Source organism: Variovorax soli NBRC 106424, assembly GCF_001591385.1.
Classification (GTDB): Bacteria; Pseudomonadota; Gammaproteobacteria; order Burkholderiales; family Burkholderiaceae_C; genus Variovorax; species Variovorax soli.
In genome coordinates, this window is sequence record NZ_BCUU01000043.1 from 1 (window position 1) to 42102 (window position 42102).

The window sequence follows — 42102 nt, forward strand, 5'->3', positions numbered from 1 at the left end:
TGCCATCCCTGATCGGAGTGCAGCAGCGGTGCCTCGTTGCGGCCTTTGAGCTTGGATAGGGCCTTTTTGAGCATGTTGCCCACAAGGTGGAACACGGGACGCTCCTGCATCTCGTAGACAACGATTTCCCCGTTGTAGAGATCCAGGATGGGTGACAGGTAGAGCTTTTCACCCCGGACGTTGAACTCGGTGACATCGGTCACCCACTTTTCATTCGGTCGGGCTGCATCGAACTGGCGATCGAGCAGATTGGGCACCAAGGCGTGCTCGCCCCGGTAAGAGCGGTACTTCTTGGGTCGAACCAGAGACTTCAGAGCGAGGCCGTTCATCAGCCGCTGCACCGTCTTGTGGGTCACGGCCTGTCCTGCCTGGCGAAGCTGGGCAGTGATGCGCCGATAACCGTAACGGCCCTTGTGGCGTGTTGATTTCCATGGAATCCTTAATCTCCTCGCGCTCATCCTCCCAGTTCACCGCCCTCAAGAGGCGCCCGAGTAGTGCATTTGCACCATAGGTTATGTGATCGGCTGGATCGCGCCGCGCGGGAAGATAGTGGACTTGGATCTGACTACGCTCGGCCCGGGGCACCACCGCGGTGCTTAGCGGCGTGCCCTCAGCATCCACGTCGAGCACGTAGACCAGCGACTCTTCGATATCGCCATCCGCACCCAAGGTGGCCGTGAGGCGAAACCGAACCCGCGGAATGCTGTCCGCCGCGTCAAGACGCATGTGCCCAAAATGCGGGGCAACGGTCGAGGCAGCGTCCTCTCCGAGCAGTTCGGGAAAGCGAAAGTCGAGCTCGATCCAAAGCTCGCGCTCATCCGGCGCGTTCTCCTCATCGGTAGGAGCGTGAAAGTCCGACCGCTGTACTCGACGCATGGCAGGGTCGATCGAAAAAGCGCGACACAACGCTAAGAGTGCGGCCGTCTTCCCAGACCCGTTGGGGCCAATCAGGTACGTAACGTCGTCAAGCGTAATTTCCGTAGTCGTCGCCCCGAATGACTGAAAGTTGCAAAGTCGAATGGTCTGAAGCTTCATGCGGTTCTTCGGTTGTTAAGGACTAGCAACGGGGTCGCGACACTACAGCGCCCAGCGCCAGCACTGCGCTTTGGCGGTGGCAAACATACAGCCTCGATGGTTGGGGTTGTCGACGGCTAACCAAACTGCCCCACCCCCGCACTAGCCCGGAGAAGGCTACCATCGGGCTACGCGCCCGCCGGCTGCTAAGCGCGCCCAAAGGACAACAAGTTCACGCGGGCGAGCAATCAAGTGCAGGCAGGGCACAGCCTTGCAGGCGTTGGCGCGCGCGTGGCGCCAACTACCCATAACGTCACCCACCATAACGCCCCATTACGGTGGGTTGGGCTAGTTGCGGCCCCGAGGCACTACACCATGTTTGCACCTGGTTAACGCCAGCATGCGCGCAGCGCCGCATGTCTGTTCAGCCGCTTTAGGTTCAGTGAGCCGACAGAAGCCTGGCTGCCGCGGCACTTCGGCTTTCGGTAAGCGTGGCCTCAAGGCCCTCTGGTGGAGCCAGGCTGGCATGAGCAGGATCGCCTGATCGTGCTCACACTGGGATGTGTGCATTTAACTGGTACGTGCACACATGGACAAGCGAGTCACTTCGGGCAAGGACACCCGGCGCAAGCACAGCGAGGCGCTCAAGCAGGAACTGGTCGAACGCAGCCTTGAACCTGGCGCCTCGGTCGCCGCCATCGCGCAGCAGCATGGCATCAATGCCAACCTCCTGTTCAATTGGCGCCGGCTTCATCTGCGCGTGGGGGCGCCCGCGGCGCTGGCGGCGGCTTCGCCGACCCTCTTGCCGGTGACGGTGCAGACGGTGCCCGCAGCCAAGGCTGCGAAGGTCATGGCGCCGCGACCGTCAACTGGCGTGATCGAGATCGACGTTGGCTCCACGCGCGTGCGGCTGCGTGGTCCAGTCGATGAGGACAGCGTGCGTTGCGTGCTGCGCCTGCTGGGCGCCATTGCATGATCGGTCTGCCCGCGAACACGCGCGTGTGGATCGTGGCCGGCCACACCGACATGAGGAAGGGCTTCGACGGCCTGGCAGCCATGGTGCAGACCGCGCTTGCGGCCAATCCGTTCTGCGGCCACGTCTTCGTCTTCCGCGGCAGGCGCGGCGACATCCTGAAGGTGCTGTGGTTCGACGGCCAGGGCCTGATGCTCCTGGCCAAGCGATTGGAGCGCGGCCGCTTCGTCTGGCCGCAGGCCACGTCTGGCAGCGTGTCGCTCACGCCCGCGCAACTGTCCATGCTGCTGGAAGGCATCGACTGGCGCATGCCCGTGCGCACGCACGAGCCGATGCTCGCCGCCTGATGCCTTTCTCTGGCCGGCGCACTACTGGATGAGAAGATCTCCGGTACAGCACTGATGTTCGAGTTGCCCGGCGCCGGGCACAGTGGAGGACGTGACGACGCCGATCAACGACTCCACCAAGCCCCACACCGTTGAGGGTTTGCTGCGAGTGGTCGAGGAGCGGGACGCCGAGGTGGCGCTTCTCAAGCTCATGGTCGACAAGCTCAAGATGCAGTTGCTGCGCAGCACGCGAGCGCGCTTCGGATCGTCCAGCGAGCAGCTCGATGACCCGCAAATCGCCCTTCTGGAAGGCGAACCACTGTATGAACGGCCGGCATCGATCGCGGTGCCCGCTGCCGATGCCGCCAACGTGCAGATCGATCGCAAACTCCCAGCCCACCTGCCGCGCGAGAACCAGGTCTATCGGCCCGAGACCACCGCCGATCACCACGACGCCAATGGCCAGACTTGCGGCTGCAGCGCTTGCGGCGGCCGTCTGCGCCTGATCGGACAAGACATCTCCGAGCAACTGGAGTACGTGCCCTCGCGCTTCAAGGTGATCCGTCATGTGCGGCCCAAGCTGGCCTGCGTGGCATGCGAAGCGATCTTCCAAGCCGCAGCGCCGAGCCGGCCGATCGCGCGTGGGGTGGCCGGTCCTGCACTGCTGGCCAACGTGTTGGTGTCCAAGTACTGCGACCACACGCCATTGCATCGCCTCAGTCGCATCTACGGGCGCGACGGCGTCATCATCGACCCTTCGACCATGGCCGGCTGGGTCGGCCAGGGCGAGAAGCTGTTCGACCCTCTGTTGGCCGCGCTCGGACGCTATGTACTGGCCGGCGAGAAGGTGCATGCCGACGACACCCCGGTAGCCGTGCTTGATCCCGGCCGCGGCCGAACGAAGACCGGCCGGCTGTGGGTCTATGTGCGCGACGACCGGCCGGCTGGCAGCACACAGGCGCCTGCGGCCTGGTACCGCTACTCGCCCAACCGCAAGGGCGAGCATCCGCAGGCACACCTCGCGAACTACAGCGGTATCCTTCAGGCCGATGCGTACTCGGGGTACGGCAAGGTCTATGCGAGTGGGCGTGTCGTCGAAGCATCTTGCTGGGCCCACGCGCGTCGACCCTTCTGGGATCTGCACGAGAGCCAGGGCTTCGTTGCCGGCTCGATCGCCCACCAGGCGCTGCAGCGCATTGCCGCGCTGTATGCGATCGAAGCCCAGATCCGGGGTCAGCCCCCTGAGGTGAGACGTCAGGTGCGACAAGCGCGTGCTGGACCGTTGCTCGAAGAGCTTCGCGCATGGCTCACAAGTACGCTGGGCAAGGTGTCGAAGAAGTCGGAGCTGGCCAAGGCGATCGGCTACTCGCTCTCACGGTGGCGATCGCTCACGCGATACCGTGACGACGGCCGCATCGAAATCGACAATAACGCCGCCGAACGCGCCCTGCGTGGCGTCGCCCTTGGAAGAAACAACTATCTCTTCATGGGTTCGGACGCCGGCGGCGAGCGGGCCGCGGCAATCTACAGTCTGGTGGAGACGGCCAAGCTCAACGGGCTCGATCCGCAGGCGTATCTGCGCGACGTGCTTGCGCGCATTGCCGACCATCCCATCACCCGCATCGACGAGTTGCTGCCGTGGAACATCGGTGGGCACCTTGTGGAGCAACGACTCGCAGCCTGATATTCCACGAACTGGCTGCGCAACGGAGGAAGACGAGTGTGATCCTGCAAGGCCCCGACCCGCGGATGATCGAAGCCCTCGAGGGCGCGAGTAGTTTGCAGCTCTACCAGCTCAAAGCCTTGATCGAGGGCATGCTGGCCGATCCGCGCCGCGGCATTGCGGCGCGTGCGAATCTCCACCTTGGCCAGCCCGTGCAGTTCGTAGACTTCCGCGATGGCCAGACGCGTCGAGGCAAGGTCATTGCCATGAAGGACACGCAGGCGACAGTGCTGGAAGAAGGCACCAAGAGAACCTGGAAGATCCCCTGCCTGGCGATGCAGGGCTACTCCGGCGCAGACCGCCGCGACGAGAGTGCGCCCTATCAACCGCCGCCGGAACCCGCCAGTGCGACAAGCCATCCCCGCGAATTTCAACGCGGGGACACCGTGACGTTCAATGATCGACATGGTCGCAACATCACCGGCGTGATCGTACGCATCAACCAACACACGGCCACCCTGGGCACCGGCGACGGTGGGACTTGGCGGGTACCGTTCGATGCGCTGCGGCGTGTGCTCGACGTCTGAGCACCGACGATCCCGTCACCCCGTCTACGTCAAGAGGGCCTTGAGGCCCCGCTTACGAAAAGTCGCACTAACTGTGGCGACCTACATGAGCAAACATGCCCTGTGGCCCATCGTGCTTAGCGAGCAATCTATTTGCGTTGCATCAATACTCCGCGACGGAGAAAAAACTCCAATAGCGACAATGGGTTAGCGCAATTCCTAGCTTGCGCCCAAGCCGCCGATGCGTTACGCTTTCCGAAACTTTGTTCAAGCTTCATGCCACTTCCGGAGATCAACGCCGCGGAACTCGCGGCGGTGCGAGGCGCTTTTTTCGATCGAGGCGAAGATGTCGCCTCGTGGGCTCGAGCCAGGGGCTTCAACCCGGCCAGCGTCTATCGCCTGCTCGCGGGCCAGTCCAAGGCCAGCCGGGGAGCAGCTCACCGCATCGCGGTCGAATTGGGGCTGAAGAAGGCTCCGACATCAGCATCGTCATCCGACCGGTCATGCGCTCACGCGCGTGAACAGGTGAGATGAGATCGCATGCGAATGAACCCGGGCAGTTGATCCCTACCTGCCGTGCCAGATGGGCAGAAACACCTGCCGCGCTGAAGATCTGGCCGCCGCACGCGCCGCGTGCGCTCGTCTACGCAATTGCAGTTGACCAACCTCAACCTGAAGGAGAACCCTCCATGTAGCAAAACGCCGATTCCCTTTCGAAGAACCGGCGCTGCCGGCGTTCCGTAGAGAACACCTAAGGATTTTGCAGTTTCCCTAGGGTCATTTTCTCTCTGGAGCACCGGCGCGTCAAGAGCCGACTCGCACCAAAAAAACGGCGCTCTTCAGAGGAAATGTCCATGCGATCCAAGAATCGTGGTATCCGCACTGGGTCTGGCAGCGCGCAGGCTGCGCCTTCCCCCGCCTCGTTGCCAATCTGGTTGCGAGCCCATTCCCGGGCTTGCTTGCCTACCCGCAGCCCCGTCGTTGCTTCCCGGCTTGCAATCGCGGCGACGACTCGCCCGTTCCGCGAGCCGTCCATCGGCGCTCTCCCGTCCGGCGCACGTGCGAACGCGGCCAAGCAAGGGGGGCTCGCATGATTGGCAGTGCCTTTCGCTTCCGAGCCGAGCAGTTCGTTCCCTCAAGGCGCAGACCGCCCCCGCAGACGGGTCGGATGACACACGTGAAGCTGACGCAGCTCATCAAGGCAGGTTACGGGCAGGGCCATCTGGCCGACTACAAGCCCTGGTTGCGGGTGACCAAGCACGACTACTCGCCAAGCTCCTACATCGGATATCTGAACAGCCCGGAGTTCGGGCACACCCATCATTACCGCTCCGCGGGCGAGCGCCACATGCTGGTATTCCTGAAGTGGCTCGGCGCCGCCGACTTGCGCGATCAGTACCCCGCCTGGCCTTGGAGCCACCACCATCCGGCGTGCGGCTTGCCAGCTGTCGGCTTTGCGCGACGGTCCCGAGGTCTTCTTTGCGTCGCAGAAGAACTGGGCATCCGCCATGGGGTGTTCCCGGGCACTGACATTCCCTACGTTGCGACGATTGACATTCTGGCGACCTGGAAGAAGGCCGACGGTAGCTATGGCCTCACCGCCCACGACTGCAAGCCGGAAGCAAAGATCCGCCAAAACGGCAATTTGGACCGACTCAAGCAGCGCCTGCTTCTCATCCAGGCCTACTGCGAGGAAAGCGGCATTGAGTACCGGCTGACGCATCCGGAACGGCTACCGCAGATCTTGCGCAGGAACCTCGACGCGCTCAATCCGCTGTTGCGCCCTGATCAGGAAAAGCGGCTGCGGCTCTCTCACGAGTACGAGCTCGTTGTGCAAGCCTGCACCCGTTGGGGTTACGCCAACTCCCCACACGCCATTCTGGACGACCTGGCGTACCTGCATGGTGTGAACCGCCAGACGCTGGACCGCGCACTGCACCTGGCGCTCTGGCGCCAGGATCTCGACCACGACTTGGGCCGTCCGCTGGAAATTTACCGGCCGCTCATCCTCGGCGGGCGCAGGCTGCGCGCCGCGATGCATGACCAATGGGTGGGAGGCGAGCAATGATCGATGTTCCCGCCCCTCTGGTCGTGGGAGCCGTTCTGGACAATCTGGGAACGGCCAGGCATCTCAGCGGCCCCACAAGAATTCTGGCCATTTGTGCCGCACAGGAGGACGACGCGGTCTGGCTCATCGATCTTCCAAGGAGGTCGCGTACCCAGACCGAGCGGACGGACTACTACGTCGGCAGCCCCCGCAAGGAGCGCCTATCAGATCTGGCGCATGTGTGGCGTACCGGCGAGCTCCAGCGAATCGTCGAAGCGCCCACACTGGACGACAATCAGCGCCGAGCGCTGGTGCAAGGCGCCGCGCTAAAACGCTTGAACGCCCAGTTGAAGCACCGCGACGAGCGATTCGAAGTGCTGAGGCCGCTGCTGGAGGAAGAAAGCGGATCGACCGCCACCATCTACTGCTGGCTACACCGGTTCCTGGCGCTGGGCAGCAAGGTCAATGCGCTCGAGAACGGCTACAAACGCTGCGGCGGCCCGGGCAAGCCCAAACCTCAACGCGTGAAGCTTGGGCGCTCCACCCGCCTATTCATCGCCAAAAGGGCGCCGCGGGGCTATGCCCTTCAGTCCACCGTGGATGAAAACGGCACGCTGGTGCACACGGACAAGCTCCGCCTGGCCCATTTCTATCGCCGCATCAAGCACGGGACCAGCGCCAGGGACGCCTATCTTCTTGCGTGCGCCACGTACTGGGCGCATCCCTCCAAAGAAGCGACCCAGATCGAACTGCTGCCCAAGCATGAGAGACCTACCTTTGCGCAGTTCATGCGATGGGGAAAGAAGCTGTGCGAGGACAAGAGCGTCACGGAACTGATCCTCGGCCCACGAAAAGCCAGCCAAAAGCTCGACGCGCGCGGCGGCTCCGTGCGCGCCGTGAACGCCATGGTCGGCCAGCGCGCCGCCTTTGACTCCACCTCTACGGACACGTATCTCGTGTCGGTGTTCGGCCGGATGAGGAAGCTGCCGCCAATGACGCGCAGCGTCATCAAGGAAGGCGTCGTCGGGCTGATCGTTGGGATCAACTGTAGCTGGGAGCCGCCGTCACAGAACACCGCGCTCAAGACCATCTTGCACGCTGCCAGCTCCAAGGTCGAATACTGCGCCCGCTTTGGAATCGAGATCACCGAAGAGGACTGGCCGGCCATGCTGTTTCGGCTCTACCTGGCCGACAACGGCGAGATGAAAGGGCAGAAAACCTATGAAGCAGGTCGCCAGCTCGGTTTCGATATCCACTTCGCGCCGGCCCACCGCGGGGATGCCAAGGGCGATATCGAAACGCAGAACCATACGGACCACCAGCTCCTGGATGAAACGCTGCCTGGCAACAATCAGGGCGGTCGTCATGTGGAGCGCGGCGAGGAACACGCGGCGCAAGGCGCGTTGTGGCACTACTGGGAGTACATGCGCGAACTGATTTGGCACGTGCTGGACTACAACAAGGAGGAGGTGCCCGATCTGCAGCCCTTGGAGATGAAGATCCAGTCGCCGGACGTGCGTCCCACGCGGCTGAACATCTTCAAGTGGTTGCGACAACGCCAAAGCGCAGAAGTCGCCTGCAACCCCGAAGAGATCCGTGCGTTCATGCTTCCGGACCACCCGGCCGTGATCACGAAGAACGGCCTGCACCTGATCGCCAAGATCCACGGGCGCGAGCGGCTCGTCCCGCGGATGCGATTTCTCAGCGAGGCGTTCATCGAAACCGGACTGATGTCGGAGGTTCGGCGCCTGGGAACGAATATTTCCACCACGGTGAAGTTCGACGAGGCCGATCTGACGACCGTCTGGCTGCCGACGGCCAACGGAATGCTGCGTCTGACCTGCACCGAAACCGACTCTCACTGGCACCGCCTCACGCTACCGGACTGGATCGCCACACTGGCCGAATCGGACCTCGAGGGCGATGAGTTGCAGTCTCAGGAAGAGTCGCACCGAGCCAACAGGATCTTGGCCCGCCGCAACGTCACCGACAACGCGAGGGCCGAGCTGTTGGCGGAGCTGGCCGCGCTCGACAAGAAACCATCCAAAACGTCTTACCGGGACGGCCTCATCGCCAACCGGGATGCAGAGATGGAACATTTGCGCGCGCAGGAGCAACTGAGCGTGCGAGCAGCGAAGGCGGATGCCTCAGCAGACGCAAATTCGTCGTCCTCGACTTCAACGTCAACCTCAACCTCAACCTCAACCTCGGCCCCCGACTCAATTGGGTGTCCGCCGGAGCACGCAGATCTGGACGGGGACTACGAGGACGGCGCGGCCGCGTTGGCCATGTCCCGGCGCAATCGATCATCTATAGCGCAGGCGCCCAAAGGAGTCACTCATGAAGCTTGATGAGATCATTGCGCGGCCCGAACTTCTCCTGGGCCCAAATCCGCTCCTCGAAGCGCTGCCGCCATTCGTGCAGCACCACGAATGGGCACAGCACATGGAGTCGTCTCCGCTGGCCGACGTCGACTGGCGCAGGATCCCACCCGGCGCGCGCGACGCCCTGACCAACATGGCGATCTCGCACTACGTTCCGGTCCGCACGGTCTTCAGCATTGCCAGCGGCCTGCAAAAGCTCGTGCGCCGCGCCTATATCGCCACCAATCCGCTCAACGCCGCTGAGCGGCGGCGCCGAAACGCCGTCGTGCTCAGCGACTCACTCCAGGCCATGAATGCCGTTGCGAACGTCGAGGCCGGCGGGGCCATCATCAAGGCCATGACGGGGATGGGCAAGTCGCGTCTTGTCTCTCGCACGCTCGGGATCATCGCGCCGCAGCCGGTCATTCATCACAGCGCCTGCGCCGCGGCCGGCTGGGCCAAGCTCAGCCAGATCGTGTACCTGAACGTCCAGTATTCGCCCAACGGATCGCGTGGCGGACTTCTGCACGCGATTCTCTTCGAGGTCGACAAGGCGCTTGGCGGGCAAAGCGAATACTTCGACCAGCACAGGAAGCGGACGAACATCGACGTCCTGATGGTCAAGGTGGCTCAGATCCTGGTGAACCATCGCGTGGCACTGGTCGTGATCGACGAAAAGCAGGGCCAGAACTTCGCAGACAGCCCGTGGAGCCTGCAATTCGTCATCTTCTACTTGATCCTGATGAACCTGGGGATCTCCATCGTCATGGTGGGCAATCCTTTGGCGTTTGTGCACCTGGAGGCGTTTTCTCAAGTGCGTCGGCGCTTCTCGGTCGGCGGCATCGATGAGTTGCTGCCAGCGCAGAACCCTTCCGTTGATTGGTGGGCTGAGGACTTCGTCCCACACGTGCGAAGGTTCTCCCTGGTCGAGAAGGAGATGCAGATGACGCCCATGAGGGCGCAGCGCGAGTTCGAACTCACCGGCGGCAATCCGAGCTTCTACTTCTCCCTCTGGACGCTGGCCCAGCAAGAGGCACTGCGCAATGCGGCAGTCCACGGACGCTCCAGCGCCAATCTCACAGTTCATGACCTTGAAAGGGCCGCCAAGTCTCCCCAGTACCTCAAGGTACAGGAGGATGCTCAGGTTTTTGGGCAGGGAGAGGCGGCGCTTCGGGCTGGCCGCCGCCTGCTGGACGTTCCGCCATCGACCCGGAGAAACAAAGCCGACAGCAAGACACCTCTGCCAGATGCCGGCACCTCCCCACTCTCATCGGACTTGCCCGATCCCTCTCCAGCGCAGGCCGTTCAGAAACTTCTGCGCACCTTCGAAGCCAACTTCAAGCGCATCAAGAACGACACGCTCGCTCGGGCCAAGGCACTTCAAGAACTGAAGCCCGAGCAGCGCGAGATGCTGGGCCTGCAACATGAGTTGATTGATAACGCGCAGCAGGCGCTGAGCGCGGGCTCGAGTTCGCGCCGCGGTCGACGGTGAGCACGCGGCCATGTCAGCTCTCATCTCAACTGTTGTCATCGGTCATCTCCCGCAACTGGAAGCCGACGAAACGCTCTACAGCTTATACGCCACCGCACACGCCATGAGTGGCAATACCAGCGCCGAGCACACCGCCATGGCGCTGCTTGGGACCCGCCATGCGGTGCGGCAACACGACATTCCCTTGCGCATCGAGCCGAGCCAGTTTGGTTTGCCGGACGATGCCTCAAGCCTGCTCCACCTCATTCGGCACCACACCATCGCCGGCTTCTATCTTCCCTTTCTGCCGGCCGAGGAGCAGGCGAGGACGGCTGAGCGCTGGAGAGGAGATTGCCACGCGCGCCGGCGCTGCGACGGCTCGTCCAGAACCATTGGGCCGCGGCATCCCCTCAAGGCATGCTTCGAGTGCATGGAGAGCGACGTGCAACGGCTCGGCCGCGCCTACTGGCACGTTTCCCATCAATGGCCGCTGTCATGGGTGTGCTCGGTCCATCTAACGCCCTTGCGTCAGTTCGATGGAGCGCACAAGCGCTGGCTGCTACCGGGAGGCAGGACGTCCGCGCAGGTGCAGGGCGCCCGCGGCGCTGCGCCCGCCTGCCCTGTATCCGTACTTCTGGCTCGCTTCGGCGCACGAATCGCGCAAACACGGGTCGTGAACGTGGATGGACTTCGCGAAGCATCGATCTCTCGCCTCAAGGCTCTGGGCGTCATGCATGACGCGAGAGCGGCACGCCCCGCGCGGTTGTGTCAGTGGTTCCGCGGTACGGAGACGTCAGCCTGGTTGCGGCGTGGGCCCAGTTGGGCAGTTGCGCTGGCCGACGGGGACTGGATCGCATCACAGCTTTGGCGGCACAAGCATTCTCATGCCGTGCGGTGGCTGATTCTGTGGTGCGCCATCGGCATGGCGGACTCTGACATCACCCCCAGCACATTCGAAGATGCCTTGCGTGGACGACGTACGGATGTCCAGGGCCAGAGATTGTTGTTTGCGCAAGAGCCGTTGGGCAATCGCACGCCCGCACACGTCGTCGCCGCCTTCAACGAAGCCCGGAGCTACGCGGACGTCATGCTTGCGCTGAGGGCCTCTCGCAGCGACATCGTGCGTTGGCTCGAAGCGGACCCGGGGTTGAGGCGAGATTGGCGCGACCGGCTGCGCACTCAGCGGCTAGCGACGATCAAATCCGAACTTACCCAGAAGGTCGCGATGAATCCCCAGCTGACACGCAGCGATCTCGAGCGCGAGCACTCAGCCGATGTGCGATGGCTTCGGGAGCACGCTCCCGCGGAGCTACGCCACCTCATGTCGCAGTTGCGATCAAGGGCGGACAAACAGTTGCTGCTTCCCGGCTTCGGCTGATGCGGTCTTGGAGGGCCCGTCCACAGATCCTTGCCTCACTAAATCAAGACTAATTTCGCATTCGGAGTTCGAAATGCCTCCCGATTCGCAATCAAGCAAATCAAGCGCCCTACCTTCAGGATATTGTCTGCACGAGCATGAACACTACTACGAGAGCGTCGCTTACCGCATGCCCATCGCGTTGCCGTGTCACTTGTCCAGCGCCTTGCTCGAAGAACGTAAGCAACGCCGGATCGAAGAGGAGCGGACAGCCGAGGTGGCCAGGCTCGCCAGACAGGAAGCGCGCAAGGTGGCCGAGAACGCCGCGTACAGTTCCAGCGCTTCCACCTCTTCATTGCCGCCGTCCACGCCTCCTCCCATTCGGCCCCCTCGACGACCGACCGGCACCGTCGCAGTCTATGACTGGGACCGCGCCTGCGAGCGACTCCATATGCTGCGCACTCATCCCGACAGTCCAGACAAGCAGTTGGTCAAGCGTGACATCGGACTCTTCGAGCGAGCGCTCAAACCCGGTCCTTGGCGACAGGTGGGCTTGCCGAGGAATTGGCGCTCGCGCCTTCAATCCCTGGCGCATGACGTACCGCATTTCACAGATGTGCTCACGTTCATCGCTCAGCGCCTGGCGCTGGCGGAACTCGCCCGCACCCCTTTGCAGCCCACGCCAATCCTGCTTCTTGGCGAGCCGGGGGTAGGCAAGACCTACTTTAGCCATCGGCTGGCCGATATTCTGGGAACTCCTGTGCATCGGGAGAGCTTCGACAACGCTGAGCATTCGGGTAGTTTGCGCGGCAATGACCGGCATTGGGCCAATACCAGCATCGGGGCGCTGTTCCAGTTGGTGGTCACAGGAGCACATGCCAATCCAGTGGTGTTGCTCGACGAGATCGACAAGGCGGCCGCCTCTGGCACCGGGCGAAATCCAATCGATGCGCTATTGACCGTGCTCGAGCCGGTTTCGAATTCACGCATCAAGGACCAGAGCGCGGCATTCGAGTTTGACGCTTCATACGTCTGGTACATAGCCACCGCCAACGACGCGCGAAGGATTCCGATGCCGGTTCGCTCGCGCTTCACGGAATTTGTCATTCCGGAACCCGACATCGATGGCCGCTTGGCACTCGCACATGCCATCTACGCCGAAACGCTTGTACGCTTGGTCCCTCGTCGCGTTCAGCGCGCGCGCTTCAGACCCTTGACAGACCTGCAGGTTTGCCGACTCGCATGGCACACACCTCGGCAGATTCGAATGGCAGTGGAACGAGGCCTGGGTGCGGCAGCGCTCGCTGGGCGGTGGCACATCGAGGACTCGGATTTCGACGCCCCGTCTGCGCCACCCACACTCGCACGAAAACCTGCGACGCAGAGCAGACGCCCTGGCGACGATCCCGACAACACATTCGCCATGGTGGTGCTCCCGATATGAGTGCCCCGCGTAACCTAAACACTGGGCTGCCCCGCCCAGGCAGCGTCCTTCATGTCCGGCGCAACGAAGCAGAAGGGAGTAATGGTGGCGCAACCGACGCCTCGGCCCAACGAACTAAATGACCAACTGTGGTAGCGGAGTTTCGACAGTTACTCTGATTGAAGAAAGCTGCCGAGTCGCATTCCTGATGACGGCGGCCAAGGCGACGGGATTGCGAGCAGTTCTCTGGAAGCGTGGGCTACAACCTCCAAGGTGCAACCCAAGGATGCCGGTCAAGGCTTGATAGACGGTCCTCGCGGCCTCTTCTTCACAAGGCTGGGATCAGCCCGTGGAGGAAGGTTTGCTTTCAGCCACGCTGGCTCTCTGGCGCGAAGCCAAACGATGGCTGAAGAACATACCCGGCAGATCTCCGATCGAAGAAGGTGCGGATTCAATGTCTTCACTTGGGACACAAACTTCTTGGCTGCGCGCGTCCTCTCATCGTCATCTGCATACCGACGTTTCAGGATCGCCGCAGGAAGAACGAGTGGCTTCTCGCTTTTATACCAAGACGTGGAGATGCGTTGATGGGCCCGCACAGGAACGTTCTTGTCGAACCAAACTCGATCGTTGAACCTCAGCCAAGCCATTGCCTTCGGGAGGCTCAATACCGCCTCGTTTCGACCGATAGTCGGTCGAGCTTTGAGGAGCTTCAGGACATCTGCTCTGTAGGCCTTCTTTCGCTCAATATCGGAGCGAAAACGCCGGGGCTTGAATGCCTTCTCGGTTGGAAGAACGCTGTCGAGCCATATCGAATCGTTTCCAGTAAGCCACCTGTATTCCGTTGGCATCAGACCAGCGGCATCGATTCTCCTAAGACCCGGGTTGACCGCAAGCGCGTCCAACAACGTTTGGCGTCGCTCGCCCCGAAGTCGTTCTCTCTTTGAAATCGTGGTCTGATTCTGGGCTTGGCGTGCAGTGCGACCGGCTCGCTGTTGTGCCGCCAAGTACTCGCCAAGATCTATAGGGAGCAGTTTTATAAACTGCTGGAGCCTCCTACGGGAGATCGCTTCTCTTTTGATCACTGCAGCCTGCGAATCTCCCGAAATCAGCCGATCGATCACGCCCCGGGCAATCGCATGGGCATTGGCCATTTCCGCAAGACGCTCCGCTTCACCATTGACATTCCGCCGTATAGCTAGGCGTTGAGGGATTTCCGGGGGGCCATCATTCGAGATTTCTGGGACTAGGGACTCGATGGCGCTGTATGTGAGCAGTCGCGGAAGCACTACGCGCGGGCTCCCTTCCAACTGAAGCTCCAGTCGCACGAAGTCGCGGGGAAGCTTGCGCCCGAGGACAGCCGAAAGGTCGCTGATCGATCGAACTCTCCAAGTTCTCCGCAGATGGCCCTCGATCGCCCTGACCGATTCATCGAGGCCTTCCAGCTTCGAGACAGTCGCGGCAACGCAACGTCCCCACTGGGTTGGCTCAAGATGGCCTGCAAACCCGTTGAAGATCCGCGCACAAAGATTTCCAAGGGACAAAGCACCCGGCCGGCTCTCGACCTTCTGCGATTGGACGGTGACGCTGTTGCAGTATCTACATCCGTCACTAGGCAATCGATAGTCGCTGCCCCGCTCATAGGGCTGCTTGCAAGCCGCGCAATGAGAGATGAGGGTTGATGAATGTTCTGCGCAATGATTGAGGAAGGGTAGCTGATGTAGCACCCTCCAGGCTGCCAAGCGGCCGTCCTCATGATCCTGGCTGATGCACTCCGTGCACTTTCGCAATTCCCCCAGCGAACTCAATGGGCCGGACGTGATGTCGATGTAGGAAGCGAGTGCTCGTCCTCGAAAATCGAACAAATCCTTTGCCCAGCTCTCTCTGGTTGTATCCGGCAAAAATCGGCCGTAGAAGCCAAACAACGTGTGCCGCATGAGCACGTCAATGCCCGAGATTTCTTGCCCGAAAACTCGCTCGGCAATCTTATTGGCACCCAGGCCAAGAAGATTGGGGGCATTCGGTAGACGTGCTTGGTCCCCGTAGAAAGCGCGGTCGGACTGCTCGACCGTAAACCCCATTGCACGCCGTTGATAGGCAATCAATGTCGCAAGTGCCGCGCCCCGAAACAGGTACGGCACGACCGCTGGGGGCTGTGTTTCGATCTCTATTGAACGTTGGCTTTTGCGCGGCACGACAAGTCACCGCTTTTTTTGAACTTTTACACGGACTTTGCGAGCTGCTCGCGCACATTGTCCCAGTGAGATCACGGGGTCGGGGTTTCGAACTCTATTGGTTCGAACCATGTTCAGGTCTATGCGTAGGGAACTCATGAGGCAGGATTTTCTCCGACGCGCTCCGGGCCGCCCGCATTCAGTACGATGCACCGGCCATGAATTGAAGATGGGAGTCGCATCCATGCAAAGCTCGCAACGACGCCGCGGTTGGCACTGGACGAAGGCGATGGCCGCTTTCGCCTGCGCCGCCGCAGCGCTCTGCTCGCCCTTCGCGGCCAACGCCGCATCCACAGCGCAAGGCAGCGCGCCCGCGGCCCAGCCCGGCAGCGAAAGCCCCTGGCCCTACACGGTGCGCCTGAACGCCAAGGACGTGCTGCAGGTCTATCCGCCGCAGGTCGACAGCTGGGACGGGCTGCAGCTGCGTGTGCGCGCCGCGGTCGTGATGCGCAAAGGCGCCAGCGGCAGCGGAGACACCGGCAAGGACTCGCGCGCCACCTACGGCGTGGTCGAGCTGGCCGCCCGCACGCTGGTCGACAAGGGAACGCGCCGCGTCACGCTCGACCAGTACACCGTCACCAAGGCCCAGTTCCCCTCGGCCGGCCAGGAGGCCCAGGCCTGGGTCGACGCGCTGCAGAAGGACGCCATCGGCAAGCGGCGCACCATCAGCCTCGACCGGCTGGAGGCGCAGGTGCAAGGCGTGCAGGCCGCCGAGCGCAACGCACGGCTGCCGCTGAAGAACGATGCGCCCTCGCTCATCTTCTCGCGCCAGGGTGCGATCCTGGTGAGCATCGACGGCGCACCGCGCTATGTGCGTGCCGAAGGCACCTCGATGGATCGCGTGCTCAACACGCGCGTGCTACTGCTGCGCGACGCCAGCGGGCGCCACTACCTGCACGTGTTCGACGGCTGGATGACTGCCGAGTCGCTCGACAGCCCCGCGGGCTGGAGCGTGCTGCCCGGCGAAAACGCCGACCTGAAGAAGCTGCGCACCGAAGCCCAGGCCAACCGCGCGGCCGACCTGCTGTCGGGCCACACGGCCGCCACCAGCGACAAGGCGGGCGACGCGCGCCAGGCGCCGCCGTCGCTCAAGAGCGGCACGCCGCCGCGCATCTACATCGCCACGGGGCCCACCGAGCTGATCGTGAGCGACGGCGACTGGCTGTGGACGCCCATCGCGGGCACGCAGCTGCTGTACGTGAAGAACACCACGGGCAACATCTTCCGCGACAACAACGACCAGCAGATCTACCTGCTGATCTCCGGCCGCTGGTTCCGCGCGCCGAACGAGGCCGGCCCGTGGAGCTTCGTGGCCGCCAACGCATTGCCGGCCGACTTCGCGAAGATTCCGGACGACAGCGAGAAGGAAAACGTCAAGGCCTCCATCGCCAGCACGCCGCAGGCGCGCGAAGCCGCCATTGCCACCAACGTGCCGCAGACGGCCGCCGTGCGGGCCTCGCAGGCCAAGCTGCCGGCGCTGCGCTTCGACGGCGGCGCACCCCGCTGGACTGCCATTGCCGGCACCTCGCTCAACTGGGCGCCCAACACCGCCACGCCGCTGATCCAGGTGGACGGCAACAGCTACTTCGCGCTGGACAACGGCGTGTGGTTCACCGCGCCCGGCGTCGAAGGCCCCTGGGTGGTGGCCACCGCCGTGCCGGCCGCGATCTATTCGATTCCGCCCAGCTCGCCGCTGCACTACGTGACCTATGTGCGCATCTTCGGCGTCTCGGGCGACTACGTGTACGTGGGCTACACCGGCGGCTACCAGGGCGAGTACGTCGACCCGGCCAGCGGCGTGGTGGTGTACGGCACCGGCTATGCCTACGACCCGTGGATCGACACGGCCTGGGTCGGCTGGCCCGTCACCTACGGCTACGGCGCCGCCGTGACCTACACGCCCTGGGTGGGCTGGACCTACGGCTTCTGCTTCGGCTGGGCCTGGGGCGCCGCGACCTCGGCCTGGGCCTGGGGCTGGGGTCCGTATCCGTACTGGGGCCCGTGGGCGTACGGCTGGGGCGGCTGGTGGGGCGGCGTTGCCTACGGGCCAGCCGGCGGTGCCGCAGCCTGGGGCCCCGGCGGCTGGGCCGGCTTCTCCGGCCCCATCTACCGGCGCTGGGGCGACGTGGCCAGCGTCTCGCGCGTGAGCGGCGGCTTCGACGCCTGGAGCGGCAACCGCTGGGCCGGCCGCACCGGCATCGCCTACAACTCGCGCACCGGCGCGGTGGCTGCGGGGCAGCGCGGCGTGGTGGGCAACGTGTACACCGGCAACTATGCGGCAGGTTCGCGCGGCGTGGCCCGCGGCCCCGGCGGCGTGATCGCGGGCGGGGCGCACGGCACCGCGGGCAACGCCTTCAGCGGCGAGAGCGTCCATGCCAACCGCGGCTTCGTCTACAACCCCGCCACCGGACAAGGCACCACCTTCGCCGGCGCGTCGGGCGACCGCGGCGCGGTGGCCCGCGTGGGCGACGATGTGTATGCAGGCCACGACGGCAGCGTCTACCGCAACACCGGGGACGGCTGGCAGAAGCACGGTCCCGATGGCTGGCAGCCGGTGAACAACGGCGGCGGTGCCGCCGCCGCAGCCGGTGCACGGCCCGAGCTGCAGCAGCAGCTCGACCAGGCGCGCGACGCGCGCCTGCAGGGCATGCAGCGCAACCAGCAGCTGCAGCACTCCAACTTCCAGATGAACCACGACTTCGGTGGTGGTGGCGGCGCCCGCATGGGTGGCGGCGGCTTCGCCGGCGGGGGCTTCCATGGCGGGGGCTTCCGCGGCGGCGGCGGATTCCGCGGCCGACGCTGACGATTTGTCGACCTTCTGACGCACAAGCGCTGCTACGATGCCCTTCGCCAAAACAACGAGCAGGAGTTAGAGGATGAAGGTTTCTTTCAAGCAGTCGCTGGTGGCCCTGTCGGCTGTCGTCGCCCTGGGCGCCATGGCGCTTCAACCGGCGCATGCACAAGACAAGGCGCAGACGATCAAGGTGGCCGATGCCGAGGGCGGCGGAATCGTGGTGTCGGCTGTGGGCGAGATCGTGGCGGTCGACGCAGCCAACCGCATCGTCTCCATCAAGGGCCCCAAGGGCAACATTTCCGACATGCTGGTCGACGAGCGCGTGCGCAATCTCGACAAGGTCAAGGTCGGTGACCGCGTGAAGCTGACCTACCGCGTGGGCGTGGCGCTGGCCCTGCTCAAGGGCGGCGACGGCATCCGCGAGAAGGTCGAGTCCGAAGGCGCGGCGCGTGCGGCCGAAGGCGCCAAGCCGGGCGGCGTGCTGGTCAAGTCCACGACCGTGGTGGCCAATGTCGAAGCCGTCAACCAGAAGCGCAAGATCGTCACGCTCAAGGGCCCCGAGGGCAAGGTGGTGGACGTGCAGGTCAAGGACCCGCAGGTGCTCAAGGACGTGAAGGTGGGCGACCAGGTCGCGGCGAAGATCACCGAATCGGTGGCCGTGCGCGTCACGCCGGCCAAGGCCAAGGCCCAGTAGAGGCCCAGTAAGAAAAGGCCCCGCCACGGCGGCCGCCCCGCGTGCATACGCGGTGCGGCCGTTTATCTTTTTGATCAGCTGTGCGCGGAAGCTTCGGTGAGCGACTGCGCGGCCACCACCGCTTCGGTGCGGTTGCGCACGTTGAGTGCGCGGAAGATCGCCGCCAGGTGGATCTTCACCGTGCCTTCGCTGATGCCCAGGCTGCGGCCGATGAGCTTGTTGGGCTTGCCCTGCGACAGCAGCTGCAACACCTCGACCTGGCGCTCGGTGAGCACGCTGCGCAGGCTGTCGAGCGTGGCCGCCCCGCCGACGGGCCGGGCCGATCCCGCACCGGGCAGCACCGCCTCGGATGAAGTGCCGGCCACCACCCCTGGCGGCACGGCCGACAGCATCATGGGCGGCACGTACACGCCGCCCGCCAGCACCAGGCGCACTGCCGAGAGCATCACGTCGGGTGAATAGGCCTTGGGGATGAAGCCCAGCGCCCCGCGTTCGAGCGCGCCGCGCATCAGCGCCGGATCCTCGTAGCCCGACAGCACGATCACCGGCACGCTCGGGTGGCGCCGGCGCAGCTCGTCGATGTGCGAGTAGCCATCCGCACCCGGCATGTTGAGATCGACAACGGCGAGATCCACGTCGTCGGAGACGGTGCGCATCAACTCGTCCACGCTCATCGCCACGCAGAACTCGATGCCCTCCTCGATCTCCGACAGCTTGGTCTTGACCGCCTCCGTGACGAGCCGATGGTCGTCGGCGATCAGAATTTTCATGATGTTCCTCAGGGTCCGAAAAGCTTGACAGATGCCCCACCCCGGGGCCTGTAGAACGATAGCTTCGATTGTTAACCACAGCAAGGCGCTTCGCTCGTCGAACGACATAGCTCCCACGCGATATGGCGCCGCCTGATGCCGGAAGCCAACAATGGCCGCCAACAACATCATCAACGCGGTGGGGACGATGAGCGTCTGCCAGAGTTGCCGGCGCAAAGCCATTGCCATCGCGGCCCTTGCGGCGAGCCGACATGACTCGCCTGCTTGACTGCTTCTCCCCCCTGGTCACCCTGGGCCTGAGGGCGGACAGCGCTGCGGGGCCCACATCGGCGCTGCGCCAGCAGGTGCTGGGCCTGCTGATCGATGCGCGCATCCGCGCCGGCGAAGCAGGCTACCCCCCCGCCACCGTGGAATCGGCGGTGTTCGCCATGGTGGCCTGGATCGACGAGGTGCTGACACGGCGCAGCGCCGCGGCCGGCGAAGCGTACGAGCCGCTGCAGCTGCAGCTGTTCAACTCGCGCAATGCGCACACCGAGTTCTTCCATCACCTCTCGGCCCTTCAACCGCAGGACGACGAGCTGCGCGAGGTGTACTGGAATGCGTTGGCGCTGGGCTTCACCGGGCAGTACTACTTCGAGACCGGGGATGCGGGCGAGCTGGGCAAGCTCAAGGCCCTGCACGGGCGCCAGCTGGCGAACCCGCCGCTGGACCTGCCGGAGCTGGCGCACGAGCACATCACGCCCCAGCCCTACGTGGTGGCCGATCCGCCCGTGCCGGGCAATCCGCTGGCACGCGAGCGGACCGTGCTGTGGGGCGGCGGCGCATTCGCCCTGCTGCTGCCGGTGCTGATGCTGGCATGGCTGAGCCTTCTGGGTCCGCGCGAGGCGCCGCCGCTGCTGGCCCAGCAGATCGACCAGCAGCTGCAGCGCTACACCTGCTCCGACCTGAGCGCGCAGGTGGCGGCCGATGGCCGGGTGACGGTCCAGGGCTTCGTCTCCAGGGAAGAAGACCTCAATGCCGTGCGGCAGGAAGTCAGCGCCACGCCGGGCGTGCGCTCGCCGCAGTTCCGGCTGGGCCTGCGTGTGTGGCCGCATTGCGAGGTGTACGCCATCCTCAAGCCGTACCAGGCGCGCAACCGCGACAAGAACTACGGCCTGCGCATCCGCGCACCCACCGCCATCGAAGGGCGGCTGCGCGAGGGCGATGCCGTGGTGTTGCGCCTGACCCAGGCCAGCTTCGATGCCAACATCTGGGTCGACTACTACACGGCCGACGGCTCTGTGCTGCACTTCCAGGCCGGGCGCGGACAGCTGCGCCTGCCGGCCGACGCGCAGGTCGACCTGGGGCGCGACATTCCCGCCAGCTGGCTGGTGAGCCCGCCCTTCGGCACGGTGATGGTGGCCGCCATCGCCTCGCCCGCGCCTTTTTCGGAGACCGCCGACCGGCCACCCTTCGAACTGGCGTCGGCCTACCTGCTGCGCCTGCGCGAGATGCTGGCCGCCAACCGCGGCGCCGACCGGCTGGTGGCCGACATCCTCTTTCTCGAGACCGTCGAGCGGTGAAGAACCGTGAGTGACGCGCAGATCCTGATCGTGTGGCAAGTGACTGTCGGCAGCCTGCTGGCCCTGGCACTGCTGTGGTGGCTGGCGCGCGGTGCGCGGCACTGGGCCCGCCAGCGCAGCCTGCGCCAGGCATTCGCCCGAAGCGGTGGCACCGCCCATGCGGAGCTGGAACAGGTCTTTACGCAGGTGCGGCAGGCGCTGCAGCCCGGCGCCGCGCGCCTGCGCCCGCAGGCCCTGTACGACAGGCCCTGGATGCTGCTCCTGGGCGACGGCCGCAGTTGCATGCCCGAACTGATGGCCGCCGCCAGCCCGAACGCGGTGGCCTACGGCGACAGCCCCGGCAGCTTCTGGCGCTGGTGGCTGCTGCCGAAGCTGGTGGTCATCGAGATCGATCCGCGCCTTGTGGAAGCCGGCGACGACGACACACCTGCGGGCCGTCAGCTGTCATGCGCCTGGTACCAGGCCCTGCTGATGCTGGCGGAGCGGCGCAGCGCGCAGCCGCTGGATTCAGTGGCACTGTGCGTGGACGCGCAAGGCCTCATGGCAGGACCGCAGGCCGCGGCCGAGCTGGCGGCGCGCCTGCGCCGGCGTGCTGACGAGGCCTCGCAGCACCTGCGCCTTCGCCTGTCGACACAGGTCGTGATCACCGGCCTGGACCGCTTGCCGGGCTATGCCGACGTCTGCCGGGCGCTGCCGGCCGAGGTGCTGGCGCAGGCCGTGGGCTTCCGGGTGCCAGCCGGCACGCTGGTGGTGATCGACGAGGTGCTGGACGGACTGTCGCAACGCCTGCAGGCGCTGCGCATGGCCTTGCTGCGGCAGCAGCCGGACGCACAAGGCCGGCTGGCGGTGCACGAGTTCTTCAGCCAGTGGCTGGCGGTGCAGCCGGGGCTCGGCGCATTTCTCAAGCGCCTGTTCGCGCCCGGCAACCCGGCCTTCAGGCTGCGCGGACGCGCGCTCTACTTCGTGGCCACGCCCACCAGCCACGCGCACGCACCGGCGTTTGCAAGAGACCTCTTCACGCGCTTCTTTCCGCTCGAACGCATGTACTGACGGCCCCCCGGCTTTTCACTCCCTTCGGTCGTGTAACTCCACCCCCCGAGGGGGAGACCCCACCTGAGGACTGGCAAAGCCAGATCCTCGGTGCGGGACTGGCCGCGTCACTTGGCTTCGATGCGTACTTGGCGGGCGGCAAGGTTCACGGTGAAGGTGTTGGGCTTGCCGACTTCGAGGGGCTTGAGGTCGCGCCAGCGGGCGCGCTCGAGGTCGCGGTAGGCGGCCAGGACGGCGATGTTCTTCGCGTCGGGCTCGAGGGTGAATTCGAGCTTCTTCGTTTCGCCGGGCTTGAGCAGCAGCTCTTCGCGCTTGACCATCTCCGCGCCGAGCGTGGCCTGGTCCTTGTCGTAGAGCGAGAAGAAATCGGCACCTTCGAAGGGCCCCGGCGCCTTCAGCACATAGACGCGCACCGTGAGCGGCGAGGCGCGTCCGCGCGCATCGGGGTTGGCGTCGCTGCTGGCCACCAGATTGATCGAGACAGGCGTGACCACCGGCTTGGGCGGGGGCGCTGCGCAGGAGGCCGCGAGCATCGCCAGCCCCAGCAGGAGCGCGGCGCGGCGAGCCGGCCGGGAAGCGATGCGTACATAGGGCGAATGGCTTGTTCGGGTGTCTTGCATGCTATTGCCTTCGTTGCATTGACCGTGCTGGGGTGCATCTTTGATTATCCCTGGCGAACGCGAAGCGACAACATGCTCACACCCGAACTCGTCGATGCATTGCAGGCGCCCATCAGCGAGGCATCACCCACTGGCGACAACCTCGAGTACGACAGTGCCTTCACCGCGCTGGAAGCGGCCTCGCAAGGCAAGCCGGAGCAGCAGTTCGGCGACACGGTGATCCCGGCGGTCGAGCCCGACTGGCGCCAGGTGTCGGAGCAGGCGCAGGAGCTGCTGGGCCGCACCAAGGATGCACGCCCCGCCATCCTGCTCATGCGCGCGAGCACCCGCATGCAGGGCATCGAAGGCTTCAGCCGCGGCCTGGCGCTGCTCACCGGCCTGCTGCAGCGCTACTGGGACGATCTGCATCCAAAGCTCGACGCGGAGGACGACAACGACCCCACCATGCGCCTGAATGCGCTGGCGCCGCTCTCGGACGACAGCACGGTGCTGCGCGAACTCTATGAAGCGCGCGTGGGCACCGCCCGGGGCATCGGCCCGATCCGCGTGCGCGACATCGCCATTGCGCACGGCACGCTCAACGCGGTGGGTGGCGACGAGGGCTTCTCGCTGTCGCAGATCGACGGCGCGCTCGAATCCATTCATGGCGAATCGCCCGAAGTCATCGACATCCTGCTCGGCCTGGCGCCGCAGGTGACCGCCCTGCAGAACCTGCTGTCGGACCGCACCGGCCGCAGCGACGCGGTCGACCTCGCGCCGCTGCGCGGCATCTGCACGATGCTGGCCAAGGCCTGCAGCCACCTCGGCGGGAACGCCGCCGAAGCCGGCGAAGCCGAGGGCGATGAAGTGGCCGCATCCGAAGGCGGCAGCGCGGCCGCACCGGCCGCCGCACGCGGCGAGATCCGCAGCCGGCAGGACGCACTGCAGACGCTCGACCGCGTGATCCGCTACCTGGAGCAGGCCGAGCCGGGCAACCCGGCCCCGCTGCTCATCACGCGCGCCAAGAAGCTCATCGGCGTGAGCTTTCTGGAAATCATGGCCGACCTGGCGCCCAACGCGCTCGACACCATCGAGATGGTCACCGGCAAGCCGCCGAGCGACTCCGAGTAACACCCTCCGACCCCATTTCACCCGCAAGGAGCACACATGGCCACCAGCAGTCAGAAGTTCATCGCCCGCAACCGGGCACCCCGGGTTCAGATCGAGTACGACGTGGAGCTCTACGGGGCCGAGAAGAAGGTCCAGCTGCCGTTCGTGATGGGCGTGCTGGCCGACCTGTCGGGCAAGCCGGCCGATCCCGACAAGGTGCAGCCGGTGGCCGACCGGAAGTTCCTCGAATTCGACGTGGACAACTTCGACTCGCGCATGAAGGCCATGAAGCCGCATGCCGCCTTCGAAGTGCCCAACACGCTCACCGGCGAAGGCAACCTGAAGGTGGACCTGACCTTCGAGAACATGGACGACTTCTCGCCCGCCGCCGTGGCGCGCAAGGTCGAGGCACTGAACAAGCTGCTGGAGGCGCGCACCCAGCTGTCGAACCTGGTGACCTACATGGACGGCAAGGGCGGCGCGGAAGAACTGCTGGCCAAGGTGCTGGACAACCCCGAACTGCTCAACACGCTGGCAGCCAGCGCCAAGCCTGCCGACGCCGCGTGACGGCAACGGCCTGAACGCACACCGATCGAACACGAGGAGAACGAACCATGGCCGATGCAGCCACCAGCCAGGAAAGCGCACTGAAAGACGTTGCGTACGAAGGCAGCGACTTTTCATCGCTCTTGCAGAAGGAATTCAAGCCGCGCAGCGACGAGGCGCGCAGCGCCGTCGAGGCCGCCGTGCTCACGCTGGCCCAGCAGGCGCTGGCCAACACCAAGGTCATCGGCAAGGACGTGACCAAGTCGATCCAGGCCATGATCGCCGCCATCGACGCCAAGCTCACCGAGCAGATCAACCTCATCATCCACCATGAGGACTACCAGAAGCTCGAGAGCGCCTGGCGCGGCCTGCACTACATGGTGAACAACACCGAGACGGACGAGAACCTGAAGATCCGGGTGATGGACATCAGCAAGAAGGACCTGCACAAGCAGCTGCGCAAGTTCAAGGGCACCGCGTGGGACCAGAGCCCGATGTTCAAGAAGATCTACGAGCAGGAATACGGCCAGTTCGGCGGCGAGCCCTTCGGCGCCATCGTGGGCGACTACCACTTCGACCAAAGCCCGCCCGACGTGGAGCTGCTGTCCGAGATGGCCAAGATCGCGGCCTCCGCACACGCGCCCTTCATCACCGGCGCCAGCCCCAACCTGATGCAGATGGAAAGCTGGCAGGAGCTTGCCAACCCGCGCGACCTGACCAAGATCTTCTCCACGCCCGAGTACGCCGCATGGCGCAGCTTGCGCGAGTCGGACGACTCCAAGTACATCGGCCTGTGCATGCCGCGCTTTCTGGCACGCACGCCCTACGGCGCCAAGACCAACCCGATCGACGACTTCGACTTCGAGGAAGACACCGCCGGCGCCGACCACAGCCGCTACGCCTGGGCCAACGCGGCCTACGCGATGGCCACCAACATCAACCGCTCGTACAAGATGTACGGCTGGGGCTCGCGCATCCGCGGCATCGAGTCGGGCGGCGCGGTGGAGAACCTGCCGCTGCACACCTTCCCGAGCGACGATGGCGGCGTGGACCAGAAGTGCCCCACCGAGATCGCCATCAGCGACCGGCGCGAGGCGGAGCTGTCGAAGGCGGGCTTGCTCTCGCTCATCCACCGCAAGAACTCGGACTTTGCCGCCTTCATCGGCGCGCAGTCGCTCAACAAGCCGGCCGAGTACGACGACCCCGACGCCACTGCCAACGCCAACCTGGCGGCGCGCCTGCCCTACCTGTTCGCCTGCAACCGCTTCGCGCACTACCTCAAGTGCATCGTGCGGGACAAGGTGGGCAGCTTCAAGGAGCGCGCGGACATGGAGCGCTGGCTCAACAAGTGGATCATGAACTACGTGGACGGCGACCCCGCCAACTCGTCGGAAGAGACCAAGGCGCGCCGCCCGCTCGCCGCCGCCGAGGTGGTGGTGGAAGAGGTCGAGGGCAACCCCGGCTACTACACCTCCAAGTTCTTTCTGCGCCCGCACTACCAGCTCGAAGGGCTGACGGTGTCGCTGCGCCTGGTGTCCAAGCTGCCGTCCGCCAAGGGCGGCAAGTAACGGATCACTTTTTTCGGCCGATGCCTTTTGATTCGGCCGCTTCGATTTCGTTTTCCAGTTAGCTCCCAGGATCGCAACTCGAATACACCATCGGTCCGGGCAGCCCCTTCGTTTTCAACCACACATCCGGGAAAGGTGAGCATCATGGCCGTAGACATGTTCATAAAGATCGCCGACATCGAGGGCGAATCGAGCGACGCCAAGCACAAGAAGGAAATCGACGTGCTGGCCTGGAGCTGGGGCCTGAGCCAGTCGGGCACGGCGCACATGGGCGGCGGCGCGGGCGCCGGCAAGGTGAACGTGCAGGACCTGTCGTTCACCAAGTACATCGACTCGGCCTCGCATGCCCTGATCCTGCATTGCAGCAACGGCAAGCACATCAAGGAGGCGACGCTGGTGGTGCGCAAGGCCGGCGAGAGCCCGCTGGAATACATCAAGATCACGCTGAGCGACCTGATCGTCTCGTCCATCAGCACCGGCGGCAGCGGCGGGGAGGACCGGCTGACCGAGAACGTGACGCTGAACTTCGCCAAGTTCAAGTACGAATACACGCCGCAGAAGAAGGACGGCACCGGCGAGGCCGCCAAGACGGCCGGCTGGGACATCGCCGCCAACGAGAAGGTCTGACGGACGGCGCGGGCTGGCTGGCAGGAGTAGCCTGGCACGCCCCCCGCAGTACCTTTTTGCCGGCCCTCGGGCAATTCGAGGGCCGGCCTCATCTCTTCCCCATCAGACTGTGCCTGCGCGTGGACGCCCTGGCGGCGTTCAGTGCGACAACAACCGATGAACCTGGAGAAGAGAAACATGCAGACCCCCACCATTCAACGCCCCCAACGCCCCACCGGCGCCTTCGTCGGCGCCAGTTGGGCCGCGCTCTTCGTGGGCGCCGCGGCCTTCCTGGCAGGCCTGTGGAACGCGCAGACGATGCAGCTCAACGAGAAGGGCTACTACTTCATCGTGCTCATGTACGGGCTGTTCTCGGCGGTTTCGCTGCAGAAGACGGTGCGCGACCGGCTGGAGGGCATCCGGGTCACCGGCATCTACTACGGCCTGTGCTGGCTGTCGCTGATGCTGTCCGTCCTGCTGCTGGCCATCGGCCTGTGGAACGCCACCCTGGGCAGCAGCGAAAAGGGCTTCTACGCAATGGCGTTCCTGCTCGCGCTGTTTGCCGCGGTGGCGGTGCAGAAGAACGTGCGCGACGTGGCGCTGCTCAAGCCGGCGGAGGACGAGGCGGACGCCGCCGAGGCCTCATGAAGCCGCTGCACTAGAGCATCAGCCGTGTGGTTTCGTCGTCCTCGTGCACCCACAGCGCGAGGGCGGTGTAGTTGTCATGGCCGGGCTTGGCCCTGGCCTTGACCTGCGCATCCAGCTTCTCGACCCACTGGCTGGCGTCCCGCGACTGGCGCAGGGTGTCCAGCAGGCAGGTGTCGCCCAGCGGCTCCCACAGGCCGTCGGTGCACAGCAGCAGCACGTCGCCCACCTGCAGCGCGATGCGCTCGGACACCGCGATCTCCGGCGCGGGGTCCACCGACCCCAGCGCGGACAGCAGCATGTTGCGCTGCGGATGCAACCGCGCGCCCTCCTCGTCGAGCATGCCGCCCGCGACCATCTGCTGCACCAGGCTGTGGTCCGTGGTCCGGCGCGCGACGGCGCCGCCCCGAAGAAGGTAGGCCCGGCTGTCGCCGCAGTGCGCGAACGTGAGCTGCTGCGCCTGCAGGTCGACGGCGGCCAGCACCACGGTGGAGCGCATCGCGGCCAGCTTGCCGCCTTCGGCCTGGCGGGCCACCACGTCGAGATTGGCGCGCTCCAGCAGCTGGCGCAGCGCACCCGCGTCGATGCCGGGCTGGGCGGCAAAGCCATCGAGCACGCTGCGGCGAACCACAGCGGAGGCCACGTCGCCGCCGCCATGGCCGCCCGCACCGTCGGCCACCACGCACAGCACATGGCGCTCGTCGTTCCAGTGGCCGAAGGCGTCCTCGTTGTAGTCGCGGCCGCCCTGCTTGGACAGGGTCACGATCTCGATTTCGAAGTCCAAGGTGACCTCCGCGCGTTGTTGTTCTTCTTGTCGCTGTTTTTCTGCGCAGCCGGCTAGCGGCCGCCGCCCGACTTGAGCCTGGCCATCTGTTCTTCGTAGGCCTTGACGAAGGCCTTGCCGAACAGGCTGTGGAAGTCGTCTTCGGCTTCCGCGGCAATGTTGCCGTAGAGCGCCACGAACTGGTCCCACAGCTTGGCCTTGCGGTTGGCGGCAAAGAGCGAATCGAGCGCGCTCTTGGCGGCGATCTTTTTTTCCAGCTCGTCGGGCGTGAAGCGCTGCAGCACATGGGTGAGCGCGGCGCGCATGCCGACCATCACGCCGAACTCGTGCGCGCGCAGGTCGTTGTAGGCATCGCGCATGGCTTCTTCAGGGCCCATGAAGCCGCGCATGCCGGGGCCCAGCAAGTGGGCCAATGCCACCTCGACCGTGGGCGAGAACTTCAGCGGGTTGTTGGCGCTGGCCGCAATCATGGTGACTTCGGCGTGCACGCCCTTCTTCACTTCCTGGCGCGCGAGCAGGAGTTGCAGCGTGCCTTCGGTGGCGCTGCGCAGCAACACGCCGATGCGCTCCATCAGCTCGGGGGTGAGCGTGGTGGGAGCCTGGTGGGTGCTGTCGAGACCGCGCAGGAAGGCGGCGAGGAGTTCAGAGTCGCTGGCGCGTTGGCTGCTCGTTGTTGCGGCGGAGGGCCGAGGTGCGGGCGCCGACATCACGGGTGATGGGGCAGGAGCTGCGGGCGGCTCTTGCGGCTGCGGTGATGGAGATGGCGACAGGTTGCGCACGGCCGGCGCCGGCGGCGGTGGCGGCAACAGGTCGCCGAACGGGTCGTCGTCCGAAGCCGACGGCGCCGCAGCACCCGGCACCACGCCCTTGGGCGGCGCGAAGCCGATGCGGTCGATGGCCAGGTGATCGCTCCTGGGCGCAGGGGCGCCTTTCGGCGGGCCGGCCTGCAGCGCCGCGAACGGATCTGCGTCGGATGCCGTGTTCGGCTGCAGCAGCGGATCGGCCAGCGGCGACAAGGCCAGCGGATCCGCGCCCGGGGTCTTGCTCGGCGCACCGAACAGATGGTCGATGCCGGCCGCAGCATCGGGCGCCCGCAGGCCAAGGTCGGAGAAGTCCTCGATGGCACCGGGCTTCGGCGCGGCGGTGCCGGTGCCGAGCAGGTCGGCAAAGGGATCGTCGTCCGAGGCGGGCGCCGGCGCGGCGCGCGGCGCGCCCATGGCCATCGGGTCAGGGAAGAGCAGCGGGTCGGTGGAGGGCGGCGGACCGGCCGGCGCCCGCGGAGGTGCCGACGCTGATGCTGATGCCGGCGGCGAGCCGATGCCCGACAGCAGGTCGGCGAATGGATCGTCGGCGGTGGGCTGGCTGGTCGTGCTTGCAAACGGCGCGGCCGATGCGGGCGCCGGAACCGTCTGCGAATCGGGCGCACCACGTACGGTGAGCTCGAAGCAGCCGACCATCAGCCGGTCGCCATCGCTCAGCTGCGCCTCGTTCCCGCTGCCCAGCGGCCGGCCGTTGTGCTGCAGCGGGTTGCTGCCGCGGTCGGTGATGAAGTAGCGCCCGCCCCGGCATTCCACCGTGGCGTGGGTGCGCGACACGGTACGGTCGTCCAGCACCAGCGTGTTGGTGTTGGAGCGGCCGATGGTGCCGCCCGCGGGGCCGAACTGCGCGGAGCGCGGCTGGCCGCCGGTTGCGGCCTGGCCGCCTACGACCACCAGGTTGATCACGGTTGATGCCTCCTGCGATTCATCGTTGCGCCTGCGTCCACCAGAGCCAGCCGGACACGGTTGCGAAGATCAGCGCGACCAGCAGCCAGGTGCGGCTCGATGGCGCGAGTTTGAAACCATCGCGCGTTAGGCGCCAGAGGGCAGCTGCGAGAAACACGGCGGCCAGCGCTGCGAGGATGTATTGGGCGGCCATGGGTTCGATCAAGCCTCCACGGCAGTGGCGGTGATACCAAGCCAGCGCTGCTGCCGCCAGGCAGGGGCAGCAGTGTTGAACAGCGGCGTGCCGGGCTGAAGCAGGCAGCGCCATTCGGCCGCGGCAATGCGTTGACGCTGGTAGCCTTCTTTCAGGACTGCCAGGCAATGGGCGAACGACGGCGGTTCACCCATGAAGTAGCGGCTTCCAGCAACGAAACGGTGGCGGGTGGTTTGCCACCAGGCGGCAATTTTCTCGAGGTCGGGCCACGGCAGGCCGTGGTCCTCATCCATCGCAACAGAGTCATCCTCCGGATCGTCGCTGGCCCCTGCTTCCGGTGACTCCGCCAGCGCCCGCTCGAAGTTCTGCCGGGCCACATCCACGCCAGTGATCAAGCTGAACGCTTCGCCGGCAATGCGCGCAAGCTTGGGGTCTTGCATCTGCTGGATGAGCCAGGGGATGTAGTGCAGATCGCCGCAGGCGCCAATGCCACGAATCAGCAAGCGTGCGTCGGCGGGGTTCTGCGACAAGGTCTTGAGTACTGCGTGAACCTCGGTCGATTCCAGCAACTTGAGCACCAAGCTCAGGGCGTGCCGACGATGGCGACCGGAGACCAGCGCCATGGTGCGCAGCGCAGCCACCGCTTCCCGCCGATCGCCGAGCAGGACCGCGGCGCGCGCCGCTTCGAAAACGCAATCAGCGTCCGCATCGGCCATCGCATTGATGCAATCGGGCAGCAAGTCGACTCGACCCAGACTGGCGACGACGCGCCAGGCTCGAGCGCGAAGCGCCGCGTCGGCGTCCTTCAAGGCGATGGTCAACGAAGCGGCGGGGTCCGCCCCGTGCAGGGCGCAGGCTGCAAGGCCGACCCGGCGGCGAAACGCATCGGGTGCTTCAAGCAGGGCCCTGGTAATGCCGCGAAGGCTGGACGCAGAGACCCATCCGAAGGCCGAGACGAGGCCCGCCTGGCTATCGGGCAGCGCCTGGGCCAGTGCAAGCGAGTTTTCGAGGCCGGCCACATTGCGCCCTTCGATTGCTCGAACCGTCGCCGCAAACATCTCGCCTGGGGCCGGAGTCTCGAGCGCATCGGCCACGAGCTTCGAGCCGTATTCGCCGGCGACATCCAGACCGTCGAGGTGTGCGGCAAGACGGTCGTCGAGGCGGCGCAGTTGGTTCAGCTTGACGTGGGGGGCACGAACAAGAAAGGAGCGGGTGTTCCGAAGCGCGATCGCCTCTTGCACGTGCTGCTGGACAACGACAGGAACGAGATCGCGCTTCATGCAATGTCAGGCAGCCCGCTCGCAGTCGATCTCACCTCCAGCCACATCTCGCGGTCGAGAGGCCTCGCGGGTCTGCCTGATCCTGGTCTCGTCGGCATGGGCAGCGTCAACCCAAGACACTGCGCCACACGTACCCATCCATGCTCTGCCAAACCTCCTGGCCGGCCACTGCCAGCAGGGTGGACTCGCCGCAGACCAGGCGAGCTGCCGGCACGACCGTGTCGACGCCAAAATCCACCAGTTCGAGCGTGTCGCCGATCAATCGACGCACAGAATGACCGTCGGCAAGGTACAACGCATCGCCGAACCAGGCAATTGCGCAGAAATCCAACTCTTCAGGGCCCTGGTAGTCAACAACACGCCAAGTCGACCCGGCACCGGAAAGTAGCGTTCCGGCCAGCCCGCAGGCGTGCAATTGCCCGTCTCCGCCCAAACACACATCCTTCAACATCACGTTCGTCGGGCTGTCGCATGCTCGCCAGCGGTCGTCGGTTCGGACCCAGATTTCGCCGCGCATGCCGACGGCGGTGAGCACCCCGCCAGCATCGAGCGCCACAGCATTGAGGCCGCCCAGACGCTTCTTGCGCGATGGCCTATCGTCTTCATCTTCATCTTCGGACTCAAAGCCTTCCATCCGCCGCACCCATCGGTCCTCAGGCTCGAGCTCGAATACTTCGCGCTTCATGCCAAAAGCGAAGACACGGTCGCCAAGTCGCGTCAGCCCGCGGAACGGCCCGAGCGTGTCTTCGCCAGGGTCGACGTGCGACATGCCCCGGGCCAAGCGGCCGACTTCACCGTCGCGCCCCAGCACCACCCAGTCTTCGGCACCGCCAAGGCCGGCATTTGCCACCCCCACCCCCTGCCAGGGCCAACTGCCCAACAAAACCCAATTGCCTCCGGTCCAGCGGATCAACTGGCTGACAGGCTTGTCGGCGTCCAGCGACGCTTCGCTGTGCGCCAGGAACACCAGATCGTCGTATCCCAGAACGATGGCATCGACCATGACGCTGTCGGAGACGTTGAATGCAGGCTGCAAATTCATGAGCTTCCCCTTGCTATGTGGGTGTCAGTCGTCCTCAGACGCCCCGACACGCTTGGTTCGCACCAAGCTACCGTCACGCACGCCGACGTCCTTTTGCCTATGGTAGGCATTGAGCTGAGCTTCAAGGCACTTCTCGCTACAACCGGACTTTGGAAAGCACTCCTGGTGCGCGTCCACCGCTGTATCACGGGCCTCTTCGTAGTTCATCGCGTAGTCGGCATCGCGGCTACCCACGTCCTTGCCCTTTGCGATCTTCTTCTCCAGGCTGCTGATGGCGTCGCGCTCCGCGGCATCCTGAATATCGTGCATGTCGGCATGCGTCTTGTCACACTTGTTGAAATGCTGATCACCGGGCGCGTTTCTGTGCCACGAGTGGCCTTCGGCACACACACAGGGCGCTTCGCCCGCGTCGTAACCAGGGTAGTCGCTTTTCGGGAAGTGATGCTTAGGCACCAAGTGATGAGCCGTTTGTCCCGGGCAGCAGCCTCCCTTTTTATTGTTCTGCCGAGAGTAAGGAACCAGCATGCAGCGCTTGGCCTTCACACATGGATCGTTCTTGTACCCCGCGTTCTTTGTCGAATTGGCATAGATAGGAGGGCAATCCACGTCCGCGTGGTCATTCGTCTCGCAGTTCTTGCAGCGCTTCTTGACCTCCGCCATCTCATCACCGCAAGCCTGCTCCGCTTGGGGTGCCGTCATCTCGTCCAAATAAGGCCAAGTTGGGCTGTTTCCAGGCACCGACCCATGGTTGTGCGTCGTGATATCCATCATCCGCACAACGTTCTCACCCTCGATCTTCACGTCCATCGACCAGGCGTTGAAATACACCTTGCCCATGTTCTTGCTGGTGACCACGCCCTTCTTCGGCGCGCTGCCTGCCTCGTCCCCGGTGCTTTTCGAGAAGTAGCTCTTGTTCTTGAGCATCACCTCCTTGCCGGAGATCTGCACCGAGGTGGAGCCCGAGGTGCTGTCGGATGCCATGCCAGTGTTGGGGTACGGGACGGGCACCCCCGGGGGCGTTGCCGGTGTGAGCGGCGGCGTGAAGCAGACATCGGGAAACGCGCAGATTGACTTGCCGGCCGCCGCCTTGCACGACACCTCCATGTTGTTGGCGTAGACCTGGTTGGACATGGCTGTCAGGCGCCTCGATAGTGCAGCGTCATCGCCGCGCGCTGCCCGCCGTCGTTGGCCATGTGCGCCAGGATGGCCGGACCGTTGGCGTACTGCTTGCGGCAAGCCATGTCCGCGACCGCGATCACGCTGGCACCAGCCAGCGCGCCGGCCTCGCCGGTGCATTCAGCCGGATGCCAGATGTCGAATGCCGTCTTGCGCTGGCGCAGCGTTCGGCTGAGCGCCAGAGCTGCTTCCTTGAAGTAGTACTGCTCGCCCGAGACATCGGTGATGCGAAACGACATGTCGTGCATCTGCAGGCCGGCGTCCGCCAGCGCGGACTTGATGGCCGCGCTCAAACCCTCGGCGCGCAAGGGCTCTTCCGAGTCGATGTGCGCAGTCTCCTTGCCGAAGCCGATGCCGCCGACGAGCAGCGCCTGCGCATCTTCATCCGCCGGTCCGACCAGCAGCGCACCCGCACCTTCACCTGGCATGAAGCCGTTGGAGTTGACCTCGGTCAACAGCCGCGACTGCCGATCGTAGTGGCTCAGAGTGGGCCAGTTCAGCAGGCTGTCGGAGGCAGCAATCAGCACCCGGCCAATGCCCGGGCGCGTCAGCAGATGCCGCGCCTGCGCCAAGGCCAGGGCCACGCTGACGCGTCCCTGAGGCACGATGGCGGAATCGGCATGAAAGTGCACGCCGAGTTCGCTTTCGATCATGCCGAACAGTTGATCGTCCAGGTTCTGCAGTCGCCCCGGCCGGTCGCGCTCTGCCACGCACAGCAGCAGTGGAAGGTGGGGCCATTCGGTGCGCGGCACCTCCGCCAAAGCTTCGTCGATGGCGAGCGCGGCCATGCGGGCCAGCTTTGCAATGCCGCGCCAGGGCTGCTCCAGCGGGACCTGGTGCGCCATGATCCATTGGCCCGTCGAGTCGATGAAGCGTGTCTCGCTCGGGTTGGTGATCTTTGCGCGCATGGCCGCGCATGCGGCTGGCGCGCTCAAGCCCACGGAGGTCACCAGGCCTGTCTTGCGGATGGCCAGGGACATGCCGCTCATGACCGAGCCTCCATCGGCACCATGACCACTGGAATGGGAAACGCCACCTGCTCCCGCTGCTGCCACCAGTCCCGCCCCTTTTTGCCCACCAGCACCTGCGCAATCTCGAACATGTTCTTCCTCAAGGGCCGCGCCACGCGCCAGGTGAGCGTGAAGCGATTCGCATCCGGTTCGATCACCACCGTATCCAGCTGCGCCGTGTAGTCCTCGCGCTCGCCCTTCTTCGGAAACACATGCACCGGCGCCACCAGGTGCGGAATGGTGAAGCGCGTCAGGCCCTGCGGCGTCAGGTTGGCGAGCGCCACATCGACCGGGCCGCGGGCGAAGGTCTGCAGCGGCAACTGCTGGTCGGCCGGCGCCGCCTGGTAGTACCGCTCGTCGAAATCAGGCGGCAGAAAAGGGAAGTGGTCGGCCAGCCAGGCGTCGTCGTAAGTGCCGGCAAAACACGAACGAGTCGACCAGCCGCGGCCCACCGGCCCGAAAGCCATGGGCCGGTAGTTGCCGCCGGGATCGCGCACTGCCTGGCCCACTTCTTCCGTCGCCGGCAGCGGCGCGCCCTCCACCCACTCGGCGCGCAGGTGCTTGTGAAAGCCTCGCCCCACCGGATTGGGCATGAACGCCGCATGCTGGCCCGGGTCCTCGTGGCGCAGGTCGGTGCCGCCGAAGGCGACGTCGTAGGAGATGGGCTGGCGCACGAAAGCCAGCGGCGGCGCGGCGCTCACACCGCCGATGCCCGATTCCCAATGGCGCTCGCCGACCACCGCAAACACCTTCTGCCAGTCGCCGATGCGGATGCCGACCTCGCAGCGTCCCACGGGCCGGCCCTGCGGCGCGTGGGCGCAGCCCAGCAAGAGGATGTCGCACGCGTGTTTGCGCGGCGCGAAGTCGACTTCGTACGCCGGGGCCGACAAGCCCGGCTCGCCGGTGAAGGTGTCGGCCATGACCAGCGGAAGCTGCTGCTCGGCCAGCGCGAAGTGGCCGGGCGGCTCGTCCGGCTCGGGCATGCGGAAAGTGCCCTTGATCACCACCACCAGCAGCTCGCGCCCGCTGGGCTCCAGGCCCATGGTGTAGCCGGTGGTCATGCGGGTGGCGTTGATCAACTCCATGGCTTGGCCGTTTCTCCCGGCCTCAGTTGAGCTGCACCGAGCCGCCCTTGACGCGGTTCACGCCCGTGGAACGGCTGGAAACGTAGCTGCCCTGGATCAGCACCTTGCCGGCCTTGGTGAGCGTGATGCTGGCCTTGCCGCAGCGAAGCACCAATTCCTGTTTGGCGCTGAGCACCATGCGCTCGCCGTCGGCATCCACTTCCACCTGCGCCGGCGCCTCGGCCAGCGGCCAGCCGGCGCCGGGCTCGCGCAGCACGCCGGTCACCAGCGGCTTGTTTGCATCGCCGTCCTCGAAGACCAGCGTCACGCGCTTGCCGATGTGCGCGCCGTGCAGGTCCACCGTGCTGCGCGCCCGCAGCGCCGCGCTGCCGGCCTGTCCGGGGTAGCGCACCAGCGCGGTGTAGGCGCCGTCCGTCAATGCCAGCAGTTCGCCGATCACGACCGCCGGCAGCGGCGATGTCGAACGTTGCCGCACCGGTGCGGCCAGCAATGCCTGCCAGGCCGGATCGGGCTCGTCGCCGCTGCTGCGCAACTCCTGCTCCAGCAAGGCTGCGTCTTCGTTCCAGTGCATCTCGATGTCCTCGCGTCTGCTCATGGCCTCGTTCCCCGTTTGGCTTCTTCAGTTCTGCAGGATCTTGGAGCCCTTCATCACGATGTCGCTGCTCGCCTTGACGTTGATCTTCCCGGAGCCCTCGACCGTGATGTCCTTGCCCTTGATGACGATGGTCCCGTCCTTCTTCATCGTGATGCTGGCGCTGCCGGTGACGATGGAGATGGAGTCGCCTGCGCTGATGCTCAGGTTCTTGGCCACCGTCAGGCCGTCGTCCTTGCCCACGCTGGTCGTGCGGCCGCCGCCCACATTGCGCGATTCGTCGGCGCCCACATCGGTCGACAGATTGGCGCCCACCGACAAGGAGCAATTCGCGCCCACGTTCGTCGTCTGGTTGGCCCCCACCGTGATCGCCTGCGCGGCGCCCACCGTCACCTCCTGCGCCGCCCCCACGGTGATGGTCTCGTTCACCCCCACCGTATGCGTACGCTGCAGCGCCACCGTCGCCGTCTCGCTGGCGCCAACGGTGATGGTCCGGTTCGAGCCGATGCTGATCGTCTCGTTGCTGCCGACCGTCTCGGTGCGGTCCACGCCGATCGTGATCGTCTCGTTGCTCCCCACCATCTCCGTACGGTTCGAGCCGATGGTGATGTTCTCATTGCTCCCCACCTTCTCCGTGCGGTCCACGCCGATGGTGATGGTCTCGTTGTTCCCCACCGTCTCGGTCCGGTCGTGCTTGACCTCGGTGGTCTCGTCGTGGTCGATGTTCTTCTTGCGGTCGTGCCCCACCCAATGCGTCTCGTCGTTCTCGACCTCGATGTCCTGGTTCTTCTCGGCATGCAGGTAGACCTGCTCGCTGCCTTTCTTGTCGTCGAAGCGGAACTCGTTGCAATTGGCGGCGCTGCCCTTGGGCGTGGAGCGGGTGCGGAAGCCGCTTTGCGTGTGGCTGTCGAAGGGCTTGGGCTGGTCGTCGTTGTAGACGCGGCCGATGATGATGGGCCGGTCGGGGTCGCCATTGAGAAAGTCGACGATCACCTCCTGCCCGATGCGCGGAATGAAGTAGCCGCCCCAGCCCTTGCCGGCCCAGGGCTGCGAGACGCGCACCCAGCAGGTGGACTTTTCGTTGCTCTCGTCATACCGGTCCCAGTGGAAGTGCACTTTCACCCGGCCGAAGTCGTCGGCATGGATCTCGTCGCCCTCGGGGCCCACCACGATGGCGCTTTGCGGCCCCGGCATGGTGGTGCGCGGCGTCAGGCGCGGCGGGCGGAACGGCGTGTCGGCCGACAGCAGCGTGAGCAAGAAGGTGCCGCTGCCGCGCATGGGCGCGATCAGGTCCGGCGTGCCGTACAGGATGTCGCGCATCGCATCCGGCCAGTCGGCGTTGATGGGGTCGTCCTCCAGCATCTCCTGCAGCACGCGGCCGTTGCGCTGCACATTGCCGGCGTTCGCATCCAGCCCTTCGTAGCCCGGATGCGTCAGGATGAAGGCGCAGCCCGCCACCAGGTAGTCGGCATCCTTCTCGCCCATCGGGTGGCCGTGGAAGGTGAAGGTGCGGCCCACCGCGGCGTCGGGCCAGCGGGTGATCGCCCAGTTCACGCGGCGGCGCGCGGCCAGCTCTTCCATGCGCATCTTGGCGGCGTCGTCCGTGTCGTCGGCGCGCAGGTAGCCGCCAGGAAACTCGAAGGACTCCAGGTCGGCCAGCTCGTGCGTGTCGGGGTCGCCCTTGTCGGCCACCAGCTTCTTCTTCACCGCCTTGAAGTCGCTGTCGCGCGAGGCGTACTTGCCGGTGTTCAGGCGCCGCGAGTCGATCCACCAGCTGATCTCGTTGAACCTGGCCTCGGTTGCGCCGAAGGGGATGTAGTTCATCGTGCCTTCCACCGGCAGCTTCTTGTGCGCCACGTCGCTGGCGTCGGCCATGTACATGGTGCCGGGCGCCTCATGGGCGTCGAACCAGTAGTAGATGCCCTCGTCCTCCAGCAGGCGCGAGAGGTAGTTGTAGTCGCTCTCCTGGTGCTGCACCGAATAGCGGCGCGGCTCATGGGTGCCGATGACCTTGTCGGCCTTGGTCTTCTTGAAGCGCTTGATGGGGCTGTCTTCCACCACGGCGTCGAAGATGGCGAGCACCTTCTTGTCCTGCAGGATGCGTGAGTTGATGCGCTTGGTGAGCAGCCAGAACCACGAGCGCAGGCTGATGCGGTACTCGAAGAACCGCCCCACATGCCCGCGGCGCATGAAGCGCACAGCATGGCCCTGGCAATGGCGCTCGTGCTTGGCCTGGCCCTCGTCCTGGAACTCCACCACCACGTCGAAGGCATAGCCCAGGATGTCCTTGGCGTCGATCTTCTCGTTGGTCGACAGCACGCTCAGTTCGTAGTGCGCGGGGCGCGACAGCGACTCCTGGCCCACGATGCTCCAGAACATCAGGTCCTTGGCCGCAGGCGATTCGCTCTTGATGATGAACTGGTGGTCTGCCATGCGAGTGTTCTTTGTGGTCCGTGCGCCGCTTCGCTACCGTCAAGACGAATGAAGGCCGCCACCTTCGCAGTCGCCTTCATTGCCACTGCGGCAGGCCGCCACCAGGAAGCCGTCCACCGGCTTGCCACCCTCAGTGCGCAGGTGCGCCGCCTCCATGTTGCGCACGGCCAGGCCGGCCTCGGCCAGCACCCGTCGCAAGTAGGGCTCGCCATGGCTGTAGCGGCCGTGCGGGTTCAGGTGGAAGTCGCCAGCCGCGCCTTCCGGCAGCCCCTCGACGGTGAACACCAGCCAGCCCCCCGGTGCCATCGCGCGGGCCGAAGCGCGCATGACCGCCGCCAGGTCGCCGAAGTAGCACAGCGTGTCGGCCGACACGATGAGGCCGTAGCGTCCGGCCGGCTCGGCTTCGAGAAAGGCGGTGAGCTCCGCCTTGGCCAGGTGGTCGTACACCTGGCGCGGCTCGGCCTTGGCCAGCATGCCGGCCGACAGGTCCACGCCGACCAGCTTGCGCGCATAGGGCTTGAGCAGCGGCCCGCACAGGCCCGTGCCGCAGCCGGCGTCGAGCACTGCGCGGTCGGCGCACGGCGGGCCGAGCAGCTGCGCCACCAGCTGCGCGACGAGTTCGGGCGCCCGGTAGTGCAGGTTCGCCAGCTTGGCGTCGAAGCTGTTGGCAAAGCCGTCGAACACCTTCTCCACATAGTCGTCGGGCGCGCGGCCCGGCACGTCGCGGCCCGAGCAGGCAGCCAGGTGGTGGCGCGCCTCAGGGCTGTCCGGCTCGTCGCGCAGCCAGTCGGCGTACACCTTGGCGGCCTCCTCGAAGCGGCCCAGCGTGTAGTAGGCCATGCCCAGGGCCTGGCGCGCGCGCACGTTGGCGGGCTTCAGGGCCAGCGCCTCGCAATAGCTGAGCATGGCCGCTTCACTTCGGCCGGTGGCGTGCAGCAGGTTGCCCAGGTTGGTGTGGGCGTCGACGGATGCCGGGTCGATGGCGATGGCGCGCCGGTAGGCCGCCTCCGATTCCGCAAAGCGCTTCTGCTCGCGCCGCAGCACACCCAGGTTGTTCTGGATGTCGGCGCGGCCGGGCGCCAGGCGGGCCGCTTCCTCGTAGGCCGATGCGGCTTCGTCCACGCGGCCCGATTCGAGCAGGACGTTGCCCAGGTTGTTGTGCCAGTCGGGCACCGTCGGATCGAGCGCGACGGATCGGCGAATGAACTGCATTGCCTGCGTCGTGTCCCCGCGCTGGTTCAACAGCACGCCCAGGAAGTGCGTGGCGTTGGCATTGCCGGCGGGCCGCTCCAGCAGGCCGCGGTAGATGCGCTCGGCGGCATCCCAACGCCCTTCGCGGTGCCAGGCCATGGCCAGGTGCAGGGCCTGCTCGTCGTCGAGCTGCACCTCGGCCGGCGCGCGCCGCGGCGGGATCGGGCCTCTGCCATGCCTGGCCAGGTTGGGGCGCTCGGGCATGCCGATCACTTGATGTCCGCCAGTGCCGCGCGCAGCGCGCCGATGCTGCCGGTCCTCACGTAGGAGTTGTTGGCCACCGACAGCATGTGGTTGCGCGAGCAGTTCTCGAACAGCACGGTGCCCTTGGGCGGCGCACCCACCGGGGGCGGCCCGGCGCTGACGCCGAACTTGTGAGTGATCAGGTAGTCGGTGTTGTTCAGTTGGTTGTGGGCGTTCACGTAGCCGTTGTGGATGCCTACGGGCGGCATCTGCTCCTCCAGCTTGCGGCACATCGCCCACATGAACTTATCTTCCTTGCCGGGCGTGCCCACGTAGGCCCAGGTCTGGCTGGCCGGCTGCCACTTCAGGATGGAGTTCTCGCAGCTCACGCCCATCCCGCTCACCGCCACCGGCAGCGCCTTGAAAACGATGCCCGCATGCTTCTTCTTGAGCTTGGCCACCACCTTCATGGTGTACGAATCGGTGTAGGTGCCCTGCCGGTGGCGCAGGTTGCACGAGATCATCTCGACCGTATTGACGTTCTTGTTCTTCTTCTTCCAGGCCGACACCGTCTCCAGAAACTGGTCCTCGTCCAACCCGCAGAAGTGGCGGGCGTCGCCATGCCCCCAGAAGACCAGCGTGTCCAGCCCCGCAATCACGATGGGTGCGGTCCCTCCCGAAATGTTGATGGCCTGCGCGACGTAGGTCTGAGCCAGCAGTTCGGCCCGGTTCTTGTGGTCGTTCTCGGCCCAAAGCACGACGATCGCCATGTGCGTTTCTCCGGTGGATTGTTCAGTCGAATGCGTAACTGAAGTTGCCGTCCGCCACGCCCACCTTCACGCCGCTGATGGGTTGGCCTTCCATCATCCGATTCAAGAACTCGCGGCTGATGTCCGGCAGCATGGTGTTGGTGAGGATGGCGTCGATCATCCGGCCGCCAGATTCGCTCTCGGTGCAGCGGCTCACCACCAGCTTGACCACGTCGTCCCCGTACTCGAAGGGGATCTGGTAGCGCGACTCCACCCGCCTCTTGATGCGGCCCAGCTGCAGCTTCACGATCTGGCCCAGCATGGCGTCGGACAGCGGGTAGTAGGGAATGGTCACCAGCCGGCCCAGCAGCGCCGGCGGAAAGATCTTGAGCAGCGGCTCGCGCAGCGCCTTGGCCATGCCCTCGGGCTCGGGCGTGAGCTCCGGGTCCTTGCACATGCTGGCGATCAGGTCGGTGCCGGCATTGGTGGTGAGCAATATCAGCGTGTTCTTGAAGTCGATGCTGCGCCCCTCGCCGTCTTCCATGAAGCCCTTGTCGAACACCTGGAAGAACAGCTCGTGCACGTCGGGGTGCGCCTTCTCCACTTCGTCGAGCAGCACCACGCTGTAGGGCCGGCGGCGCACCGCCTCGGTCAGCACGCCGCCTTCGCCATAACCCACGTAGCCGGGCGGCGCGCCCTTGAGCGAGGAGACGGTGTGCGCCTCCTGGTACTCGCTCATGTTGATCACGATCATGTTCTGCTCGCCGCCGTACAGCGCCTCGGCCAGCGCGATGGCGGTCTCGGTCTTGCCCACGCCCGAGGTGCCGGCCAGCATGAACACGCCGATGGGCTTTTGCGGGTTGTCCAGGCCCGCGCGCGAGGTCTGGATGCGCTTGGCGATCATCTCCATCGCATGGTCCTGGCCGATCACGCGCTGGGCCAGCAGCCTGGGCAGGTTCAGCACCGTCTCGATCTCGTTGCGCTGCATGCGGCCCACGGGGATGCCGGTCCAGTCGGCCACGACCGACGAGACGGCTTGCGCGTCTACGGACGGCAGGATGAGAGGGGACTCGCCTTGCACCGCATTGATCTTCTGCTGCAGCTCGTGCAGTTCCTTGAGCATGGCGTCGCGCTCTTCGCTCCCTCCCCCGCTGGGGGAGGGTTGGGGTGGGGGCACGCGCGCCGCATCCACATCCGCTGTGGAGGCCACGGGCGCTGT

35 protein-coding genes and 2 pseudogenes are annotated in these 42102 nt (G+C 65.3%); 19 read left to right on the top strand and 18 right to left on the bottom strand.

Features of this window, described 5'->3' with window-relative positions; all coding sequences use genetic code 11:
• Together VSO01S_RS14040 and VSO01S_RS26730 are read right to left on the bottom strand one after the other, a co-directional pair.
• Nucleotides 1-419 (bottom strand): annotated as a pseudogene (locus tag VSO01S_RS14040) (DDE-type integrase/transposase/recombinase); the annotation flags it as partial.
• A gap of 172 nt (nucleotides 420-591) precedes the next feature.
• Nucleotides 592-1035: pseudogene (locus tag VSO01S_RS26730) on the bottom strand (AAA family ATPase); the annotation flags it as partial.
• Nucleotides 1036-1603: 568 nt separating this feature from the next.
• On the opposite strand from VSO01S_RS26730, the gene tnpA reads away from it, so the two are divergent.
• From tnpA to VSO01S_RS26740, 10 genes are all read left to right on the top strand, one after another.
• Nucleotides 1604-1990 (top strand): IS66-like element accessory protein TnpA, encoded by a 387-nt coding sequence (tnpA, locus tag VSO01S_RS14045; RefSeq protein ID WP_068643414.1) that lies wholly within the window; start codon nucleotides 1604-1606, stop codon nucleotides 1988-1990.
• The gene (gene tnpB, locus VSO01S_RS14050) at nucleotides 1987-2334 is read left to right on the top strand and encodes an IS66 family insertion sequence element accessory protein TnpB (protein WP_068643415.1); all 348 of its coding nucleotides are present in this window, start codon (nucleotides 1987-1989) and stop codon (nucleotides 2332-2334) included. The genes tnpA and tnpB overlap by 4 nt, the downstream gene beginning before the upstream one ends.
• A gap of 190 nt (nucleotides 2335-2524) precedes the next feature.
• Nucleotides 2525-3997: an IS66 family transposase gene (gene tnpC, locus VSO01S_RS14055; protein ID WP_417851995.1), complete on the top strand. Its 1473-nt coding sequence runs from the start codon at nucleotides 2525-2527 to the stop codon at nucleotides 3995-3997.
• 38 nt (nucleotides 3998-4035) lie between these two features.
• Nucleotides 4036-4563, top strand: coding sequence for a hypothetical protein (locus VSO01S_RS14060; RefSeq protein WP_153305265.1), 528 nt, complete (start codon nucleotides 4036-4038; stop codon nucleotides 4561-4563).
• Nucleotides 4564-4818: 255 nt separating this feature from the next.
• Complete coding sequence (locus tag VSO01S_RS26735) at nucleotides 4819-5076, top strand: helix-turn-helix domain-containing protein (protein WP_084241867.1); 258 nt, start codon at nucleotides 4819-4821, stop codon at nucleotides 5074-5076.
• A gap of 643 nt (nucleotides 5077-5719) precedes the next feature.
• Nucleotides 5720-6610: a PDDEXK family nuclease gene (locus VSO01S_RS14065; protein WP_161944443.1), complete on the top strand. Its 891-nt coding sequence runs from the start codon at nucleotides 5720-5722 to the stop codon at nucleotides 6608-6610.
• Entirely contained in the window at nucleotides 6607-8940 is a 2334-nt protein-coding gene (locus VSO01S_RS14070) for a TnsB C-terminal domain-containing protein (protein ID WP_068643419.1), read from the top strand. The genes VSO01S_RS14065 and VSO01S_RS14070 overlap by 4 nt, the downstream gene beginning before the upstream one ends.
• On the top strand, nucleotides 8930-10444 hold the full coding sequence (locus VSO01S_RS14075) for a hypothetical protein (RefSeq protein WP_068643421.1): 1515 nt from the start codon (nucleotides 8930-8932) through the stop codon (nucleotides 10442-10444). The genes VSO01S_RS14070 and VSO01S_RS14075 overlap by 11 nt, the downstream gene beginning before the upstream one ends.
• A 10-nt stretch (nucleotides 10445-10454) precedes the next feature.
• Nucleotides 10455-11801 carry a TniQ family protein gene (locus VSO01S_RS14080; protein WP_068643423.1) on the top strand — a complete coding sequence of 449 codons (1347 nt, stop codon included), beginning with the start codon at nucleotides 10455-10457 and terminating at the stop codon, nucleotides 11799-11801.
• Nucleotides 11802-11874: 73 nt separating this feature from the next.
• Nucleotides 11875-13224, top strand: coding sequence for an AAA family ATPase (locus VSO01S_RS26740; protein ID WP_161944444.1), 1350 nt, complete (start codon nucleotides 11875-11877; stop codon nucleotides 13222-13224).
• Nucleotides 13225-13496: 272 nt separating this feature from the next.
• Here the strand turns inward: VSO01S_RS26740 and VSO01S_RS27140 are convergent, their stop codons facing one another.
• Complete coding sequence (locus VSO01S_RS27140; RefSeq protein ID WP_153305266.1) at nucleotides 13497-15398, bottom strand: TnsD family Tn7-like transposition protein; 1902 nt, start codon at nucleotides 15396-15398, stop codon at nucleotides 13497-13499.
• Nucleotides 15399-15621: 223 nt separating this feature from the next.
• Here VSO01S_RS27140 and VSO01S_RS14090 point away from each other — a divergent pair, with 223 nt between their 5' ends.
• Both VSO01S_RS14090 and VSO01S_RS14095 read left to right on the top strand, forming a co-directional pair.
• Nucleotides 15622-18240 carry an autotransporter gene (locus VSO01S_RS14090; protein ID WP_153305267.1) on the top strand — a complete coding sequence of 873 codons (2619 nt, stop codon included), beginning with the start codon at nucleotides 15622-15624 and terminating at the stop codon, nucleotides 18238-18240.
• Between the two features lie 73 nt (nucleotides 18241-18313).
• A complete protein-coding gene (locus VSO01S_RS14095; protein WP_068643429.1) occupies nucleotides 18314-18925 on the top strand; it encodes a hypothetical protein in 612 nt (203 codons plus the stop codon).
• Nucleotides 18926-18999: 74 nt separating this feature from the next.
• On the opposite strand, the gene VSO01S_RS14100 is transcribed toward VSO01S_RS14095, so the two are convergent.
• Nucleotides 19000-19695, bottom strand: coding sequence for a response regulator transcription factor (locus VSO01S_RS14100; RefSeq protein ID WP_068643431.1), 696 nt, complete (start codon nucleotides 19693-19695; stop codon nucleotides 19000-19002).
• Between the two features lie 251 nt (nucleotides 19696-19946).
• Between VSO01S_RS14100 and VSO01S_RS14105 the strand changes: the two genes are divergently transcribed.
• Nucleotides 19947-21257 carry a DotU family type IV/VI secretion system protein gene (locus VSO01S_RS14105; protein WP_068643433.1) on the top strand — a complete coding sequence of 437 codons (1311 nt, stop codon included), beginning with the start codon at nucleotides 19947-19949 and terminating at the stop codon, nucleotides 21255-21257.
• A 6-nt stretch (nucleotides 21258-21263) separates the two neighbouring features.
• A complete protein-coding gene (locus tag VSO01S_RS14110; RefSeq protein ID WP_068643435.1) occupies nucleotides 21264-22307 on the top strand; it encodes a type VI secretion protein IcmF/TssM N-terminal domain-containing protein in 1044 nt (347 codons plus the stop codon).
• A gap of 107 nt (nucleotides 22308-22414) precedes the next feature.
• On the opposite strand, the gene tssJ is transcribed toward VSO01S_RS14110, so the two are convergent.
• A complete protein-coding gene (gene tssJ / locus VSO01S_RS14115; RefSeq protein WP_068643437.1) occupies nucleotides 22415-22927 on the bottom strand; it encodes a type VI secretion system lipoprotein TssJ in 513 nt (170 codons plus the stop codon).
• Between the two features lie 72 nt (nucleotides 22928-22999).
• Here tssJ and tssA point away from each other — a divergent pair, with 72 nt between their 5' ends.
• The 5 genes from tssA to yiaA all read left to right on the top strand — a co-directional run bounded on the left by tssA (nucleotide 23000) and on the right by yiaA (nucleotide 27384).
• Nucleotides 23000-24037, top strand: coding sequence for a type VI secretion system protein TssA (tssA, locus tag VSO01S_RS14120; RefSeq protein WP_068643439.1), 1038 nt, complete (start codon nucleotides 23000-23002; stop codon nucleotides 24035-24037).
• Nucleotides 24038-24073: 36 nt separating this feature from the next.
• Nucleotides 24074-24583, top strand: a complete 510-nt coding sequence (gene tssB / locus VSO01S_RS14125; RefSeq protein ID WP_068643441.1) for a type VI secretion system contractile sheath small subunit — start codon at nucleotides 24074-24076, stop codon at nucleotides 24581-24583.
• Between the two features lie 47 nt (nucleotides 24584-24630).
• Complete coding sequence (gene tssC / locus VSO01S_RS14130; RefSeq protein ID WP_068643443.1) at nucleotides 24631-26130, top strand: type VI secretion system contractile sheath large subunit; 1500 nt, start codon at nucleotides 24631-24633, stop codon at nucleotides 26128-26130.
• A gap of 144 nt (nucleotides 26131-26274) precedes the next feature.
• The gene (locus VSO01S_RS14135) at nucleotides 26275-26757 is read left to right on the top strand and encodes an Hcp family type VI secretion system effector (protein ID WP_068643463.1); all 483 of its coding nucleotides are present in this window, start codon (nucleotides 26275-26277) and stop codon (nucleotides 26755-26757) included.
• Between the two features lie 177 nt (nucleotides 26758-26934).
• Nucleotides 26935-27384, top strand: coding sequence for an inner membrane protein YiaA (gene yiaA, locus VSO01S_RS14140; RefSeq protein ID WP_068643464.1), 450 nt, complete (start codon nucleotides 26935-26937; stop codon nucleotides 27382-27384).
• Nucleotides 27385-27394: 10 nt separating this feature from the next.
• Here the strand turns inward: yiaA and VSO01S_RS14145 are convergent, their stop codons facing one another.
• The 13 genes from VSO01S_RS14145 to VSO01S_RS14205 form a co-directional block, all read right to left on the bottom strand.
• The gene (locus VSO01S_RS14145; protein ID WP_068643444.1) at nucleotides 27395-28165 is read right to left on the bottom strand and encodes a PP2C family protein-serine/threonine phosphatase; all 771 of its coding nucleotides are present in this window, start codon (nucleotides 28163-28165) and stop codon (nucleotides 27395-27397) included.
• A gap of 53 nt (nucleotides 28166-28218) precedes the next feature.
• Nucleotides 28219-29889, bottom strand: coding sequence for a type VI secretion system-associated FHA domain protein TagH (gene tagH / locus VSO01S_RS14150; RefSeq protein ID WP_068643445.1), 1671 nt, complete (start codon nucleotides 29887-29889; stop codon nucleotides 28219-28221).
• 19 nt (nucleotides 29890-29908) lie between these two features.
• Nucleotides 29909-30082: a hypothetical protein gene (locus tag VSO01S_RS27730; protein ID WP_169804099.1), complete on the bottom strand. Its 174-nt coding sequence runs from the start codon at nucleotides 30080-30082 to the stop codon at nucleotides 29909-29911.
• Nucleotides 30083-30090: 8 nt separating this feature from the next.
• Nucleotides 30091-31362, bottom strand: coding sequence for a TIGR02270 family protein (locus tag VSO01S_RS14155; protein WP_068643447.1), 1272 nt, complete (start codon nucleotides 31360-31362; stop codon nucleotides 30091-30093).
• A 106-nt stretch (nucleotides 31363-31468) separates the two neighbouring features.
• Nucleotides 31469-32404 carry a hypothetical protein gene (locus VSO01S_RS14160; RefSeq protein ID WP_068643449.1) on the bottom strand — a complete coding sequence of 312 codons (936 nt, stop codon included), beginning with the start codon at nucleotides 32402-32404 and terminating at the stop codon, nucleotides 31469-31471.
• Between the two features lie 24 nt (nucleotides 32405-32428).
• Nucleotides 32429-33535 (bottom strand): PAAR-like domain-containing protein, encoded by a 1107-nt coding sequence (locus tag VSO01S_RS26745; RefSeq protein WP_084241870.1) that lies wholly within the window; start codon nucleotides 33533-33535, stop codon nucleotides 32429-32431.
• Between the two features lie 5 nt (nucleotides 33536-33540).
• Nucleotides 33541-34569 carry a 3-oxoacyl-ACP synthase gene (locus VSO01S_RS14175; protein ID WP_068643453.1) on the bottom strand — a complete coding sequence of 343 codons (1029 nt, stop codon included), beginning with the start codon at nucleotides 34567-34569 and terminating at the stop codon, nucleotides 33541-33543.
• A complete protein-coding gene (locus VSO01S_RS14180) occupies nucleotides 34566-35675 on the bottom strand; it encodes a DUF2169 family type VI secretion system accessory protein (protein ID WP_068643455.1) in 1110 nt (369 codons plus the stop codon). The genes VSO01S_RS14175 and VSO01S_RS14180 overlap by 4 nt, the downstream gene beginning before the upstream one ends.
• 22 nt (nucleotides 35676-35697) lie before the next feature.
• Nucleotides 35698-36270 carry a DUF6484 domain-containing protein gene (locus VSO01S_RS14185; RefSeq protein ID WP_218002349.1) on the bottom strand — a complete coding sequence of 191 codons (573 nt, stop codon included), beginning with the start codon at nucleotides 36268-36270 and terminating at the stop codon, nucleotides 35698-35700.
• 24 nt (nucleotides 36271-36294) lie between these two features.
• On the bottom strand, nucleotides 36295-38700 hold the full coding sequence (locus tag VSO01S_RS14190; protein WP_068643457.1) for a type VI secretion system Vgr family protein: 2406 nt from the start codon (nucleotides 38698-38700) through the stop codon (nucleotides 36295-36297).
• 39 nt (nucleotides 38701-38739) lie between these two features.
• A complete protein-coding gene (locus VSO01S_RS14195; RefSeq protein WP_068643468.1) occupies nucleotides 38740-40155 on the bottom strand; it encodes a tetratricopeptide repeat protein in 1416 nt (471 codons plus the stop codon).
• 5 nt (nucleotides 40156-40160) lie between these two features.
• Complete coding sequence (locus VSO01S_RS14200; protein WP_068643459.1) at nucleotides 40161-40904, bottom strand: hypothetical protein; 744 nt, start codon at nucleotides 40902-40904, stop codon at nucleotides 40161-40163.
• A gap of 22 nt (nucleotides 40905-40926) precedes the next feature.
• Nucleotides 40927-42102 (bottom strand): AAA family ATPase (locus VSO01S_RS14205; protein ID WP_153305268.1); only part of this gene is annotated, 1176 nt, incomplete at its 5' end.

Excerpts from the sequence above, each read along its gene's own strand:
- VSO01S_RS14180 (WP_068643455.1), bottom strand. The coding sequence starts at position 35,675 with ATGGAGTTGATCAACGCCACCCGCATGACCACCGGCTACACCATGGGC.
- VSO01S_RS14095 (WP_068643429.1), top strand. The coding sequence starts at position 18,314 with ATGAAGGTTTCTTTCAAGCAGTCGCTGGTGGCCCTGTCGGCTGTCGTC.
- VSO01S_RS26745 (WP_084241870.1), bottom strand. The coding sequence starts at position 33,535 with ATGTCCAACCAGGTCTACGCCAACAACATGGAGGTGTCGTGCAAGGCG.
- VSO01S_RS14190 (WP_068643457.1), bottom strand. The coding sequence starts at position 38,700 with ATGGCAGACCACCAGTTCATCATCAAGAGCGAATCGCCTGCGGCCAAG.
- tssB (WP_068643441.1), top strand. The coding sequence starts at position 24,074 with ATGGCCACCAGCAGTCAGAAGTTCATCGCCCGCAACCGGGCACCCCGG.
- VSO01S_RS14090 (WP_153305267.1), top strand. The coding sequence starts at position 15,622 with ATGCAAAGCTCGCAACGACGCCGCGGTTGGCACTGGACGAAGGCGATG.
- VSO01S_RS14155 (WP_068643447.1), bottom strand. The coding sequence starts at position 31,362 with ATGAAGCGCGATCTCGTTCCTGTCGTTGTCCAGCAGCACGTGCAAGAG.
- VSO01S_RS14200 (WP_068643459.1), bottom strand. The coding sequence starts at position 40,904 with ATGGCGATCGTCGTGCTTTGGGCCGAGAACGACCACAAGAACCGGGCC.
- VSO01S_RS14175 (WP_068643453.1), bottom strand. The coding sequence starts at position 34,569 with ATGAGCGGCATGTCCCTGGCCATCCGCAAGACAGGCCTGGTGACCTCC.
- VSO01S_RS14080 (WP_068643423.1), top strand. The coding sequence starts at position 10,455 with ATGTCAGCTCTCATCTCAACTGTTGTCATCGGTCATCTCCCGCAACTG.
- VSO01S_RS14135 (WP_068643463.1), top strand. The coding sequence starts at position 26,275 with ATGGCCGTAGACATGTTCATAAAGATCGCCGACATCGAGGGCGAATCG.
- VSO01S_RS14195 (WP_068643468.1), bottom strand. The coding sequence starts at position 40,155 with ATGCCCGAGCGCCCCAACCTGGCCAGGCATGGCAGAGGCCCGATCCCG.
- VSO01S_RS14075 (WP_068643421.1), top strand. The coding sequence starts at position 8,930 with ATGAAGCTTGATGAGATCATTGCGCGGCCCGAACTTCTCCTGGGCCCA.
- VSO01S_RS14100 (WP_068643431.1), bottom strand. The coding sequence starts at position 19,695 with ATGAAAATTCTGATCGCCGACGACCATCGGCTCGTCACGGAGGCGGTC.
- VSO01S_RS14185 (WP_218002349.1), bottom strand. The coding sequence starts at position 36,270 with ATGAGCAGACGCGAGGACATCGAGATGCACTGGAACGAAGACGCAGCC.
- VSO01S_RS14105 (WP_068643433.1), top strand. The coding sequence starts at position 19,947 with ATGACTCGCCTGCTTGACTGCTTCTCCCCCCTGGTCACCCTGGGCCTG.
- VSO01S_RS26740 (WP_161944444.1), top strand. The coding sequence starts at position 11,875 with ATGCCTCCCGATTCGCAATCAAGCAAATCAAGCGCCCTACCTTCAGGA.
- VSO01S_RS27730 (WP_169804099.1), bottom strand. The coding sequence starts at position 30,082 with ATGGCCGCCCAATACATCCTCGCAGCGCTGGCCGCCGTGTTTCTCGCA.
- tnpC (WP_417851995.1), top strand. The coding sequence starts at position 2,525 with ATGGTCGACAAGCTCAAGATGCAGTTGCTGCGCAGCACGCGAGCGCGC.
- VSO01S_RS26735 (WP_084241867.1), top strand. The coding sequence starts at position 4,819 with ATGCCACTTCCGGAGATCAACGCCGCGGAACTCGCGGCGGTGCGAGGC.
- tnpA (WP_068643414.1), top strand. The coding sequence starts at position 1,604 with ATGGACAAGCGAGTCACTTCGGGCAAGGACACCCGGCGCAAGCACAGC.
- yiaA (WP_068643464.1), top strand. The coding sequence starts at position 26,935 with ATGCAGACCCCCACCATTCAACGCCCCCAACGCCCCACCGGCGCCTTC.
- tnpB (WP_068643415.1), top strand. The coding sequence starts at position 1,987 with ATGATCGGTCTGCCCGCGAACACGCGCGTGTGGATCGTGGCCGGCCAC.
- tssC (WP_068643443.1), top strand. The coding sequence starts at position 24,631 with ATGGCCGATGCAGCCACCAGCCAGGAAAGCGCACTGAAAGACGTTGCG.
- tssJ (WP_068643437.1), bottom strand. The coding sequence starts at position 22,927 with ATGCAAGACACCCGAACAAGCCATTCGCCCTATGTACGCATCGCTTCC.
- VSO01S_RS14160 (WP_068643449.1), bottom strand. The coding sequence starts at position 32,404 with ATGAATTTGCAGCCTGCATTCAACGTCTCCGACAGCGTCATGGTCGAT.
- VSO01S_RS14070 (WP_068643419.1), top strand. The coding sequence starts at position 6,607 with ATGATCGATGTTCCCGCCCCTCTGGTCGTGGGAGCCGTTCTGGACAAT.
- tssA (WP_068643439.1), top strand. The coding sequence starts at position 23,000 with ATGCTCACACCCGAACTCGTCGATGCATTGCAGGCGCCCATCAGCGAG.